General features: G+C 35.0%; 46 protein-coding genes and 2 pseudogenes (1 of these 48 cut by a window edge). 33 read left to right on the top strand and 15 right to left on the bottom strand.

From position 1 onward, the window contains the following. Positions 1-229: 229 nt before the first annotated feature. The 3 genes from F3G70_RS02100 (at position 230) to F3G70_RS02090 (ending at position 3,022) form a co-directional block, all read left to right on the top strand. Positions 230-697 carry a DUF2115 family protein gene (locus F3G70_RS02100; RefSeq protein ID WP_149731059.1) on the top strand — a complete coding sequence of 156 codons (468 nt, stop codon included), beginning with the start codon at positions 230-232 and terminating at the stop codon, positions 695-697. Positions 698-716: 19 nt separating this feature from the next. After that, positions 717-1,265, top strand: coding sequence for a DUF2115 family protein (locus F3G70_RS02095; protein WP_149731058.1), 549 nt, complete (start codon positions 717-719; stop codon positions 1,263-1,265). 368 nt (positions 1,266-1,633) lie between these two features. Then, the gene (locus F3G70_RS02090; protein WP_188118028.1) at positions 1,634-3,022 is read left to right on the top strand and encodes a DHA2 family efflux MFS transporter permease subunit; all 1,389 of its coding nucleotides are present in this window, start codon (positions 1,634-1,636) and stop codon (positions 3,020-3,022) included. Between the two features lie 25 nt (positions 3,023-3,047). On the opposite strand, the gene F3G70_RS02085 is transcribed toward F3G70_RS02090, so the two are convergent. Beyond that, positions 3,048-7,169 carry a hypothetical protein gene (locus tag F3G70_RS02085; RefSeq protein ID WP_188118027.1) on the bottom strand — a complete coding sequence of 1,374 codons (4,122 nt, stop codon included), beginning with the start codon at positions 7,167-7,169 and terminating at the stop codon, positions 3,048-3,050. Between the two features lie 333 nt (positions 7,170-7,502). After that, complete coding sequence (locus F3G70_RS02080) at positions 7,503-7,865, bottom strand: winged helix-turn-helix transcriptional regulator (RefSeq protein WP_149731055.1); 363 nt, start codon at positions 7,863-7,865, stop codon at positions 7,503-7,505. Positions 7,866-7,959: 94 nt separating this feature from the next. Here F3G70_RS02080 and F3G70_RS02075 point away from each other — a divergent pair, with 94 nt between their 5' ends. From F3G70_RS02075 to F3G70_RS02020, 12 genes are all read left to right on the top strand, one after another. Further along, positions 7,960-8,901: an aldo/keto reductase gene (locus tag F3G70_RS02075; RefSeq protein WP_149731054.1), complete on the top strand. Its 942-nt coding sequence runs from the start codon at positions 7,960-7,962 to the stop codon at positions 8,899-8,901. Positions 8,902-9,433: 532 nt separating this feature from the next. Continuing rightward, positions 9,434-9,697 carry a hypothetical protein gene (locus tag F3G70_RS02070; RefSeq protein ID WP_149731053.1) on the top strand — a complete coding sequence of 88 codons (264 nt, stop codon included), beginning with the start codon at positions 9,434-9,436 and terminating at the stop codon, positions 9,695-9,697. 737 nt (positions 9,698-10,434) lie between these two features. Then, positions 10,435-22,998 carry a non-ribosomal peptide synthetase gene (locus F3G70_RS02065; protein WP_149731052.1) on the top strand — a complete coding sequence of 4,188 codons (12,564 nt, stop codon included), beginning with the start codon at positions 10,435-10,437 and terminating at the stop codon, positions 22,996-22,998. Positions 22,999-23,009: 11 nt separating this feature from the next. Then, entirely contained in the window at positions 23,010-24,692 is a 1,683-nt protein-coding gene (locus F3G70_RS02060; RefSeq protein ID WP_149731051.1) for an MATE family efflux transporter, read from the top strand. A 314-nt stretch (positions 24,693-25,006) separates the two neighbouring features. Beyond that, positions 25,007-26,308 (top strand): O-acetylhomoserine aminocarboxypropyltransferase/cysteine synthase family protein, encoded by a 1,302-nt coding sequence (locus F3G70_RS02055; protein WP_149731050.1) that lies wholly within the window; start codon positions 25,007-25,009, stop codon positions 26,306-26,308. Between the two features lie 74 nt (positions 26,309-26,382). Next, positions 26,383-27,591 carry a cysteine desulfurase NifS gene (gene nifS, locus F3G70_RS02050; RefSeq protein WP_149731049.1) on the top strand — a complete coding sequence of 403 codons (1,209 nt, stop codon included), beginning with the start codon at positions 26,383-26,385 and terminating at the stop codon, positions 27,589-27,591. 2 nt (positions 27,592-27,593) lie between these two features. Continuing rightward, on the top strand, positions 27,594-27,968 hold the full coding sequence (nifU, locus tag F3G70_RS02045; RefSeq protein WP_149731048.1) for a Fe-S cluster assembly scaffold protein NifU: 375 nt from the start codon (positions 27,594-27,596) through the stop codon (positions 27,966-27,968). 149 nt (positions 27,969-28,117) lie between these two features. After that, entirely contained in the window at positions 28,118-28,399 is a 282-nt protein-coding gene (locus F3G70_RS02040; RefSeq protein ID WP_223165981.1) for a desulfoferrodoxin family protein, read from the top strand. A gap of 82 nt (positions 28,400-28,481) precedes the next feature. Beyond that, positions 28,482-28,982, top strand: a complete 501-nt coding sequence (locus F3G70_RS02035) for a hypothetical protein (RefSeq protein ID WP_149731047.1) — start codon at positions 28,482-28,484, stop codon at positions 28,980-28,982. A 10-nt stretch (positions 28,983-28,992) separates the two neighbouring features. Continuing rightward, on the top strand, positions 28,993-31,254 hold the full coding sequence (locus F3G70_RS02030; RefSeq protein WP_149731046.1) for a DHH family phosphoesterase: 2,262 nt from the start codon (positions 28,993-28,995) through the stop codon (positions 31,252-31,254). Between the two features lie 11 nt (positions 31,255-31,265). Beyond that, a complete protein-coding gene (locus tag F3G70_RS02025; protein WP_149731045.1) occupies positions 31,266-32,168 on the top strand; it encodes a double zinc ribbon domain-containing protein in 903 nt (300 codons plus the stop codon). After that, a complete protein-coding gene (locus F3G70_RS02020; RefSeq protein WP_149731044.1) occupies positions 32,169-33,143 on the top strand; it encodes a zinc ribbon domain-containing protein in 975 nt (324 codons plus the stop codon). Position 33,144: 1 nt separating this feature from the next. Here F3G70_RS02020 and F3G70_RS02015 read toward each other — a convergent pair whose 3' ends face one another. Further along, the gene (locus tag F3G70_RS02015; protein ID WP_149731043.1) at positions 33,145-33,426 is read right to left on the bottom strand and encodes a winged helix-turn-helix domain-containing protein; all 282 of its coding nucleotides are present in this window, start codon (positions 33,424-33,426) and stop codon (positions 33,145-33,147) included. A 375-nt stretch (positions 33,427-33,801) separates the two neighbouring features. Between F3G70_RS02015 and F3G70_RS02010 the strand changes: the two genes are divergently transcribed. From F3G70_RS02010 to rrp42, 8 genes and pseudogenes are all read left to right on the top strand, one after another. Continuing rightward, positions 33,802-34,422 (top strand): zinc ribbon domain-containing protein, encoded by a 621-nt coding sequence (locus tag F3G70_RS02010; RefSeq protein ID WP_149731042.1) that lies wholly within the window; start codon positions 33,802-33,804, stop codon positions 34,420-34,422. A gap of 51 nt (positions 34,423-34,473) precedes the next feature. Next, on the top strand, positions 34,474-35,172 hold the full coding sequence (gene rnp3 / locus F3G70_RS02005) for a ribonuclease P protein component 3 (RefSeq protein ID WP_149731041.1): 699 nt from the start codon (positions 34,474-34,476) through the stop codon (positions 35,170-35,172). Further along, complete coding sequence (locus tag F3G70_RS02000; protein WP_149731040.1) at positions 35,173-35,529, top strand: Rpp14/Pop5 family protein; 357 nt, start codon at positions 35,173-35,175, stop codon at positions 35,527-35,529. Between the two features lie 215 nt (positions 35,530-35,744). After that, positions 35,745-36,530, top strand: coding sequence for an archaeal proteasome endopeptidase complex subunit alpha (gene psmA / locus F3G70_RS01995; RefSeq protein WP_149731039.1), 786 nt, complete (start codon positions 35,745-35,747; stop codon positions 36,528-36,530). A gap of 38 nt (positions 36,531-36,568) precedes the next feature. After that, the gene (locus tag F3G70_RS01990) at positions 36,569-37,270 is read left to right on the top strand and encodes a ribosome assembly factor SBDS (RefSeq protein WP_149731038.1); all 702 of its coding nucleotides are present in this window, start codon (positions 36,569-36,571) and stop codon (positions 37,268-37,270) included. A 30-nt stretch (positions 37,271-37,300) separates the two neighbouring features. Then, a pseudogene (gene rrp4 / locus F3G70_RS01985) lies at positions 37,301-38,128 on the top strand (exosome complex RNA-binding protein Rrp4); the annotation flags it as partial. 299 nt (positions 38,129-38,427) lie between these two features. Beyond that, positions 38,428-39,120, top strand: a complete 693-nt coding sequence (gene rrp41 / locus F3G70_RS01980) for an exosome complex exonuclease Rrp41 (protein ID WP_149731036.1) — start codon at positions 38,428-38,430, stop codon at positions 39,118-39,120. 9 nt (positions 39,121-39,129) lie between these two features. Further along, positions 39,130-39,915 (top strand): exosome complex protein Rrp42, encoded by a 786-nt coding sequence (rrp42, locus tag F3G70_RS01975; RefSeq protein WP_149731035.1) that lies wholly within the window; start codon positions 39,130-39,132, stop codon positions 39,913-39,915. Here the strand turns inward: rrp42 and F3G70_RS01970 are convergent. The 6 genes from F3G70_RS01970 to F3G70_RS01945 are packed head-to-tail and all read right to left on the bottom strand — an operon-like array spanning position 39,910 to position 43,925. Next, positions 39,910-40,509, bottom strand: coding sequence for a molybdenum cofactor guanylyltransferase (locus tag F3G70_RS01970; RefSeq protein WP_149731034.1), 600 nt, complete (start codon positions 40,507-40,509; stop codon positions 39,910-39,912). The two genes, rrp42 and F3G70_RS01970, sit on opposite strands and share 6 nt — an antisense overlap. A gap of 5 nt (positions 40,510-40,514) precedes the next feature. Further along, entirely contained in the window at positions 40,515-41,276 is a 762-nt protein-coding gene (locus F3G70_RS01965; protein WP_149731033.1) for a hypothetical protein, read from the bottom strand. Between the two features lie 17 nt (positions 41,277-41,293). Further along, positions 41,294-41,857 carry a precorrin-6Y C5,15-methyltransferase (decarboxylating) subunit CbiT gene (gene cbiT / locus F3G70_RS01960; protein WP_149731032.1) on the bottom strand — a complete coding sequence of 188 codons (564 nt, stop codon included), beginning with the start codon at positions 41,855-41,857 and terminating at the stop codon, positions 41,294-41,296. After that, complete coding sequence (locus F3G70_RS01955; RefSeq protein ID WP_149731031.1) at positions 41,858-42,406, bottom strand: UbiX family flavin prenyltransferase; 549 nt, start codon at positions 42,404-42,406, stop codon at positions 41,858-41,860. A gap of 9 nt (positions 42,407-42,415) precedes the next feature. Continuing rightward, complete coding sequence (locus F3G70_RS01950) at positions 42,416-43,642, bottom strand: HD domain-containing protein (protein WP_149731030.1); 1,227 nt, start codon at positions 43,640-43,642, stop codon at positions 42,416-42,418. A gap of 4 nt (positions 43,643-43,646) precedes the next feature. Then, complete coding sequence (locus tag F3G70_RS01945) at positions 43,647-43,925, bottom strand: hypothetical protein (protein WP_149731029.1); 279 nt, start codon at positions 43,923-43,925, stop codon at positions 43,647-43,649. 207 nt (positions 43,926-44,132) lie between these two features. Between F3G70_RS01945 and F3G70_RS01940 the strand changes: the two genes are divergently transcribed. The 5 genes and pseudogenes from F3G70_RS01940 to F3G70_RS12220 all read left to right on the top strand — a co-directional run bounded on the left by F3G70_RS01940 (position 44,133) and on the right by F3G70_RS12220 (position 48,837). After that, positions 44,133-45,350 (top strand): ammonium transporter, encoded by a 1,218-nt coding sequence (locus tag F3G70_RS01940; RefSeq protein WP_149731073.1) that lies wholly within the window; start codon positions 44,133-44,135, stop codon positions 45,348-45,350. A gap of 10 nt (positions 45,351-45,360) precedes the next feature. Beyond that, positions 45,361-45,699, top strand: a complete 339-nt coding sequence (locus F3G70_RS01935) for a P-II family nitrogen regulator (protein ID WP_149731028.1) — start codon at positions 45,361-45,363, stop codon at positions 45,697-45,699. Between the two features lie 459 nt (positions 45,700-46,158). Next, a complete protein-coding gene (locus F3G70_RS01930; RefSeq protein WP_149731027.1) occupies positions 46,159-47,049 on the top strand; it encodes a hypothetical protein in 891 nt (296 codons plus the stop codon). 189 nt (positions 47,050-47,238) lie between these two features. After that, positions 47,239-48,366, top strand: coding sequence for an ImmA/IrrE family metallo-endopeptidase (locus F3G70_RS01925; protein WP_149731026.1), 1,128 nt, complete (start codon positions 47,239-47,241; stop codon positions 48,364-48,366). A 3-nt stretch (positions 48,367-48,369) separates the two neighbouring features. Next, positions 48,370-48,837 (top strand): annotated as a pseudogene (locus F3G70_RS12220) (DUF4411 family protein). Positions 48,838-48,864: 27 nt separating this feature from the next. Here F3G70_RS12220 and F3G70_RS01910 read toward each other — a convergent pair. Then, positions 48,865-49,479: a S24/S26 family peptidase gene (locus F3G70_RS01910; protein ID WP_149731023.1), complete on the bottom strand. Its 615-nt coding sequence runs from the start codon at positions 49,477-49,479 to the stop codon at positions 48,865-48,867. A 9-nt stretch (positions 49,480-49,488) separates the two neighbouring features. Beyond that, complete coding sequence (gene aroD, locus F3G70_RS01905) at positions 49,489-50,163, bottom strand: type I 3-dehydroquinate dehydratase (protein WP_149731022.1); 675 nt, start codon at positions 50,161-50,163, stop codon at positions 49,489-49,491. Positions 50,164-50,317: 154 nt separating this feature from the next. Between aroD and F3G70_RS01900 the strand changes: the two genes are divergently transcribed. The 4 genes from F3G70_RS01900 to F3G70_RS01885 are packed head-to-tail and all read left to right on the top strand — an operon-like array spanning position 50,318 to position 53,331. Continuing rightward, on the top strand, positions 50,318-51,043 hold the full coding sequence (locus F3G70_RS01900; protein ID WP_149731021.1) for a hypothetical protein: 726 nt from the start codon (positions 50,318-50,320) through the stop codon (positions 51,041-51,043). 15 nt (positions 51,044-51,058) lie between these two features. After that, positions 51,059-51,919, top strand: coding sequence for a succinate--CoA ligase subunit alpha (gene sucD, locus F3G70_RS01895; RefSeq protein WP_149731020.1), 861 nt, complete (start codon positions 51,059-51,061; stop codon positions 51,917-51,919). A 1-nt stretch (position 51,920) separates the two neighbouring features. Next, positions 51,921-53,123, top strand: coding sequence for a hydroxymethylglutaryl-CoA reductase (NADPH) (gene hmgA / locus F3G70_RS01890; protein WP_149731019.1), 1,203 nt, complete (start codon positions 51,921-51,923; stop codon positions 53,121-53,123). Between the two features lie 4 nt (positions 53,124-53,127). Next, positions 53,128-53,331, top strand: a complete 204-nt coding sequence (locus tag F3G70_RS01885; RefSeq protein ID WP_149731018.1) for a hypothetical protein — start codon at positions 53,128-53,130, stop codon at positions 53,329-53,331. On the opposite strand, the gene F3G70_RS01880 is transcribed toward F3G70_RS01885, so the two are convergent. The 4 genes from F3G70_RS01880 to F3G70_RS01870 are packed head-to-tail and all read right to left on the bottom strand — an operon-like array spanning position 53,328 to position 55,691. Then, the gene (locus tag F3G70_RS01880; RefSeq protein ID WP_149731017.1) at positions 53,328-53,972 is read right to left on the bottom strand and encodes a DUF116 domain-containing protein; all 645 of its coding nucleotides are present in this window, start codon (positions 53,970-53,972) and stop codon (positions 53,328-53,330) included. The genes F3G70_RS01885 and F3G70_RS01880 overlap by 4 nt on opposite strands. Before the next feature lie 2 nt (positions 53,973-53,974). Further along, positions 53,975-54,427, bottom strand: coding sequence for a hypothetical protein (locus tag F3G70_RS01875; protein WP_149731016.1), 453 nt, complete (start codon positions 54,425-54,427; stop codon positions 53,975-53,977). A gap of 40 nt (positions 54,428-54,467) precedes the next feature. Next, positions 54,468-54,623, bottom strand: a complete 156-nt coding sequence (locus F3G70_RS11960; protein ID WP_188118025.1) for a hypothetical protein — start codon at positions 54,621-54,623, stop codon at positions 54,468-54,470. Between the two features lie 39 nt (positions 54,624-54,662). After that, positions 54,663-55,691, bottom strand: coding sequence for a hypothetical protein (locus tag F3G70_RS01870; RefSeq protein ID WP_149731015.1), 1,029 nt, complete (start codon positions 55,689-55,691; stop codon positions 54,663-54,665). A 119-nt stretch (positions 55,692-55,810) separates the two neighbouring features. Between F3G70_RS01870 and F3G70_RS01865 the strand changes: the two genes are divergently transcribed. Further along, positions 55,811-57,671, top strand: partial view of an Ig-like domain repeat protein gene (locus F3G70_RS01865; protein WP_149731014.1) — the 5' portion only. Its footprint extends 341 nt past the window's final position; only the first 1,861 of its 2,202 coding nucleotides appear in the window; its start codon is at positions 55,811-55,813; its stop codon lies beyond the right edge, outside the window.

The raw sequence follows: 57,671 nt of genomic DNA, 5'->3' as shown, positions 1-57,671 counted from the left end.
TCTAAAAAAAGTAGTGTAGAGAGAACAAAAGTTATACAACTATCACATTAGTTTTCATATAACTCTCTCCATTGTAATTATTATTAATATTTTAAATTTCAAGTTATATATAATTAATAGGTATTTTAAGTTGGTTTTGATATTACTCATTGTTTTTGATTTAGATTGTTGGACAAGAAGATTTTGATTAATAGAAACTTTTTTATATTACAAAAAGATTATTTTAGATATGAAATCCTCTGAATTACATGAAGAAATTAAAGAAAATTTAAAAGATTATCCCATTGAATATCTTAGAAACAAAGTAACAGACGATAGATACAAAGACCCATTGACCAAAAAACTTGCCAAGTACAATTCAGAAACATGGGATGAAATTTTCGCTTTAAACATTAGTGAAGACTATGAAATTAAAGACAGCGCAATTGAAAATCTAAAAAAGGATATCGACTATTATTTTGACACTTATGCTGGAGGAGATGAGGAAACTAGAGAGTTTACAAAATACATCTGCCTCTATTTGGCATTTATGGCCAAAAGACCACTGCACCCGGTTGGAGATAATCCTGCAAAAGATGAGGTCTTTTTAGAAAATGGAGAATATAAATGCAAAACTAGAATCATGAGCATTAAAGATAAAAATTCATTATGCCGTTATTGCATTTGTAAAAATGCAGGTTTTTCCTTTGGATTTTAAGATTAACAGGAGTTTTATAATGGGAAATGAATATTTAGAACTATGTGAGGAATTATTAAAAATTACCCATGAAGAAAAAATATCTGGCAATTCAGTTTTAGAAATATTGAAAAAATATTGCTCAACCATTTCAGTATTTGACATGATGGCAGTTAGCGCTGAGATAATTGAAGAAAACAAATATGTTCAAGCAAACTATAGGGAAGACAGCCAAAAATCATATGTTGAAACATTCATATTGCGTGTTAAAGAAATCTTAGCAGATAATAACGATTATGCCAAAATAATTGATAAAGAAGAATTTGCCGATGCAATTAAAACTTTAATGACAAATCGTGAAAATCCAACAGAAAAATCCAAAAGTAAATTTCCATTAATTGGTTGCATGGCTTCAATTTATACAACATTCCTTTTAGAAGAACCCATCCATAAAGTCGGTACACTATTTCCCGGATCATTAAGAGTTGAAGAAAAAGATGGAAAGTTTTATTGCCCTGTAAGAGATGCAAATATCGATACTCCTAATGCAGTCTGCAATATCTGTCTTGCCGAACAATTAGATTTTTAAAATAACAAATAATTCGGTTGGTATTAATTCAGACTCATTAATTCAAAAAAATTAATTCAGAATGCATATTTTATTTAAATAAAATTCCAGAATACTCTTTAATTATTTACTGGATATGATAATATTTATATTTTTCAGGTCGTGAATTATTAATAATTAATAATTCTGGTTAATTAATAGTATATTAAAAAGTTAGAGATTATCTGTGCAATAACGAAAAATTAATATTAAAATAGAAACATATGTTTTTTTGTGCAATTTGCCCCTTACTTTAAGAAGCATGCTTATTCTTGGATTATGAATATAAAAAATATCTCATTTCTGGACAATTTTTTATTAGAAACTATATTCAATGGGGAAAAATGATTATGGAATTTGAAAATAAAAATGGTTTAATAACTTTAATTATAATTATATTGGCTTCTTCAGTTACTTTAATATCACAAAGTATTGTAACAACAAGTTTGCCTTATTATATGAATGATTTCTCAATATCTTCTGCAACTGCGCAATGGACATACTCTGTATTTCTATTGGTGATGGGAGTAATGATTCCTCCGACAGCATTCATTACAAAAAGATTTAAAATTAAAACAATATTGATAACATCTCTCATATTATTCATAATCGGGTCAGTGCTCTGTTTTTTATCAACAAGCATTGAAATGTTGATTGTTGGTAGAATCTTGGAAGCAATGGGGACGGGTATTTTAATGCCAATAGGTCAGATATTGATTTTCAGGGTAATGCCTGAAGAAAAATGGGGATTTTTCATGGGCTTAATGGGATTCCTTGTTGGAATTGTACCTGCAATGGGACCTACAATCGGAGGAATTATAATTGACTTATTTAATTGGAGAGTTATTTTTGAATTTTTAGCGATAATAACTCTATTAATTCTAGTTTTATCAATACTCCTTGCAAACTTTGAACTTGAAACCCAAAATTATCCTTTGGATTTCCCATCATTGATATTGTCCATAATATTTTGTGTAGGGCTGATGATTGGATTTTCAAATATTGCAGAGTTTGGATTCAGCTTTATTCATGTGATTTTACCAATAATCATTGGAATATTGACATTAATAATATTCGTTAAACGTCAAAACAAAATTGAAAATCCTCTTGTTAACTTAATAGTACTGAAAAATAAGTATTTTGTATATGGGACTGTTTTTGCAGCATTGTTATATTTTATGATGTGTGGAATCAATGTAATGGTGCCGTTGTTTGTACAGAATGTTGCATATTACTCTCCAACGGAATCTGGACTCATATTATTCCCTGCAGCAATAATCATGATTGTATTCAATTTCATAAGTCCTATAATGGCCGATAAGATTGGAATAAAGCCGGTTTTAATAGCATCATCAATCATGAACATTATCGGATTTGCTTGTATGATGACTTATAACATGAATTCCACATTTGAATATCTGTTGGCTACTCAGTTAATCAGGGGAATCGGCTGTGGGCTTGGCCTATCACCTGCAATTACTTGGGCAATGAGTGTTGTTGCAGGGGATGTTGAGGATGCAACTGCAGTCAACAACACCACAAGGCAGGTCGTAGGAGCTATAGGATCATCAGTTACAGTTGTGATAATGCAGATATTGGCAAATGGAAAAATTACTCATAATCAGTTTTCCGTTAATTCATTTAGTATGACTTCATTAATGATGATACTAATAACTGTAGTCTTGTTAATAATAACAATACTGTTCATAAAAAATAAAAATGACATTGTGGATGATTAACAGTGACTATATTATATTTCATTAATTATTTTCTTTCATAAACATCGTTAGGTTCATTGTCATGTATTTCACAGTCGTATAATTTAAAATCTTCCTCTTTAGAAATATATATTGCTCCACCATCCCATTGTGCGGTGTTTCCTGTCATTATAGTATTATTTGCGGTTCCTTTTCCATAAATTGCTCCGCCGGCACTTGAAGAATTATTGCTAAATTCGGAATTATTGACAGTGCAGGTTCCATAAATTGCACCTCCATGAAATCGCGAATGATTGTTTTCAAATGTTGATTTGTTAATAGTGCATGGTCCATAAATTGCACCCCCATCTTCGGAGGTATTATTTTTAAATTTGCAGGAAGTTATTTTTAGTTTTCCGGTATTGTGTATTGCTCCGCCTTCACAATATGATGATGCTCCAACATGATGTTCTACTTCTGCCTTATTGTCTGTTAGTATGCTGTCTTTTAGAGTTAACTCTCCTTTGTTGCTGATTGCCCCTCCGTAACTTTTTATAACCCCTACTGAAAAGATGAATCCTTCCATTAAATTTTCTTTTATAGTGGTGTTAATTATTGTCATCATTCCATTTTCATCGTTGTGTACTGCTCCACCGTGTTTTTTTGCACTACTATTTGATAAGGTACTGTCTTTTATTTTTAGTTCACCGCTATTGTCTATTGCCCCACCATTGTTATTTGCATGATTGGATTTTAATGTAGAGTTATTGATATTGAATATTCCATTATTGATTATTGCTCCTCCACTATCTTCAGCTTGGTTTTCCATGATTTTGGAGTCTTTGATTGTTGTGTTTCCAAAGTTAACTATCATTCCACCATTTTTTGCCTTGCTGTGGTTTAATGATGTCTCTGTAATGGCTATTTTTCCATTTTTGTCATTGTATATTGTTCCACCATATTTTTTTGCAGCGCTTCCTTTTATTTCGCTGTTTTTTATTGTTAGTTTGCCTTTATTGTATATTGTTCCGCCGTTGAGGGAGGCATGGTTTTTGTCTAATGAGATGTTCTGGATAATGCAAGTTCCCCCATTTCGTATTGCGCCTCCATTTAATGCACCGTTTGCATTGAATTCGGTATTTTTTATTGTGACAGAACCTTTTTCGTTGCTTATTGCTCCGCCATTATCTTCGGAGGTGTTGGATATGAATTTACAATTCTCTATTTTTACTTTGTTTTCATTATTGATTTTTAATGCTCCACCGTGATTATTTGGTGAGTCATAATGTGATTTGTGAGATTTTCCGTTTTTGAATACTATGTTTTTTAATGTAATGTTGTTCCCGGTTATTATAAAAATACGTGATTTGTTCATTCCATCAATGGTGTTCCCATTGCCGTCAATAGTCAAATCATCAATGTTGAGTTCGATTCCGCCTTCATAGAAATTTTTCTCATAATTTTCAAAGGTTATGTCCTCTTCTAGAATGATCTTTTTACTTTTGCTATTGTGAATCAGGTTATCTAAATATCCAAAATCAAACCTTTCGTCATTGGAAATACTCTCATAAATTTCAATATTGCCTTTACCTTCAATTTTGTCTTCCATATCCTCTAAAGAGTTAATAATAAGTATCTGTCCATTGTTTAAAATGGATTTTGAATCATTTATTTTTGAATTTTCAAATGTTAAATCTGTCTGGTTAATTATGCTTTTTGTATTGTTGGAAAGTTCATTGTCAAAAATACATTTTTTTAGAGTGCATGATTTCCCGTTATTATTAATAATTGATTTTTCAATAGAATTGTCCTTGAAAATGCAATCCTCAGCATATAGTGTTGCGTTACTAATATTGAATATAATCTCTTCTGATTCATTAAGATTAAATCGGGTTTTATAAATTTCCATTGGGTCTTTATTAAAAATGATGTTGTGTAAACAGTGATTTTGTGAAAATTCACAGTCGTTAAGTTTCATCTCGTAATTGTTGTATACTGCTCCACCATCTTCTCTTGATGAGTTTTCAATATACTGGTCATTTTTTGCATTTATTTCTCCCCAGTTGCTGATTGCCCCGCCATAGAATCTTGCCTTATTTTGGCCAAATTTATTGTTTTGGAGTATTATGCTTCCGTTATCGTTGTGTATTGCTCCCCCAAACCATGATGCCGAATTTTCAGTAATTGTATTGTTCTGGAGTATTATGCTTCCGTTATCGTTGTGTATTGCTCCACCATATTCTGCAGTGTTTTGTGTAATTGTGGAGTCTTCCAATGTCATTTTTCCTAAATTATATATGGCTCCGCCATCCTCTTCTGCATTTCCATCTTTTAGTGTGATGTTTTTCAATGTAATTTCCTGTCCGGTTATCTTAAATATTCGGGTTTTTCCTTTGGCGCTGATTGTGTGTCCGTTTCCGTCTATAACAATATTATTTGCATTAATCACTATTCCATTTTTGTATTCACTGTATTCTTCTTCGTCTAATATGATGTCACAATCAAGTTTTATTTTCTTTTCTCCAAAATGGATTAAATTATCCAGATATTTGAAATTTTGAGGCATAATCTGCTTGGTTTCATCTATCTTGGTGTATGTAATTGTCTGGGATGAATTTGAGGAGGGTATCAGGAGATCATTATTTGAATCATATAGTTTCAATTCATAGCTGTTGTCTGGGTTTTCGGTTGATAATTCAATCATGAAAGTGCCGGCCGGTGTTACTGGAATCTGTCCTGTAGAATGGTGGTTGGATGTGTTTGTTAGTTCAACATGATATCCTTCGGGTGTTTCGTTGAGGTTTTCAATTTTGCCTCTTATTGTAAAACTATTATCAGTTCCTTTGGCTTTATGAAGAGTTTTGACAGTTATTTGATCTTTTTCTGAGACATCTTTTTGTGAAGTGGTTTCATTTGAATAAGTGTGTTCATTTGTTGGTTTTGGTTCTTCGCATCCATAGAAATCATTATCAGTTCCAGCTATCGCTTTATTGCCGCTAAATTTGCAAGAAAGTAGTCTGCATGTGCCCCTACTATAAATTGCTCCTCCTTTGGCATCATAATAAACGTTCGCTCTTAATATTTTGGCTCTATCTTCATTCCCGGCAGTATTATTCTTAAACTCACATTTTATGAAAGTACACTCTCCACTATATTTAACAAAAATGGCGCCCCCATGATAAATATAGTCTATATCATCCATTTTACCTCTTCTTTCCCTGTTTTTTTCTTCTTTTTGGCCGTTACCTCCCCATAGGCCTCCTTCGAATATGGTATTTTTAAATGTGATATTTTTGCCGGCAATTTCCAGTATTCCCTTGGAACCTCTGCCGTATATGGTGTGCCCCTTTCCGTCAATTGTAAGGTTGTCTGCATTGATTTCCATTTCTCCTATTGTCAAATCGGAATCAAGTTCAATATTTTTAAAATTATCTTCAATTAACTTTTCAAAGGTATCGAGGTCATTTGCTACTTGAAGTGAATAATTTTCAGGATTTGGAATGTTTTCTTCTTTGGTGTTTTCTTTTGAAGTGTGCACTTCCAGGTTTTTTTCCTCTTCGTTTTCAACAGTGCCTCCGCTGTGTTCAGAATAATTGTTTGATAAGATAGAATCTTTAATATGGAGATTGCCTTCATTGAAAATTGCTCCGCCCAATTTTGCTGAGCTGTCAGTTAATTTGGAACCTGAAATTTCTAATTCTCTATCTTCAATTTTAATTAATCCGCCTTCACTTCTAGGGGATTCGCTATTGTAGTCAATGTGTCCGTTTTTTAAAATAATGTTTTTAATAGTAACGTTCTTTCCGGTGCAGTAAAATATTCTTGTTGATTTCCGTGAGTCTATTGTATGACCGTTTCCGTCAATAGCTAAATCATCTACATCCACTTTAATTCCATTCAAATATTGAAATTTTTCATCTTCACCTAATACAATATCTGAATCTAGAACAATCTCTTTTACTCCACTATGAATCAACTCATCCAAATATCTGAAGTTTCTAATCCCTGTCTGTTCATCTGTTTTCCTGTCTTTTAAAACAGATTCTTCAGAATGCATATGATGAATTTCTTTTTTTTCTTTATTTTCTGCCAATTCATCTTTATTCTTTATATTATCATTATTGGGAGATTCCACATCATCTTTTTCTTCCAATCCAAATGCTTTTTTAACATTATCAAAAAAACCCATTTTAAACACAACACTAAAAGAATTGTTATATAATATTATAAAATTTAAATTAATTAAACCTTGTTTAAAAAGCATTTGTTTTTTTAGAAATATGCATACATCATGTAAAATAAATATGGCGAGGGTATATTGTTGTACTGAAAATAATGAGGAAATTATGTCAGAAACTATTTTGCTTATTAATAGCATTATTGATGTTAAATTACCTACAATGGAAACAAATACTTCAACAAAGTAACCAAAAAAGCAAAAATAATCATTTAAATGAGAGGATTAAACCTCTCTTAATTTTTTTATATTTGATGATGTTAAATATCTGGTGAATTAGGATGATTAGTCCAGCAACTGTTTTCTGAATCCTTCCTTTGCCTTTAAAATAGTTTTTTCATCGTATAATTCTTTGTTATTGTCTAAAGTAAATTCAACCAAATCATAAATTACTTTATTTAGGGATTTCCCTTTATCGGTTAGGAAATATTCATCACCCTCTTTTTTAATCAATCCCTGTTCTTCCATGAATTTCAAGCTTCTGGACAATGCCTTGTTTGACATTTCAGGTCTTTCCTTTTGAAATTCGCTAAATCGGGTTTTTCCAAAGAACATGTCGCAAATAATTTGCAAAACCCATTTTCTATTGATTATGTCGAGGGATAATTCAACTGGGCAATGAGTAAGTTCAAAATCAAAATATGTCATATGGTTTAAAGGTTTCTATTTTGTCTTATTTTAATGTTTAGGTGTCATAGCCGTCACTTTAACTTTTTATATTCATTTATTGAGATAATTAAACATGACATTAAAAGATAATCTTCCAAAAATTGCCCTTGGTGCTTGGGCATGGGGTAATGATGGAACTTTTGGAGACGAACATAAAATTGAAGACTTAAAACCCATCTATGAAAAATCAATGGAATTGGGATTAAACCTTTGGGATACTGCATATGTTTATGGAATGGGAAAATCTGAAGAGGTTTTAGGAGAATTCTTAAAAACCTCCAATCGTGAGGATTTTGTAATTTCAACCAAGTTTACGCCTCAGCTTGCTGAGATGTTTGAGGCAAATGAGGTAACATCAATGTATGAAAACAGCGCCAAAATATTGGGTGTTGAAGACATTGATATTTTCTGGATTCACAATCCTGTCGGGGCACCTGATTGGACTAAAAAATTGGTCGAAACCGCAAATGATCATGATATTAAAATGATAGGTGTTTCAAATCATAATCTTGCAGAAATCAAAGAGGCAAATGAGATTTTAAAAGATGCAGGCTTAAAGCTTGGAGCCGTTCAAAACCATTACAGCCTACTTAATCGTTCATCTGAAGATTCAGGAATTCTTGAGTATTGTAAAGAGAATGACATAATATTTTTCTCATACATGGTTTTAGAGCAGGGTGCATTATCCGGCAAATATGACACCGCCCATCCGTTCCCTGAAGGATCAGACAGAGCAAATGCATATGGTGGAAGCTTGGCTGAAATTGAGGAATTGAATAAAGCAATTGCAGATATTGCTGAAAACCACAATGCAAAAGTTGCACAGTTGCCGATTGCATGGGCTATTGCTAAAGGAACACTTCCAATTGTCGGAGCAACAAAGGTTCACCATGTTGAGGATGCAGCGGATGCAATAAAAATTGAATTAAGTGATGATGAAATTAAAACAATGGAGGAATTGGCAGATAAAGCTAATGTTAATACAATTAGAATTTGGGAAAAGGAAATGAAATAATTTCTTTTCCATATTTTTTCAATGCTGCCAATCTAATTTTTTCTAATTTCCCTTATTTTATTTATTATTAGTTTATTATCCATATTTGGTGTTTATTATTCTTAATTTTTAAAATTAGTAAGTTTATACTCAGTATTGTTCATTAAATGAATGTTTGTGTATTATAATTATTTAAACTTTGCTGTTAAAATTCAATTTAATCTATTTTCTTTTATTTTACTTGTAATCTGATGCAAACATGTTGATTATTAATCAAACGATATTCATAAAGTTATTAATTTATTGCGATATATTTTAGTTCTAAAAATAGTATTTGAGTTGTTTAGATAGTTTTATTAAGGATTAAGGTATATTATTTATTATGAAACAAAACAAAAAAAACCCTCAATGCTATATTTTGGTAAGAAATTAATTAATCTTTCTATTTTTTGCGAAAAAATAGAATTTTTGAAATCTACTGTAAAATGTTTAAAAAATGAAATAAACAGTATTTTTAATGTTTTTTCATCATTGTATGGTGTTGTGATGCTCTATGTTTTCGTATTTTAAATCATCAATTGACAATATTGTAAAATCAGTATCAGATTTTGTAATTTGCAAAAATAAATTCGCAAAAGATAGTAAATTTTTATTTAAAGATTATGTGACTTTCTTTTGTGTAAATAAAGTCACTTCTAATCAAGTAAATCTTGAAGATTTCATCGAAGATGATGTTACCAACAATATTGAAGTAATAGCAAGACAAGCCTATCTAAACAAAGAGTATTCATCAATCCACTTGTATTTAAATAAATAAGTAAAAAATATTCATGTTTAATTGGTTATAATAGGAATAATAACTTTTTTAAGGAATACAAAGGAATACTAACTATTGAATTAGAAAATGGAAAAACAAAAATATTACTAACAAATATATTGGATAAAAACTTCAAAATCGAAGATTTAAAAGAACTCTATAATTTACGCCGGGGAATCGAAACCAACTACAATACAAGAAAAACAGACTAAACATCGAAAATTACAGCGGTAAAAAAAGAATAACAATAGAACAAGACATATATTCAAAATTCCTAAGATATAATGTCTATCAATACTACGAAAACTACTTCAACCTACTAATTAACAGAGTACAAAGACAAAAAGGAAGTTCTAAAATCTTCAAGGTAAATCAAGCACATTTAATTAGAAAATTAAAAAAATACCTATCAATAATGATTTTAAAGCCGAAAACAGAAACAATACGAACTTACACAAAAAAATTGATAACCTCATACACGAAATCCCCAAATAAAAGCACGAAAAAACAGACAACAAAAAGAAACCCTAAAAAACAGAGAAAATTCACCTGAACTACAGACCAACATAAAAAAGGAAAAAAAACATGAAATTAAAAATTAGGTTGGAGGCATTGTTAAATTTTTATTAGTTTTTTCATTATTTCACGTATTTTTACTAAATAATAATTTTTAAAAAATTATTTATTATATTGATTTAATAATATTCATTATTTATAAATAAATTCGAAGGTTTGATATGGTGGATGATAAAACAAATGATTTTTTCAGTGAATATTTGTCCGGGTTATTTCTGGATTTTGATGAATCAACATTAATTTCTCCAAATAGGAATGGAGAAAAAGAAAAAGGCATAATTGAAAAATCAGAATATGAAATTAAAAAAGAGAATTTAGTTGGATTTGCCGAATCCAATTCAATTTCAATCAATGAGCTGTTATTGGCAAGTTTAACGTTAACACTTAATAAATTTAATTTTTCAGATGAAACTTTAATTTTCAATCAAAATAATGTTCCATTTGCAGCCAAATTTGAAAACAGGCAAATTTCCATTAGGGAATTTCTAGAAAATATTCATGAGAATTATATTAAAACATTGGAATTCGATGAATATTGCGATAAAGATAACCTTCTTTTAAATCCTGAATTTTATTATGCATTTGATGATGATTTAAAATCAAATGCAGAATATTCCAATTATCTAAGAATTGTTGAAAATGAGGAAAGTGTTTGCTTGTCCTTATTTTATAATGATGAATTATATACAAAAGATTTCATTGATTTATTCCTATCAAACCTTGAAAAAATCGTTGAAGAAATAGTTTATGCTAATATTGATAAAACAAATATCTGTGATATTGCTCTTGTCTGCGAAAATGAAAATGTTTCCTTCAGTGAAGTTGAAATGCCTTTGATTCACAAGCGTTTTGAAAAGCAGGTAATGGAGAACGGTGATGAAATCGCTATTGTTGCAAGTGATGCCACATTGACTTACAGGCAATTGGATGAAAAAGCGAATGTTATTGCAAACGCTTTGATTAAAAGAGGAGTAAATCCGAAAAGCAATGTTTTAGTAATGCTTTCAAGAGACAGTAATTTAATTGCTTCCATTTGGGGTATCCTTAAAGCAGGTTGCGCATTCATTCCGATTGATCCCGAATATCCTCAAGATAGAATAAACTATATTTATGAAAACAGTCAGGCGGATTATATTATTGCCAATGAATCCGGAGAAAAATCTTTAGACATTGAAGAACTGCTTAAAGAAGGTAATATGGAAAATCCTAACGTTAATGTTGTCCCTGATGATTTGGCATATATGATTTACACTTCAGGGTCAACCGGTAATCCTAAAGGAGTAATGATTAGCCATGAAAACATTTGCAATCAGGTTTCAAATCCTAAATCCACTTATGATAGCTTGCTTTGTATTACAACTATTTCTTTCGATGTGTCTGTTGATGATATATTGACATCTCTTTCAAATGGGTTGAAATTAATACTTGCTGATGATACTCAAATCAAAAATATTCCCTCTTTAATCAAGTTAATTGATGAAAACAAACCTGAAATTTTAGATATTACTCCTTCAAGACTTGCTTCTTATCTTGAGGTAAAAGAATTCTGTAATGTTATATCCTGCTTAAAGTGTTTTTTCATTGGTGGGGAGAAATTTTCAGCAAAAGTTTATGAAGATTTAAGAAAATACAGTGATGCAGTTGTCTATAACAGTTACGGTCCAACAGAAACAACAATCACCTCAAACAACAAAGATGTCACAGATGTAAACGATTTGACTGTAGGGCTTCCTTTAACTAATTATATAACTGATGTTCGTGACATTGATGGAAAATTGGTTCCTAATGGTGTAATGGGTGAATTGTACATTGGAGGTACTGGTGTAGGTAAAGGATACTACAACTTACCCGAAAAAACCGAAGAGGTGTTCCTGACTATAAATGGCATTCCATATTACAGAAGTGGGGACTATGCAATCGAACTTCCAAATGGTGAAATTGACATTAAAGGAAGAATCGACAACCAAATAAAATTAAGAGGATTAAGAATCGAAATTGGTGAAATAGAATCAAACGTTGGGCAGTATCCAAATATCAAACAAACGGTAGTTGTAATTAAAGAGATTAACAATAATGAACATTTATGTGCTTATTACACTGCTGATGAAGAGATTGATAGTGAGGATTTAAAAGAGTTTTTAAAAGGTCGTCTTACTCGTTATATGGTTCCGACTGTGTTCATGCAGCTTGATGAGATGCCGCAAACACCAAACGGCAAAACTGACCTGAAACAACTGCCAGTACCGCAACTTAGATTATCATTTACGCTCCCGGAAACTGAAACTGAAATAATGTTGCATGAAATTGCTTCATCCATCAGCAAAACAAAGGAATTCGGTACTACTGATGATTTGTATGCTGTCGGATTTACTTCATTGACACTGATGAAATTAAATGCACGGATTTATGAAGAAATGGGTGTTAATTTAGATATTATTTCATTATTGAATGATCCTACAATTAAAAATATTGCAAATGAAATAGAAAACAATGATATTCTTGATTTGAATAGTGTAATAGAATCATCTAAGGATAGGGTTTATTATCCATTGACAGAAAATCAAATGGGAATCTATTATGAGTGCATTCAAAGCGGTGATGTTGCACAGTATAATCTCCCATCTGTCATAAGATTTGGCAGTGAAATTGATGCTGATAGATTGCGTGATGCTGTAATTAAGACAATTGAAGCATATCCTTATCTTAAAACCAGATTTGTATCTCAAAAAGGTAAAGTGATGCTGAAACGTAATGATTCAATAGATATTGATGATATTCCTATTGTTAATGTTGATAATATTTCCGATGATGAAATCGAAAAAGAAAATCTAAAACTATTTGATTTGCATAATGACCAGTTATTCAGATTTAAAATCTATAAAACTCCTAGTGAAACAATTTTATTCTCAGATGTCCACCATATAATTTCCGATGGTGAATCCTTAGATAAGCTGTTTACAAATATTTCCAATGCCTATCAGGGAATTGAAATTGAAAAAGAAACAATCAACGGTTACATTAACAGCATAATTGAAAGTGAGAATGAAAACAGTGAAAAATATGAATTGTCTAGAGAATTCTTCCAGGATAAATTAACCAAAGAAGTTGATTCGACCGTATTGACTCCTAATTTGAATGGTAATTTTGAAGAAGGTATTTTAAAATCAATTTCTAAAAATATCGACCCCGAATTGATTAATAGGTTTTGCAGTGAAAACAGGATAACTCCTAATGTTTTATTCATGGCAGTAACCATGCTGAACTTGAATAAGTATACATTCAATGACAAAACATTGATTACAACTATTTTCAATGGAAGGTCAAACTCATCATACATCAATACGCAGGCATTGCTAGTTAAAACGCTTCCAATTGTCTCAATCAATGATGATAGGACATTATCATTTAAAGAATATTTAAATTCAGTCAATGACGTATGGATGGAAACCATCAATCATTCTGATTATCCTTATACTAAAATTTCTGAAGAGTTTGGATTGAAACCAGAGTTTTTCTATGCATACAATGATCTTAACGCTGAAAAAATTGAGATTAATGGTAAAACTTATAAGGTTAAATATTTGGATTCACTCGAAGTTAACTATAAAATATCCTTAGATGTTAATGAAACTTGGGATAATATTGAATTATTCCTTCAGTACAATGACCAATTGTACAGTGAAGATTACATTGACACATTCTTAAATTGCATCATCGATGTAATAAATCAATTAATTGAGGCAGATATTGAAAAATTAAGCATTGGTGAAATAGAATTGGGTGAAAGTAAAGAGACACCTATATTCACGCCTGTCGATATGCCGATTTTACATAAACGCTTTGAAAAACAAGTGATTGGCAAAGGTGATGAAACTGCTCTTGTTGCAAGTGATGTCACATTGACTTACAGGCAATTGGATGAAAAAGCGAATGTTATTGCAAACGCATTGATTAAAAGGGGAGTAAAGCCGAAAAGCAATGTTTTAGTAATGCTTTCAAGGGACAGTAATTTAATTGCTTCCATTTTGGGTATCCTTAAAGCGGGTTGCGCATTCATTCCGATTGATCCCGAATATCCTCAAGATAGAATAAACTATATTTATGAAAACAGTCAGGCGGATTATATTATTGCCAATGAATCCGGAGAAAAATCTTTAGACATTGAAGAACTGCTTAAAGAAGGCAATCCAGAAAATCCTAACGTTAATGTCGCCCCTGATGATTTGGCATATATGATTTACACTTCAGGTTCAACCGGTAATCCTAAAGGGGTAATGATTAGTCATGAAAACATTTGTAATCAGGTTTCAAATCCTAAATCCACTTATGATAGTTTGCTCTGTATTACAACTATCTCTTTTGATGTGTCTGTTGATGATATATTGACATCTCTTTCAAATGGGTTGAAATTGATATTGGCTGATGATGTTCAAATCAAAAATGTTCCTGAGCTTATTAAACTGATTGATGAAAATAAACCTGAAGTTTTAGAAATTACTCCTTCAAGAATCGGCTCTTATCTTGAATTAGATGAATTCTGTAATGTGATTTCTTGTTTAAAATGTATTTTCCTTGGTGGAGAGCAATTTTCAGCAAAAGTTTATGAAGATTTAAAAAAGTACAGTGATGCAGTTGTTTATAATAGTTATGGTCCAACAGAAACAACAATCACCTCAAACAACAAAGAGGTCACTGATGTACATGATTTGACCGTGGGTCCTCCTTTAACCAATTATATTACTGATGTTCGTGACATTGACGGTAAATTGCTTCCTAATGGTGTAATGGGTGAATTGTACATTGGAGGTACTGGTGTAGGTAAAGGATACTACAACATGCCTGAAAAAACCGAAGAGGTGTTCCTGACTATCGATGACATTCCATATTACAGAAGCGGGGACTATGCTATTGAACTTCCGAATGGTGAAATTGACATTAAAGGAAGAGTAGACAATCAGATTAAACTCAGAGGGTTAAGAATAGAAATTGGTGAAATTGAAACCAATATTGGTCAATATTCCGATATAAGGCAGGCTGTTGTTGTAATTAAAGAGATTAACAATAATGAACATTTATGTGCTTATTATACTGCTGATAAGACAATTGACAGTGATGATTTAAAAGAATTTTTAAAAGACAGGCTTACTCGATATATGGTTCCAACCGTGTTCATGCAGCTAGATGAGATGCCACGAACACCAAACGGCAAGACAGACCTGAAACAACTGCCTGAACCTCAACTTAAATTGGCTTTGGTGATGCCTGAAACTGAAACGGAAGATAAATTATATGATATTGTTTCATCCATTTCAGATGTTGATGAATTTGGTGTTACAGATGACTTATACTCTATTGGTTTTACTTCATTGACGTTAATGAAATTAAATTCAATAATCTATGATCAAATGGGTGCGAATTTAGACATTTCCATATTATTCAATGAGCCAACCGTAAAAAACTTTGCAATAGAAATTGATAATTCATATGAAAAAGAGTCTGGTCTTCAAGAACTTATTGAATCAGCCAAAGGCATGGAGTATTATCCATTGACTGAAAATCAATTGGGTATTTACTATGAATGTAAGCAAAATCCGGACGTGATTAAATATACAATGCCTACAACAGTAAGATTTGGCAGTGATGTTGATGCAAATAAACTTAAACAAGCTGTTATTGCTACTATTGAAGCACATCCATATATTAAAACAAGAATTGTAAATTATGATGGTGAATTAAAACAGAAAAGATGTGATGATGTGGCAATCGACGATATTGAAATTGTTAAAGTCGATAGCATTATCGATGAAGACATTGTCAGAAATGATGTTGGCCCGATTTCTATAGAGGACAGTCAATTGTTCAAATTCAAAATATACGAAACCCCTGATGAAGTTGTCTTATTCACGGATTTCCACCATATAATTACTGATGGAGTATCGCAAAACAATTTATTTAGAGATATAGCAGATATCTATGAAAATAGAGATATGTCAGAAGAAATAATCGATGGTTATACTTATAGTATTCTGGAAAAAGATGTCGAAAATAGTGAAACATATCAATCTGCAAAGGCATTTTTCGATAATAAATTAACTCAAGGAATAGAATCCAATATTCTAACTCCAGATCTTAATGGAAATCCTGATGAGGGTAAAATAAAAAATGTTTCTGATACTATTGATTCAGAATTAATTAATGAGTTTTGCAGTGATAATTCTATAAGTAAAAATGCTTTGTTTATGGCAAGCACCATTTTAAATCTAAACAAATTCACATTCAGTGACAAAACATTAATTACAACAATATTCAATGGAAGATCAAGTCCAAGTTATTTCAATACTCAAGGATTTTTGGTAAAAACTGTTCCGTTTATAATCAATAATGAAAACAGGCAAGTGTCAGTCAGAGATTTCATTAAATCCATTGACCAAACTTGGAAGGAAACCATAAGAAACAGTGCATATCCATATATTAAAATTGCTGAGAAATATCAATTAAAACCTGAATTCTTCTATGCGTATCATGAATTCTTGGAATCAGATGAAATGATAATAAACAATAAAGAGTACATCCCACAGGAGTTACCTGGGGTTGATATGGTTACAGTTGAATCTAAAATCAATTTGGCTATTTATGATAATGGTGATGAGTTTAATGTTATCATAGAATATAATGACCAGCTCTACAGTGAAGATTATGTTAGAACATTCATACAATCTATGAAGAACATTTTAGTTCAATTCCTTGAAAATGATATGGACAGTTGCAGAATCTGTGATGTAAAATTAAAAGATGATGTGGAATTACATGAATTTATTGATGTGGAAATTCCATTTATCCATAAACGCTTTGAAAAACAGGTTGATGAAACTCCGGAAAACATTGCATTAGTTGCAAGTGATGGTTCATTGACTTATAGTGAACTTAACCAAAAAGCAAATCGTGTTGCTAATGCCCTTATAAACAGAGGAATCAAAGCTAACAGTAATGTGTTAGTAATGCTTCCACGCGACAGCAACCTTATTTCAGCCATTTTGGGTGTTTTAAAAGCAGGATGTGCATTCATACCTATTGATATAAACTACCCTAAAGGCAGGATTGATTATATTTTTGAAAACAGTCAGGCAGATTATTTAATAGCGGATGGCGTGATTGAAAATTCAATCGATATTAATGAATTGCTCGAAGAGGAGAATACCTCAAATCCTCAAGTGGAAATTAATCCGGATGATTTGGCTTATATGATTTACACTTCAGGTTCTACAGGCAATCCTAAGGGAGTAATGACTAGTCATAAGAATATTACAAATCTGTTCTCAAAAAGCGATGATAGTGTAATTTATAATGCATATTCAAAAATGAAAAAAACACTTGCTCTTTCAACAGTATCCTTTGACGCATTTTTACTTGATTTCATGCCGTTGACCTTCGGTTTGGAAATGGTGCTGGCTAACGATAGTGAAATAAAAAATATTACGGAATTGGCAGAGTTAGTTGAAAGAGAAAAACCGGATTCACTTACATTTTCCGCACCATCAAGATTTAAACAATATTTGGAATATGAGGAATTCGCCAAAGAGGTACCTAACTTCAGGTATATTGGTGTTGGTGGAGAAATGGTGCCTCAAGACCTAATTTCACGACTTTTAGAGTATCCTAATTTGGAAGTTTATAATATTTACGGTCCGACTGAAACAACAGTAACATGTAATACCCATAAACTCACCAGTGCTGAAAATATAACTGTTGGAAAAGCTCTGCACAATTGCATAACTGAAGTTAGGGATATTGACGGTAAATTGGTGCCTTGTGGTGTAATGGGTGAACTATACATTGGAGGAAATGGTGTATCCCGAGGATATTACAATATGGAAGAAAAAACCAAAGAAGCATTCCTATATATTAATGATATTCCTTATTATAGAAGCGGAGACTATGCAATTGAACTTCCAAATGGCGAGTTGGTAATAAAAGGAAGAATTGACAACCAAATTAAATTAAGGGGATTGAGAATAGAACTTGGTGAAATCGAATCAAATATTGCCAGATTCCCGGGTATTAAGCAAATTGTTGTTGTAATTGAGAAAATCAATAATGTTGAACATTTATGCGCTTATTTCACAGCGGATGAAGAAATAGATATACATCTCTTGAAAAGGTATTTGGGAAATAAATTAACTGAATATATGGTTCCAACTGTATTTATGCAGCTTGATGAAATGCCAATATCTCCAAATGGTAAAACAGATATTAAAAGACTTCCAAAACCAAAATTAAATCTGGATTATGTTGAAGCTGAAAACGAAACTGAAGAAAAATTAGTTGAACTTGTCGCATCAATTGCCAATACCAATAAATTCGGTACAACAGATGATTTATATGAATTGGGTTTCTCTTCTTTAACATTAATGAAATTAAACTCAATGATTTTCAATGAAATGAATGTGAATATTGATGTAACATCATTGTTCACAAATCCGACAATAAAATCGCTTGCAGATAAAATTGACAATTATATAGAATCTGAAATAGATGTGGATGAAATTATTGAAACTGCAAAGGATATGGAATATTTCCCATTGACCGAAAACCAAATGGGAATTTACTATGAGTGTATGCAAACTGAAAAAATCAAATACACCATGCCTTTTGCAATAAGGTTTGAAAGCAGTATTGATCCTAATAAACTTAAAGATGCTGTTATTAAAACTGTTGATGCACATCCATATCTCAAAACAAGAATTATTAATACTGACGATGGAAAAATATTGCAAAAAAGATGTGATCATGCTGAAATTGAAGAAATAGAAATTGTTGAAATAGATTCTATTACTAATAAAGAAATAATGGAGAGAGACATAAAACCGATTCCATTAGACAATAATCAATTATTTAGATTTAAAATCTATAAAACACCAACAGAAACTATATTATTCATTGATTTCCACCATATTATCACTGATGGAGTATCTTTAGGTATTTTCTTCAATGATTTGGCCAAAGCATATAACAATGAAGAAATAGAAGCTGAAATAATTAACGGATTCGAATACAGTCTTATTGAAGAGAAAACCTCTATTAGTGAAGTTTCCGAGAAATTCTTCAAAAAACAATTTAGTCAAGACATTGAATCGACAGTTTTAACTCCAAATATGAATGGCAATCCGGATATTGGAAATATTAAACTTCTTTCGGATCAAATGGATTCTAATTTTATCAGGCACTTCTGTAAAGACCATTCAGTAAGTTCAAACGTTTTATTTATGGCAGCTATACTTTTAAGCCTTAATAAATTTACATTTAGTGATAAGTCATTAATTACAACAATATTCAACGGTAGGGCAAACTCAAATTATTCAAATACTCAAGGAATGTTAGTTAAAACGCTGCCGATTATTGTAAATAGCGAAAATCGTGATATGCTGGTTGAAGATTACATAAAAATAGTTGATAAAGCATGGAAAGATGCAATAATTCATAGTGATTATCCGTACACAAAACTTTCAGAAGAATATCAATTAAAACCGGAATTCTTCTATGCGTTTCATGAATCCTTAAAGAATGACATTGAACTTAATGGTAGAGGTTACGAAGCAATTGACCTTGATGGTACTGTTTCAACTGACTATAAAATAAACATGGACATTTATGATGATGGTGAATTTATTACCGCATATTTGGAATATAACGATCAAATTTATACTGAAGATTATGTTAATCTATTCCTGCATTCAATTAAATATATCTTATTCCAATTCTTTATAAACGATATGGATAAACTAAAAATAAATGACATTGAATTGATTGAAGGGGAAATTCCAGAATTTGAAGAAATTGACACTCCAATTTTACATAAACGCTTTGAAAAAAGGGTTGTTGAAAAAGCAAATGCCGTTGCATTGGTTGCAAGTGATGCTACTTTAACTTATGGGGAGTTGAATGAGAAAAGTAATAGGATTGCAAATGCATTAATCATGCGAGGTGTAAAACCTAAAAGCAATGTTCTTATAATGCTTAAAAGGGACAGTAATTTAATTGCTTCCATTTTAGGGGTTCTGAAAGCAGGTTGCGCATATGTTCCTATTGATCCTGAATATCCTCAGGAAAGAATCAACTACATTTATGAAAACAGTCAGGCGGATTACATCATAAGCTATGAGACTTCCGATAATTCCATAAATGTCAATGAACTTATTGAAGAGGGGATTACTGTTAATCCGAATGTTGAGGTTCTTCCAGATGATTTGGCATATATGATTTATACTTCAGGTTCAACCGGTAATCCTAAAGGGGTAATGATTAGTCATAAAAACATCTGTAATCAGGCTCAAAACCATAAATCCACTTATGATAGTTTGCTTTGTATTACAACTATCTCTTTTGACGTGTCTGTTGATGATATTCTCACATCTCTTTCAAATGGATTGAAATTGATATTGGCTGATGATGTCCAAATCAAAAATGTTCCTGAGCTTATTAAATTGATTGATGACAATAAACCTGAAGTTTTAGAAATTACTCCTTCAAGAATAGGCTCTTATCTTGAATTAGATGAATTCTGTAATGTGATTTCTTGTTTAAAATGTATTTTCCTTGGTGGAGAACAATTTTCAGCAAAAGTTTATGAAGATTTAAGAAAATACAGTGATGCAGTTGTTTATAATAGTTATGGTCCAACAGAAACAACAATCACCTCAAACAACAAAGAGGTCACTGATGTAAACGATTTGACCGTGGGTCCTCCTTTAACCAATTATGTTACTGATGTTCGTGACATTGACGGTAAATTGCTTCCTAATGGTGTAATGGGTGAATTGTACATTGGAGGTATGAGTGTTGGAAAAGGATACTATAACATGCCTGAAAAAACCAAAGAGTCATTCTTATCTATCAATGGCATTCCATATTACAAGAGTGGGGATTATGCTATTGAACTTCCTAATGGTGAAATAGACATTAAAGGAAGAATAGACAACCAAATAAAATTAAGAGGCTTAAGAATCGAAATTGGTGAAATCGAAACCAACATTGGTCAATATCCGAATATAAGGCAGGCTGTTGTTGTAATTAAAGAGATTAATAATGTTGATCATTTATGTGCATATTACACAGCTAATGGCGAAATTGACAGAGATGATTTAAAAGAGTTCTTAAAAGACAGACTTACTAATTATATGATTCCGACCGTGTTCATGCAGCTTGATGAAATGCCGCAAACACCAAATGGAAAAACTGATACTAAGAAACTTCCGCAACCAAGAATGGATTTGAATTATGTGGCGCCGAAAACAAAACTTGAACAGGAAATTTGTGCAATGTATTCATCCATATTGAATATAGAAACTGTTGGTACGGAGGATAATTTCTTTGAAATTGGAGGAACATCACTTATTGCATCAAAATTAATCATTGAATTGCTTAAACGAGGATATACTATAAGGTATGATGATATATTCAAGAAGAAAACTCCTAAAGCGCTGGCGAAATTATTGTCTGGAGAAAGCGGTTCTGATGAGGAGTTGAATATAGAAGAGGACATTATCAAAAACTATGATTACAGTGAAATCAATAAACTTCTCGAAGAAAATACATTAGAAAACTTCTTTGATGGTGAAAATCTGGAATTGGGTAATGTCCTATTGACTGGTGCTACAGGATTTTTAGGAATCCATATTCTATATGAATTCATCAAAAATGAGGAAGGAAAAATCTATTGTATGTTAAGGAAAGGCAAGTTTGATTCATGTGAAGAACGTTTAATTGATGTGATGAATTATTACTTCGATGAAGATTTCACAGGTCTAATCGGATCACGCATCATCGTAGTCGAAGGTGACATAACTGAAATTGATGATTTCAAAAAACTTGAAGATGAACCGATTGATACAATAATAAATTCAGCAGCACTTGTAAAACACTATACTGCCGATGATTATATATTCCGGGTAAATGTCGATGGTGTAATCAATGGACTTAAATTCGCCCAAACAAGGAATAACATAAAATATGTGCAGATATCAACAATCAGCGTTCTTTCATCATACTCTTTAAATGATGTGGCATATCCAAATCAGGAATATAATGAAAGAACATTATATTATGAACAGGATTTGGAAAATAAATATGTATGCAGTAAATTTTTAGCTGAAAGGTCAGTTTTACAAGCGGCGACTAAAGGACTTCCAGTAAAAATAATTAGAGTAGGAAACTTGATGAGCCGTTACTCAGATGGTATGTTCCAGAAAAATTATGATACAAATGCATTTTTAAATAACATTAAGACCATTAAAAAACTGGGTGCAATGAATCCTGCAATGGCTAATGAAAAGGTTGATATGAGTCAAATAGATTATGTTGCAAAGGGAATTCTTGCATTGTGTAAGACTCCGAATAAATCCAGAGTATTCCATTGTATGAATAATCATTATATTTCCCAGAGGGATATTGTCGAAGCATTAAATGCATTCGGTTATGGAATTTCCGAAGTGGGTTTCGAAGAATTTAAACGGATTTATGAACATAACATTAATGATACTATACGAGGTATTATAACTGCCGATTTTTCAATTGATGACTTTGATGAAGAAGATGATTTCGAGGAGAATGTAGAAATTGAACAGACTGTTGATATTCTTCACTCATTGGGATTTGATTGGCCTAAACCTGATAAAAAGTATCTTAAACGATTATTCAATTATTTAAACAGGTTCGATTTTTTTGAATAGTGGTGAATAGTATGTCAAATGAAATTATTACTCATAAATTCAGGGAATTGTTGTTGCCGTCATTGCTTATAGCAATGGCTTTAAACATAGCTTCAGTTGTTGATGCAAGTTTTGTTTCAACATTCCTTGGACACAATGCGCAAGCGGCTTTACAGGTTTTAGAACCTTTGGTATTGTTAATTACAATATTTGAATGGTTATTTGGATTGGGAGGCCAAATTTTAGCTTTAAACAAAAAGGCGGAATTTGATGAAGACGGAAGCAATCATTATTTCACAACTTCAATGCTTTCAACAATAGTTCTATCCGCTTTGATTTTAGTGGCATGCTTTTTATTTAAAGATGCCTTAATTAATCTATTGCATCCAACTGCAGGGGCGCTACCTTATGTAGACGCATATAGTGTATATTTATTCATTTGTTTCCCGATTGCGACTATATTGGGGGTTTTATGTCAGTTTATTCGTGTTGATGGACAACCAAATTTTGCTTCAGGAGTAATTATTCTTGTAAACATTATCAACATAATTCTAGATTATCTGTTTCTTGGTGTTTTTCATATGGGTATTGAAGGAGCATCACTTGCAATGTTGATAGGTTATGTAGTTGGATCAATGTGTATTTTAAAATATCATTTTGATTCAAAAAGAACTTTCAGATTCGTTTTATCCAAATTGAAATTCAGGACTTGGATAACCTCAACAATTGAAATAATTAAAATAGGTCTTCCGGGCGCAAGTATGGGCTTTTTTAATGTATTATTGATTTATGTCATGAATTTGATTGTCAGCGGAGTTTTAGGAGAGTTAGGTTTGGACATATTCAATGTATGTGTGAGTGCATTGTTGATAATAAGTATTTTAATCATGGGATTCGCCGAAACATTATCTTCCATTGTTCCTATTTATTATGCGCAAAATGATTTTTATAATCTGAATCATATTGTGCGAAATTCAGTTTTAATAACATTAGCTTGTTCAGTGATATTTACTGTATTTCTGTTAGTATATCCTGATGGATTATTAATGTTTTTCAAACTTCACCAAATGCCTAATGATAGTTTGGTGGAAAATGCGATTAGGATATATTCATTGGCATTCATACCTATGGCATTTTCAACTATGCTGTTGTTTTATTATGAAGGAATTGAAAGAACTGTGGAATCCGGAATCATTACAATCATTTCAGAATTTCTAGGACCGTTAATGTTTACATACCTATTATATCCCTACATTGGCATCACCAGCGTCTGGCTATCTTTCCCGTTAGGGTTTATTCTATCAATAGTTGTTGTTGCCATTTATGTGAAAATAGTTGAAAGAAAGGACAGCGAATATTATGGATTGTTTTTCATTAGAAAGGGATTAATTGAAAAAACTAGAAATTATACTTTAGAAAGCAAAAATGATGCTGTGAAATCTGAAATGTTTAATCATTTGGAGAGTTTGAATGCAGATAATTCATCTATTGAAACATTGGATAAGATAATAAACACCATTTTTGATTCAAACAATGAAAAAGTGCATGTGGAAATACTATTGATTGACTATGATGATAAAATAACTATCAATATGAAGGATGAAGGAAAAAGGGAAGTAATGAATGATATTGAAAAATCCTTTTCGCAGGATAACATCAAAGTTAGTGAAGTATTGGGATTTAATAATATAGAATATGTAATTAATATGCGCTAACTAATTTTTTTAGCTTTTATTAATAATTCGGTAGTGTAGGAATTTCTTTTAGATTTTGGAAACATTTCCTATGGGACTATCTTGACTTCTACAAGTTGAGGTAGTTCAATCTCTTCCCTAAAAAATATAACAATCTTTATATAGTATGATAACATATGTTATATTATATCACAACTATTTTTCTCAAAATTTTTAGGTTAACCAAAACTTTTATATACTAAAAATAACTATTGTTATATAGTAATTATAACACGTGACATATTTTTAGAATGCACATGTAATAATTCAAAAAAAATTTTTAAAAGGTGATATTTATGAGTAATGAAAAAAGTTATGGTTTAGCAACTTTAGGTGTAAGAGCAGGCCAAGAGCCGGATCCTGTAACCGGAGCTCAGGCGGTGCCTATCTATCAGACAACTTCGTATGTATTCAAGGACTCAGATGAAGCTGCAAGGAGATTCGCCCTTCAAGAATTTGGACAAATTTATTCCAGATTAACTAACCCAACCAGCGATGTATTTGAAGCAAGAATTGCCGCCATTGAAGGTGGAAATTCAGGTCTTTCAACATCAAGTGGTCTTGCAGCAATCACATACGCAATATTGAACGTTACACAGCCTGGAGACAACATAGTATCAGCCGATAACCTTTACGGAGGAACCTATCAATTGTTCGACTACACTTTAAAGGATTTGGCACGTGAAGTAAGATTTGTCGATTCACAGGACTTGCAGGCTTTTGAAGATGCAATCGATGAAAAGACAAAAGCGATTTATGCAGAATCAATCGGTAATCCAAAACTGGATGTGCCGGACTTTGAAGCATTGGCAGAAATCGCACACAGCCATGATATTCCATTAATTGTCGACAATACAATCGGTGTAGGTTTGGTAAGACCATTGGAACATGGTGCTGATGTCATTGCAGCATCCGCAACCAAATATGTAGGAGGACATGGAACTGCTGTTGGAGGATATATTGTGGACTCAGGTAAATTCAACTGGGGCAACGGAAAATTCCCTAACTTCTCAGAACCTGATCCAAGTTATCACGGACTGGTCTTCTGGGATTCATTCGGAGACGTTCCTGAACTTGGAAACATTGCATTTACCGTAAGGGCAAGGGCAAGGTTATTAAGAGACATCGGAGCTACTCAGGCACCTGTACACAGCTTCATTTTCCTTCAGGGACTTGAAAGCCTGGACGTACGTGTAAAAAGACACTCTGAAAACGCCTTGAAAGTCGCTAAATTCCTTGAATCCCATCCTAAAGTTAACTGGGTTAACTATCCTGGATTGGAATCACACCCAACCTATGAAATCAACAAAAAATACTTGAAAGACAATTTCGCTGGAATTTTAGGATTCGGTGTTAAAGGTGGAGAGGAAGCAGGAAGAAAAGTCATTGAACATTTAAAACTCTTCTCAATCCTTGCAAATATCGGAGACGCAAAAAGTCTTGCAATCCACCCTGCAAGTACTACGCATCAGCAATTGACTCCTGAAGAACAGGAAGCAACCGGCGTAACTCCTGATTTCATCAGATTATCAATCGGTTTGGAAGATGTCAATGATTTAATTGATGACCTAAGTCAGGCTTTGGATGCCATTGACTAGGTTACCTTTTAATCACTTAAAATTTATATAAAATGAAGTTTTAACTATATTAAAAAACAATTTGGAGATTAAGAATGTATTTGGATAACTCAGCAACTACACAGGTCAGCGAGGAAGTTTTTGAAGAAATGCTGCCATATTTCAAAGAGGAGTTTGGAAACCCTTCCACTCTCTATTCAATCGGACGTGAATCAAAAAAGGCTTTGGAATTGGCTCGTAAAAGAGTGGCTGATGCAATTAACGCAAAGCCTGAAGAGATTTTCTTCACCGGTGGCGGATCTGAATCCGATAATTTGGCGGTTAAGGGCATTGCCTTTAAACTGGCTAAAAAAGGTAAACATATAATTACCACAGAAATCGAGCATCCTGCCATTAAGGAAACTCTTTACTTTTTAGAATCACTTGATTTTAAAGTAACCTATTTGCCGGTTTATGAAAACGGTATAATAAAGATTGAAGACTTGAAAGAGGCAATAACCGATGAAACGATTTTAATTACTGTAATGCATGCAAACAATGAAATCGGAACCCTCCAGCCAATTGAGGAAATCGGTAAAATCGCCCGCGAAAAAGGCATCAAGTTCCATACGGATGCCGTTCAAAGCTTCGGAAAAGTTGAAGTGGATGTTGAGAAATTAAATGTCGATTTGCTTTCTTTATCTTCACATAAGATTAACGGTCCAAAAGGTGTTGGAGCATTATACATTAGAAAAGGAACCCGTGTCGTTCCTCTAATTCATGGAGGAGGACAGGAAAAAGGCATCAGGGCAGGAACCGAAAACGTTCCTGGAATAGTCGGATTCGGTAAGGCATGCGAACTTGCAGCCGCCCAACTGGATGAACACTATGATAAACTCTCAGCAATCAGGGATGAGCTGATTGACAAGGTTCTAACCACTATTCCTGAAGCTTATTTAAATGGTGATGCCGAAAACAGGTTGCCGAACCTTGTAAACTTCAGGTTCAAGGCCATTGAAGGGGAATCATTAATTCTCCTGCTTGACGCGAAAGGCTATCAGGCCTCAACCGGTTCAGCATGCTCATCAAATAAGCTGGAAGCCTCTCCTGTACTGACCGCATTGGGATTGGATCCCGTTGATGTTCACGGATCTTTAAGGATTTCACTTGCTCCAGAAAGCGATGCCTTTGACGTTGACGCATTTGTTGAAACGATTGCAGAGTCTGTTCAAAGATTAAGGCAAATGTCTCCTTTATGGAATCAGGAACTTGATTACGATAATATAATGTGTAAAAAACACAGCGATACTTGTAAGAGGTGTTAAACATGGATTATTCAGAAAAAGTAATGGATCACTTCGCAAACCCTAGAAACTGCAGATTAATGGAAGATGCAAACGGCATCGGAACTGTAGGAAACCCTACATGCGGAGATTTAATGACAATTTACATTAAGGTTAATGATGATGACGTGATTGAGGACATCAGTTTCCAGACATTCGGTTGTGGTGCGGCAATCGCAACAAGCAGCATGATTACCGAATTGGCTGTCGGCAAAACTTTGGACGAAGCCCTTGCCATTTCACGTAATGACGTCGCAGAGGAACTTGATGGACTTCCACCAATCAAAATGCACTGTTCAAACTTGGCCGCCGACGGTCTTCAGGCAGCTATTGAAAACTATCGTGAAAGTAACCAATAGAAAACAATAATAATATATACATTAAAAAATAAAGTAAGTTTAATTACTTTATGGAGATGTATAATATGGCAAAAATATTAAAATGTGACGAATGTGATAGTATTATCCAAGTTTTAGCTGAAGGTGATGGCGATACATGTGACACACACATGTTCGAATTCCCTGCACAGACCGAAGGAGAAAAATCTCCTAAACACAAACCTGTAGTTGAAATTGACGGTGATAAAGTAAGTGTAAAAGTCGGCGAAGCTGCTCATCCAATGGATGATGATCACTACATTCAATTCTTAATTGTTGAAGCAGGCGCAGAACTATATGTAAAATGCTTCAAACCAGGTGATGTTGCAGAAGCAACCTTCACAGTAAACTCCACTGATGATGTAAAAGCATTTGCTTTCTGTAATTTACACGGTCTCTGGTCCAGCGAATAGATTTTAAGATTTTATCTTAAAATTCTTCTTTTTTTTAATTTTATAACAAATTTTAATAATGCCTTTTTATAGATAGTATATTGTGTCAAAATATACTGGTGTAATAATTTTTATATTTATTTTAATCGTTTTTTCAGTTGCTGTAATCTATTTGTATAGTTCTGAAAGCAGTATTAATGCAGTCATGCCGGATATTAGCGATAGCATAACCTCCGGCGATTCAGATTACAATCAGGCTGTCGATTTGTTAAATGGTAAAAATTACGATGAATCAAAAAACAAGGCTATTTCAGCCAAAAATAATTTTAATCAGAGCATAATTAAGTTAGAGAGTATTAGGGATAATTTAACCTCTGTCGATGATGATGTTCATAAGAATTATATAAATACGGTTTTAAGTGAGCTTGAGCTTAAGATGAATGCTACGGATTATTTGTTGGATGCTATCGGCTGCTATAAAAGTTACCGCAACAGTACAGGTAACAGCTATGCCTATGAGGCCAACGAATTGATGAATCAGGCTCTTGAGTTTCAGAACGTCAGAAATGACTTGGTAAAAAAGAATCCCGATTTGTTCAAATGAGGTTTTTAAATTGAAAAAGAATTGTCCAAAATGTAACGGTTCTGGATCTGTTGTTGTTGATTATAAGGAATGTTCCGCTTGCGGCGGGACGGGATATGAAGAAGACTCCTTTGATGTTGGAAATCATTTTAAGGGAGTCAATAGTAATGCCAGAGCCAAATTTGATTTAGGTGCAGAGCAAGACATTCCATGCGAGGTCTGCAATGGAAAAGGCCAGGTTGAAGTTTATGAAGATTGTCCTTACTGTGGTGGAAGCGGTCAGGTTAATGTCTGCCGTGACTGCGGAAAGCCTTTAGACGAAAAATACGATATCTGCGCGGAATGCGGCGCCAAACGTAAGGAAAGAAAGGAAAAAGAAGAAAAACGTATTGCCCGTGAAAACGAGGTCCGGGACGTTTATGTCCTGGATTCCTTGTGCGAAATGAGGGATCTTGACCGTGACAAGCTGTACAAGGGTAAGATCACAAGAATCGAGAAATACGGCGCTTTCATCAGCCTGAACAATAACGTATGGGGGCTGATGAGAGGAGAGGTCTCCGGATATAGGGTTGGAGAGGAAGTAATCGTATTCATAACTTCCATCAAATCCAGGGAAGGAAAAATCGATTTCGCCCCAGCATATGTCAGAAACCACAGAATCATCAGGTTAACAAAATCAATTCCAAGAACCGTTGTGGATGATCTGGAAAGCAAAATGGGCAGAATGGTTCGCATTGACGGTGAAGTCCTTCAGGTACAGCAGACTTCAGGCCCTACAATATTTACGGTTACCGATGAAACCGGAGTTGCTGAAGTTGCCGCCTTTGATGAAGCGGGCGTCAGAGCATATCCTGAGGTTTCAGAAGGCGATGCCGTTGAAATCATAGGTGAAGTCAACCAGCATGGCGGAAAAACCCAAATCGAGTCATCTTCAATGACAAAACTTGAAGGAAGCAAGAAAGACGACATATTAAAATTAATAGATGAGGCATTAGACAAGAAGGCCGAACCTGAAGACGTCGATTTCCTTGTCAAGAGTGACGTTTTAAACAGGCTCAAACCAAAGATGAGGGAAGCAGCCCACAAAATCAGAAGGGCCATTCTCGACGGCAGGACAGTTTTGCTTAGACATCACAATGATGCTGACGGAATATGCGCAGGAGTTGCTATGGAAAAGGCAGTCGTTCCGTTAATTGAGGAAATCAACCCAAGCAATGATGCGCAGTATTATTATTTCAAGCGTTCTCCATCAAAAGCTCCTTTTTATGAACTTGAAGATGTCGTAAAGGATTTGTCATTCGCTTTGGAAGACCAGGAAAGGCATGGCCAGAAACTGCCGTTAATAGTCCTGCTGGACAACGGTTCAACCGAAGAGGATATCGTGGCGTTAATGCAGGCCAAAATCTATGATATTGAAGTTATCGTTATAGATCACCACTCTCCTGGAGAATTGCTGACCGTTGACGAAATGGACGGCGAAATCTACGGCGCAACGGTTGCAGTTGATGAATATGTCGATACCCACGTAAACCCATATCTTGTCGGAGCGGATTCACAGCTGACTGCAGGAGCTCTTGCAGCGGAAGTCGCTCACATCGTAAATCCTGAAATTAAGGAATTGATTCAGCATTTGCCGGCCATTGCGGCTTTGGGAGACCGTGCTGAATGCGGTGAAGTCTACCAGTATCTGGAGCTTGCCTATGAAAAGGACTTTACAAAGGAACATCTGGCAAAAGTGGCCGAATGTATTGATTTTGAATCCTATTTCCTAAGGTTCATGAACGGAAGGGGAATAATGGACACGATTCTTGCGGTAGACAATTTCGATAAGCATTATAAGATGATTGATGCTCTATACAAGGAATATGAAAAGAGAATCGATACCCAGCTTAAGGCTGTACTTCCGAACATCAGGAAAACCCAGTTTGAAAACGGAATCTATTTCAACATGATCGACGTTGAAAAATATGCTCATAAATTCACGTTTCCGGCTCCGGGAAAGACCTGCGGCTTTGTCCATGATAGGGTAGTTAAAGAGCTGGGTGAAGACAAGCCTATTGTCACTTTAGGACACGGTCCGGATTTCGGTGTATTTCGGGCTACCGATGCTGTTAATGCACAATTCGGCTTCAACGTTAATGATATAGTTTCAAACCTGGCAGTTAAGGTGCCTTCAGCAGGCGTTGATGGAGGAGGACATGAATGTGCAGGTTCAGTAAAGTACATTGAAGGGCTTGGCGAAGATATACTGACTGAAATAGTAAACGAGATTAAATCATTATCCAAATTATAAACTGGTGGATTATGGGGTTTTGGAATTATTGTCCCAATTGCGGAAAGAGATTGGTACCGAATGAGGAATACTGCTCTAAATGCGGTGCCAAAACGATTTCAAAGGATAATAATGAAGTATACACTTTCACCCCTCCAGTCCATAATATCGGCTTTTTCGATGTAAACATTGACTTTTCACCATACATTAATGTTAATGCTGATTTTGACTATGACATATGTTCATGCGGCTATCTGAATGAAATCGACAACGAATTCTGTTATCACTGCGGGGTTAAGCGCTTTGAAAAGGGTTTGTCCAGACTGATAAGAAAAGTTGAAAAGCCCAAACTCGACATCGATAATATTGTTGTCAATAGGGATATCGTCTGCGAATGCGGAGCTATTAATCCATATGAAAGCGAATTCTGCGACATGTGCGGACGCAAACTGCATGAAAATGAAGAGGATGACAACTACAGCAATTTCAATCTTGAGTTCGAAAATCCGGTTTTCTGTTTTTGCGGTGAAGAAAACGATGAGGAAAGCCAGTTCTGCAGAAATTGCGGACTTCCATTACGGAATTATGGCAGAATCAGCGATATCAAAAAGCTGTGCGTATGCTCAACTTTAAATGATGCAACTTCAGATTTCTGCATCGAATGCGGCAACAGTTTAAATGAAGAGATGATTGAAATAATCTGCGTTTGCGGCAACAGAAACCCTTTTAATGCAAGCTATTGTCAATATTGTCAAAGACATCTCAATCCCGAACGTATTTTGACAACGAGAATAGTATGTAGCTGCGGTGAAATACTGGATTTCGACACTGAATTCTGTTCCCACTGCGGCAAGAACGTTAGAAAATTAATCAACCGTAAAAAATCATTTTCAAAAACGGTAAAATCGGTAAAAGATATTTGGAACGGTATTTAAATGAAGAATTGTGAAGTTTGCGGAACGCTCAACCTGAAGGAAAATAATTACTGCACCCATTGCGGATGCAGGATAATTGATGAAAACATCTGCCCTTATTGCGGCAGGAAAAATCCCGATTCAGCTTCAACCTGCATTAATTGCGGAAAAGATATATTTCCAATAGCCATTGATAACTTTGACGTCTTTTTCAGTGAACATAACCGGTCATTGATTCTTAACGCAAAGATTACAAATAGCCAATACATTAATATCCTGAATAGAATATTCGGAAAGCTTGATTATGCTGAAATCAATGGAAAGACTCCTAAGGAAAAGGTATTGCAGATTGCAAATGTCTTCGCCCCGACCATTCCGAAATCCAGCGGTGTTGTTCATGGTGAATACGGAATAAATGTAATATTTTATGATGATCGCCTGGATGATTCCCTTCAGATTTCCACCATCATTCATGAGCTGGCTCATTTCCTGTTGTTTGATGTAAGCGTTAATTTCCTGTGCGAAATCCTTGACGTAAAGGAGTCTTCTCTCATAAAAAGCTTTATCGAGTATTTTTTAACTGTGCCTGAAATAGAAATCATCAATGAGTATTGTGCCCATACCGTTGAAAACAGGTTCATTCCTTTGGAATTCCAGAACTTCAGGTCATTTGAAAAGTGCGTTATGGATATGGGTCTTGGTATGGAAGATATTGAAGATTTTATTATCCTGGGAAATTCCTATGCTAATGATTTCATTCATTTTCTGGAAAGACCTATCAATGAAAAATTGCGCCAGTCAATTAAACTGCAGTTTAAAAGGGATTTCATTGATTCTAAAAAGGAAATAGTTTCTTATGCCGACAGCAGGCTATTTCCTATTGAAGAAAAAAATAGATTGTTTATTGGGCTGATGGCATATTCATTTGAAAGCTTATACGCTAATGAAGAAGCGAGATTTGAGTTAGAACATATTAGAATTAAATTTGAAGATTAAATTAATCTTCTTTGTCTTTTATGGTATCTAATACTTCTTTACCGGTGTCAGTTAATCGGTATAGTCTTCCTTTGCGAGCTTCTTCATTTATGCATTCAACAATTTCTTTATTTTTAAGTTCGCTAAGTACTTTTGAAATGTGATTGGTTCTAATGCCGCTGTCTTTCGCGATGTTTGTTGGTATTTTCACATCATCGCCAATAGATTTCAAGGTCTTTTCTCTATACTTGGAAATTTGAACGTAGGACGTCAATTTCAAAAGCTCGTCATTTTCTTTAGTCATACTTAATTATTTTATATGTTCTAGTATAAAAGAGTTTAGCAAATGTAACATATTTTTACTCAAATTATGTTGTATTTTGTTCAATATAGTATATTTTTGTACATTATTTGATTAGTTATTTCTTGTGTGTAAAATGCTAATTGTATAAACACTATTTACTTTACATGACCAAATTTATTTATTGTTCAGATTATTAAAATATTTTTTACTAGTTTGTCTATTTTTTAAAGTTAACACAATAATTATATATTTTTAACATAATTATTAAACAATATGATTATATTGTGTTTAAGGCAATTCAACAAATTTTAGAAATATATAATTTTGATGAAAATCAAATTAATTATTATAGAAATTTAAGAGTTTGAGTGAATTATGAAATGTAAAGCTTGCGGGTATGAAAACAAAAGCAAAGCCAAGTTCTGCAGCAAATGCGGCAATCCTCTGGAAAGCACACCGAATGTGTCTCAGCAGTCGAAAAGCAGCAATTCCAAAATAATAATAGCCGTATTGATTGTTGTCATAGCTATTTTGGCGTTGTCAATTGCTTATCTTACCCTTTCCAATAACAATGAACAGGCCAGTGCCGTACAGCAGCAGCCGATTAGCAGCGGGTCAAACGATTCAGCTCCAAACACTTCCTCTTCCCAGCAGTCAAGTTCAAGCCAGCCTGCTACAACTACAACAGCAAGCCAGCCTAAGGAATGGAAGCTGATTGGAAGCTATTCGGGTTCCGGAAGCGGAAGCCAGTCCGTCAGTGTTCCTGCAGGACAGATTATGGTTAAGTTATCTGCGTTTCCTATCAAGAATTACGCAACCAATCATCTGTATGTAACGGGATCCAACGGGGAATCTGCAGGTGTTGACTGGGGTTCAACAAGCGACGTAGAGACGAGATCAAACTCACTGTCATACACGTCCTCATCTCCGGTGACATTCACGATTGACTACTATGAAACGGTCAGCTGGCAGGTTGACTTCTACAGCTATCAGTGATTTTTCCTTTTTCAGTAAAATTAATAATATATGAAATATTAAAAGGTTAGTATGTTTGATTTAAATATTAGGGGAAAGAGCTACGGTGAAAATATAGAGTTGGCTATGGAAGCTTCCAAATATGGCTGGAAGCATGTCAGCTTTTCATACGATCAAAATGATTATGAAGATGCTCTATCATTTAAAGACGATTTAAAAGATGATTTAAAGGATTTCATTGACGTTGACTATACCTTATACATTAAATCAAATAACCCTTCAGAAATCAGAAAGATTGCCAGAAAATATCGCAGCAAATCTTCCTGCATTTCAGTTCTTGGAGGCAACCTGAAGGTAAACAGGGCAGTTCTTGAAAACGTTCAGATTGACGTGCTGTCAAGGCCATACTTCAAGCGCTATGACGCAGGCATTAACCATATCCTGGCCCGTGAAGCTAAAGAAAACAATGTGGCTTTGGAAATCGTATTTTCGGATATCCTGAATTCATACCTATCCCACAGGTCAAAGGTTCTGGCAAATTTCAGGGACATTTACAGATTGCACAGAAAATATAAGTTTCCGTTAATATTGTCGTCCGGAGCAGAGTCCGTCTATGACATAAGGACCGTCCACGACTTCATGGCGGTATTTGCCCAAACAGGTTTAAATGATTTTGAAGTTGAAAAGGCATTTGAAACCGCCGAAGGGATTTTGAATTTCAACAGCAACCGCAAAAACCTGATTTTAACAGGCGTAAGGGTGGTGGAATAGATGAAACTTAAAGTCCTTCCCAAATCACAGAGAAAGCACAATCATTATCTTGTTTTAGACGTCAAATCCGAAACGGAGATTGCAAAAAACGATTTCACTTCCATAGTTTGGGACGCATGCGTCCGTTTCCAGGGCGAAAACAACACCTCCAATTTTAATTTATGGACAATAGAGCTGATTGAATCTGAAAATGATTCTCTATTCAATGAGTATAAGGCAATACTTCGCTGCCAGAGGGATTTTGAAGATGAAGTCCGCTCCAGTCTGGCATTGGTCCATAATAGTGACAGAAAACGAATTTCCATCACATGCATCGGCATTTCAGGAACCATAAAGGGATGTTCGAAATACATTTAATTACTTTTTGTTATTTTAAAATAGAAAACTTTATTAATGTATTAAATATATAAATATCAATTGGATTTATGGAAAAAAGAAAAAAATATTTTAATTATATTTCATGATTAAAATTAAAAGTACCTTTTCATGGAGATTTGGTTTTAATTTTGTATTTTTTGTAGTTGAAAAGAAATTATATTTATAAAATATTTTTAAATATGTGAGGTAATATTATGCAACCTTTACAAAACGCTGGATATGATAGGGCAATTACTGTATTTAGCCCAGATGGAAGACTTTTCCAAGTTGAATATGCAAGAGAAGCTGTTAAAAGAGGAACCACATCAATTGGTGTAAAATGCCCTGATGGTATTGTTTTAGCAGTAGATAAAAGAACTACTTCTACCTTAGTGGAATCAACATCTATCGAAAAACTCTTTAAAATAGATGAACATATCGGCGCTGCCACTTCAGGCCTTGTTGCTGATGCAAGAGCTTTGGTCGAAAGGGCAAGAGTGGAAGCTCAAATCAATAAGATAACCTATTCCGAGCCTATTAGGGTAGACAGCTTAGCTAAGAAATTATGTGACATGCTGCAATTGTACACCCAGAACGGTGGAGTAAGGCCATTCGGTTCCGCATTAATTATCGGCGGAGTCTATAACGGCGTATGCAAACTCTTCGAAACCGATCCTAGCGGAGCTTTAATTGAATACAAGGCAACCGCTATCGGTTCAGGAAGGTCTGCAGCAATGGATATTTTTGAAGAACAATACAAAGAAGACTTATCAATTGATGACGCAATCGCTTTAGCTTTAACTGCAATCAATGAAGCTACAGAACATGAAAACACTTCCGACAATCTTGAAATTGCTATCATTAATAAGGAAGACGGCGAATACAACAAACTCTCAAAAGAGGAAGTAACCGCCTACATTGAAAAAGTTTTAGTTGAAGATGAAGCTGAAGATGAAGAAGAAGAGGAAGTTGACGATTCCGACGATATCGACGACGAATAAATATTTTCTTATATTTTCAGTAGTTAGGAGATGTTTCAATGGTAAATGTTGATGAGGCAATAATAGCTAAATACGATTATAGTGGTGAACATTTCGAGATATTGGTTGACCCTGATTTGGCAGCCGAATACAGAAATCCTGATGGAGAGGATGTTGCCATTGAAGATCTTTTAGCTGTTGAAGAAATTTTCAAAGACTCCAAAAAGGGAGACAAGGCTTCCGATGAAGCCATGAATAAGATATTTGAAACTACAGATCCTATTGAAGTTTCCAAAATCATCCTCGAAAAGGGGACCGTCCAATTGACTGCAGACCAGAAGAGAAAGATGCAGGACGATAAAAGGAAACTTGTAATCAATAAGATAGCTAAAGAGGCTATCAATCCTCAAAACGGATTACCTCATCCTGTACAGAGAATAGAAAATGCATGTGATGAGGCAAAAGTGAAATTCGATCCGTTCATTTCCGTAGACCAGCAGGTTCAGACTGCCCTTAAAGCCATCAAGCCGCTAATTCCAATCAAATTCGAGAAAGTTAAAGTGGCTGTTCGTTTACCGGGTTCCGCTGCAGGCGGTGCCTATTCCGTTATCAACGGTTTCGGTACAATAATTAATGAAGAATGGCAGCAGGACGGCTCATGGATTGGAATAATCGAAATGCCTGGCGGTCTTCAGAATAACTTCGCTGCCAAAATGGCTGAAATCTCAGGCGGTGAAGCGGAGACAAGAACTATCAAATAACGTTTATAATATTCATAGAGTGGGATATTTATGATATATGTGGAAAATAAAGACTTAGTTATTCCTGGTCAAATATTGGCAGATGACGAATATTATCCAGGAAGAGGAACTTTCAAAGAAGACGGCAAAGTATGCTCTTCTTTAATCGGTTTAGTTTCTCTAAGAAATAAGAAAATAAGAGTAACTCCCCTCAAAAGCAAATATGTTCCTAAAAAAGGAGACGTTGTAATCGGTAAGATTAAAGATGTCAAATTCTCAATGTGGGACGTTGACATTAACTCTCCATATTCAGGAATCTTGCCTGCTTTTGAAGTATTCGGTAGGGAGAAAAAAGAACTTAATAAAGTATATGACGTAGGTGATGTACTTTTCTTAAGAGTAATTGATGTAGACGAAGTTAAAAAAGCCAAATTAGGCTTAAAAGGACGTGGATTAGGTAAATTCAAAGGCGGAATTATTGTAGACATTTCCCCGACCAAAGTTCCTAGATTAATCGGTAAGAAAGGATCCATGATCAACATGATTAAGGACAAAACCAAATGTAAAATCGTCGTTGGTCAAAACGGTCTTGTCTGGGTTAAAGGAAACGAAGATATGGAACAGCTTACCCGCAGAATTATCCATCTGATTGAAGACGAAGCTCACACTTCCGGCCTAACCAACAAAATTAAAAACAAATTGTGTTTAGCCATTGACGGCGAATTGCCTCCTGAAGAAACAGAAGAGGAATTCGTATTGGAAAAACCTAAACTCCAAAACTTTAAGGAAGAGTTAGAGCAAGAGGAAAGAGAACTTGCAGAAGCCCAAAAGGAAGCTGAAGCTGGCGAAGAGACTGAAGAAGCTGAAGTTGTAGAAGAAACCGAAGCTTCAGAAGTTGAAGAAGTGGCTGAAGAAGCTGAAAGTGAAGAGGCTGAAGCTGCAGATGAAGAAGCAGAAGAAGCTGAAGAGACCGAAGCTGCAGTAGAAGAAGCAGAAGAGGCTGAAGAGGCTGAAGCTGAAAAAGAAGATGCTGAGGATAAACCTAGTTTTTATGCAGTTATTGAAGAACTCAAAAAGAAAAACCAGAATAAAGATAAGAACTTATCCCTTAGCGATAACTCAAATAATAATTCATTTATATTAAATAATCGATAATTCTAGTGATGAGGTTGATTAAGATGTCTGAGATGATTAGAGAAGATGGTAGGAAGTACAATGAATTACGTCCTATAAAAATTGAAGCAGGCGTTCTTGAACGTGCTGACGGTTCTGCTTACCTTGAAGTAGGTGGAAATAAAATTTTAGTCGCTGTTTATGGGCCTAGAGAATCATATATTAGAAGATTGCTTGAACCGAATACCGGTGTAATTAGATGCAGATACAATATGGCACCGTTTTCAGTGGATGACAGAAAAAGGCCTGGTCCTGACAGAAGGTCTTCTGAAATTTCAAAAATCACCGCTGATGCGTTAAGGCCAGCATTAATGTTGGAAAATTACCCACGTTCAATGGTTGACGTTTATATTGAAGTAATCGAAGCAGAAGGTGGAACCCGTTGTGCAGGAATCACTGCAGCTTCCGTTGCACTTGTTGACGCAGGAGTTCCTATGAAGGACATTGTTGTGGGATGTGCAGCAGGTAAAGTTAACGATGAAGTTGTTCTGGATTTATCCGAAGTTGAAGATAAGGAAGGTCAAGCAGATGTTCCTATCGCAATGATGCCAAGAACCGGTGAAATTACCTTGCTTCAAAGTGATGGGGATTTATCCGAAGAAGAATTCCAAAAAGCTATTGATTTGGCTATGGAAGGATGTAAGAAAGTTAGTGAGCTTCAAAAAGAAGCATTAATGAAAAGATACTCTACAGAATAGGTGTTTAAAATGGATATAGTACCGGAAATTACAAGAGAAAGTATTACAAGCCTTATCGTTAACGACAAAAGGGAAGACGGCAGGGCACTTGACGAATATAGGGATATTTCTATTGAAACTGATGTTATTTCTAAAGCTGAAGGTTCTGCAAGAGTAAAATTGGGCGGAACTCAAGTTATTGTTGGTATTAAACCACAACTCGGAAGTCCATTCCCTGACACTCCTGATCTTGGAGTATTAATGACCAATTGTGAAATGTTGCCAATGGCTGATCCGACCTTTGAGCCTGGACCACCTAGTGAAGATTCAATCGAACTTGCACGTGTCGTTGACAGGGGAATCCGTGAAAGCGAACTGGTCGAACTGGACAAGCTCTGTGTAGAGGAAGGCAAACATGTATGGATGTTATTCATAGACTTGCACATTATCGACAACTGCGGAAATCTCTTTGATGCCGCTGAACTTGCAGTAATGGCTGCTCTTAAAAGCACTAAATTGCCTACCGCAAGCATTGTCGACGATGAGGTTGTCATTGATGAGGAAAATACCTTTGAATTACCAATCAATAATGAAGTTGCAATGTGCACTTTCGTTAAAATTGGTGACAAAATGGTTTTAGACCCATCATTATCCGAAGAACGTGTTGCAAGCGCCCGTTTGAATGTCGGCGTTACCCGCGAAGGCAGAATCTGTGCCATGCAGAAAGGCGGAGCACACCCATTAACCAAAGACGACATTTTTGCAGCTGTAAATACTGCAATTTCAAAAACTAAAGAATTAATTGAATATCTATAAGTCCTCTGGACGATTTAGATTTCTAAATTCTTTTTTTAATATTTTTTTATCATCTATCAAAACAAATTTCGTATCTATTTTTTCTATCAGTCCCTTTATGTGCAGGGAATCTTTTAAAATCAGTTCATTAATTAATGGAGCAACGTTTCTTGCGTAAATTGAATGGAGAGGTTCTGAAGTTTTTAATTTGTTTTCCTCGTCGTGGTATGGAACGATTGCCTGTTTGTTTTCTTCAATTTCACTAAAAAGAGTTCGAACAGTATTTTCACTAACGTAGGGGCTGTCACATGGAAATACTATTGCATATTCGCTTCTGATGTTTTCAAGACCCGTCAGGATACCTGAAATCGGGCCTTTATTTTTGATTTTATCCTCAATGAATCTTATTTCATATGAATAGTCATCGGGATTGATAAATTCGCCGTATTTTTCAATCCGATTACTATCATTTAAAACAATTAGGGCTTCATCTATTTCATTATTTAATGTGGAAAGTATGTATTTAATCATGGGTTGGCCTTGAATAATCATAGATCCCTTATCCTGACCCATTCTTCTGCTCTGCCCTCCACATAAAATAATGCCTGATTTCATGTTTCTTATTCCTTTACGTATACTTCTGCCGTTTCATCGAAAGGATTGGTACGTATGATTAATGCAATCATGTAAGGATAATGTTTGTTTAGGTATTTGAGGTAGTAAATCCATTCGTGAACTAATTTGTTGTAAATCCTTTGCATGTCTCCGTTTAAATGATTGAAGTCAACGTCGCTGATGTTGCTTAAGTCAGGTCTGTGTTCAAGCTCTTCATCCAGGTGAAGGATTGAATTCAATAGCTGTGAAAACTCTTCCTTTTCAAGGAGGTTGGTATTGTTGAGAAGACCAACGATAAACTCTCTTTTGCTTATGAGCAAATCTCTCATGTTGGTTAAATATTCTTCTCTGTCTTCAGGGGCTACATCTGCCTTGAATGGTATGTTGATGTTTTTGATTTCTTCCAGCTTGTTTTCGTAGTCTTTGTCGGTCCAGTTCTTGATGCTTTCAAGATAGCTGGTATCCGCCTTGTGCTGATTGACGGAGTTCAGCTGTTTAATCAAATCGTTTCCAAGTTCTGAAAAGAATGTGGACATGATCATATCCAGTTTTTCCATCATCGCTTCCTTTTCCTTTTTGCTTATGATTTCATCAAGCAAAAATGCTACAACAAGTATATCTACAGGAATAAAACCCAAATGTGTCCATATATATGAAATGACATGTTCTGGGTCTTTCAAAATGAGTATATTTGACCCGTAGATAACAATTATTGCTATTACCATTATTATCGAAAACTTGATTTTCCATTTGCTATGGTCATTCATTTTATAATCTCCAAATTTTATCTTTTTTTAGCTGTTATTATCGCTATCGGATTTTCGCTCATCATCATAATTCCACGATCAAGAACCCTTCCCTTTGAGATGTTGACTTCCATAATCTGAGGATTATAATTAAGCTCCTTAAGCTTGTTTACCGCTTCTACTTTGGTGTCAACCAGTATTGCGGTAATTATGATTCTTCCTTTGGAATTCAATCTGGAGTCGACCAAATCAAGAATATCCTCTAATTTCTTGCCGCTGCCGCCGACAATGGCAATATCCATATTGTCGATATCCTTTAAGGCTTCGGCTCCATCGTTGCATATCAGTGTAACGTTGTCCCCAAGTCCGAATTTCTTAAGGTTCTTTTGAGTCATTTCAATAGCTTCAGGATTTATATCAATTGATGTAACGCTTTCGGCCCTTTGGGCAAACTCGCAGGTAATGCCTCCGGTTCCGCAGCCCACGTCAACTACCTTATCGCCGGCCTTCACATCTGATTTGTAAAGTATTATGGCTCTAATGGCTTCCTTTGTAGGTCCGGGTACATCGCATGATTTTATGAAATCCTTGTCTTCTAACATTCATTCCCACCTTTTAAATAAGTTATTTTCAATGTTTAAGGAGTCCAATATCTTGCCGACAATGAAATTTATCTGGTCGTCGACGCTGTCATGCTCGGAATAGAATCCCGGCATTGCAGGCAATATTATCGCTCCTTCTTGTGATAAGGTAAGCATATTTCTTATATGGGCTGTCCTGAGGGGAGTTTCCCTTGGAACAATCACGGTCGGTCTCCTTTGCTTCAGGCTTACGTCCGCAACCCTTGTAATCGTATTGTCTCCATATCCGTTTGCTATTGAGGATAATGTCTTCATGGAGCATGGCACAATGACCAGGCTGTCAAATTTAAATGAACCGCTGTTGATGGAAGCCGTCAGGTCATCGAATTCGTAATAGCTGTCGGCCAGTTTAATTATATCTTCTATCTCCCAGTCGGTTTCGGATTTGATTACTGTTTTAGCGGCATCACTTATTACAAGGCTGTTTTTTATTTTAAGCTCTTTTAATACTTCAAGCAGTCTGATTCCATATATTACTCCGCTTGCTCCGGTTATTGCAACAACTATCATCTTATTCTCCTAAAACAGTTTCATCTGATCGTAATGTATTCCGTGGAACTTTTCCCTGTCCACTTCAGGTAGGTCCAGGTAGTGGTTCAATTTCAGTTTGTCAAACCTTTCCTTTTCTTCAATCGGAACGTAAACGCTGATGTCAGGTATGTTGAATCTTGCCTTGCTCAGCGCTCCTATAATGTTTGAGATTTCAGTCAAAGGATAAAGTCTTTCATCTACGTTTACCTGGGTTTTCATCTCATCGAAGCGAGGATATTCGGCAATGTTGATGAAGACGTAGTTCTTGTCCATATCGAAGTCTTCAGCTATTTCCTCTTCAGCTTTTCTTAAGGTTTCCTGTTTTATCTTGTATATCTTTTCGGGAGTCTTGAAGTTATTCAGCCTTATGGTTTTCACTCTTTTCGGTATTATCCTGTTGTCAAGCCTGTTTATGAAGTCTCTTACGATTTCATCATCGCTTTGCCTGAAAAGGGAGATAATGTCTGAATCATCGTATTTGTACATGTCCTTTTCGTTGATTTTTCCGGAATCGATTTCTCTTTTAAGTGCTCTTCTAAACATTGAGTTGACGATTCTGGTCGTATGATGCTGATAGACGCTCGGATACATGAAATATCTTGACACTAAAGCTCCTTCTGCGGCCTGAACTCCTTTGATGTCCAGAACCAGTCCGTCATTTAACTGCAGGTTGGATATTATCCTTTCGTAGTCTATAACTCCGTATGCAACGCCGGTATTGTGTGAATCCCTAAGCAGATAATCCATCCGGTCAACGTCCAGTTCCCCGGAGATTATCGGCCCGAGGTGTCCTTCACCGTGAATGATTTCAATGATGTCTTTGGTGTTGAACCTTTCATCCAGTAGATCATGCATTGACGTCTTTTCTATTACGTATTCCGTAAGCTTTTCATGAGGAAAGGACAATACTCCTTCTGATACGTGTGAAAACGGACCATGTCCAATGTCGTGAAGAAGGCCGGAAATTCTCACCAGATCCACTTCGTCTTCGCTAAGATCCAATTCGTTTCCAAGCTTTGATGCCAGATTCATTGTTCCGATGCAGTGTTCGAATCTGGTATGGTTTGCGCCGGGATAGATTAAACTGATTAATCCTAACTGTTTTATTCTTCTTATTCTTTGAAATTGGGGCATGTCCATTACTTGTGTTTCGAATTTAGATAAGCTGATATCTCCATAAACGCTATCTCTTATGAATTTTCTTTTTTCAGTCATTCAATCACCCTAATAATCCGTTCAAGGTATCGTTTGCCACTTCTTTTATCTCATTTGTTATGTTTGAAATTATCGTAGTATTCGTTTTGTTTTCGACTTTTGGAATTATCACCTGCACATCATTTATCTGATGGGGTTCAAATGAGTCATTTTCAATTGCAGCTAATTTTTTGGCATTTGAATTGTCTATAACTGCCACGCTAGCAAAGGCACTACTTAAAACAAATGCAATCACTGCAATTATTAGAAACACTATTAAATAGACTTTTATTGATTGTTTCATAATACCACGATTTTTTATTTAAATTTTAGATAATCTATGAATGATACTAATTATATTTAATATATTATTTATTTTTTTCAATTTTTTTAGCTTACCAAAATCTTTATATACTATACTGACAAAATATTATATGTCGGAAGACGGAAGCCGTATTCCGATGGTTTTTATGTAAAGTTTAAATTTAATAATTTATTGAGAAAAGATAATATGGATGTTTTAAGTACTGGTGATACAGCATGGATTTTAATTTCAACATTATTAGTTTTATTAATGTCAATTCCTGCTGTAGCATTTTTTTATGGAGGATTAAGTAAAAAGAAGAACGTATTAAATACAATGTTTTTAACTTTTATAGCATTTTCAATCGTAAGCATAATCTGGGTAATCTTCGGTTACTCATCAGCATTCAGTGAAAACTCATTCAATGGACTGATAGGTATTCCAACCCAGTTTTTCCTGCAGGGAATTGCATTGGATGATCTTACGGGAACAATACCAACATTAGTATTTGTAATGTTTCAGGGAGCATTCGCCGGTTTAACCGCAGCATTGATATCAGGTGCTCTCGTTGGAAGGATGAAAACCAAAGCCTGGGTAATATTCATACCAATCTGGGCTATTTTAGTATATCTGCCAATCGCCCACTGGGTATGGGGCGGAGGATGGCTGATGCAAATGAACGCTCTGGATTTCGCAGGAGGAACCGTTGTCCACATTAATTCAGGTGTTTCAGCTCTTGCAGTTGCATTGGTTTTAGGAAAAAGGAAAGACACCTCATTAATTCCGCACAACCTCGGTTATGCAGTGCTCGGTGCAGCATTACTCTGGTTCGGATGGATGGGATTCAACGGAGGATCTGGTCTTGCAGCAGACGGCCTTGCAGCAAACGCAATCATAGTATCCAACGTCTCTGCAGCTACCGCATTAATCGTGTGGACAATTCTGGATACCTATATCGTCGGAAAACCAACTGTCTTAGGTGCAATATCCGGTGCAGTTGCAGGACTTGTTGCAATCACGCCGGCAGCAGGATTCGTTGACGTATTCGGTGCATTAATAATAGGCGCTATAGCTCCTTTAGTTTCATACTTCGCAATCTATACCCTTAAAGCAAAAATGGGATATGACGATGCTTTGGATGTATGGGGTATTCACGGTATGTCAGGTATATGGGGAGCAATCGCTACAGGCATATTTGCAGTGCCTGCAATCGGAGGAACTGCAGGACTGTTATACGGCAATCCGGAACAGGTTGTAATACAGATTATCAGCGTAGTAGCTACAATGGTATATGCATTTGTAATAAGCTTTGTTCTTGCTAAGATACTTGATAAAGCAATGGGTGGAATTAGAGTTGAAGGATCAGAGGAAATCGGAGGTCTTGATAAAAATCTCCACGAAGAATCCGCATATAATTTAAGCTAGATGTGATATAATGAAAAGTGTTGTTGCGATAATAAGACAAGAAAAGATTCAGGATGTTAAAAACGCCCTTTTGGCAGTTGGCTGTGAAGGTATGAACATCACTGAAGTAAAAGGAAGAGGAAGTCAAAGAGGAATAAAAGAATCATATCGCGGATCCAGCTATTGCATTGATTTGATTCCAAAAACCCGTATTGAAATCGTAGTGAAAGAGGAAGGCGTTGATTTGATAGTTGACGCAATCAAAAAATCAGCCCATACCGGAAATATCGGTGACGGAAAAATATTCATCTATCCTATGGATAACGTAATCAGAATAAGAACCGGTGAAGAAGGTGATAGTGCAATTTAAGGCTCAATATCTTTTAATTGACTCAGATTTCGTTTGTAGTGCAGTTTTGATGCTGCACTACAACATGAAAATACTTGATTTTTTTTACTTGATTTTAACAATTTGATAAACACCACAAAATAATTTCTTCACTCGGTTAATATTTCATAAGTGAGTAAAATTGTCCCGATTCATAACAAAATTTGAATCAATCGGTCATGAAATGCTCATTTCATTGAAAATTAATTAAAGAAACTCAACACCATAATCATGTTTAAACTAGCAATTAACTTTTATTTTAAATAAATAACCTGTTATTATTTGAATTAATTTAATTTAAAGAAATCATATCAATTAAATAAGTAAATTTTTTAATTTGAATATACCTCTTTCATTTTTTCATCAAGTCGCACTTCCACAATTTATTTTAATAGTGTTTTGAAAAATCACTACTGAAAAAAAATAGGATATGTGAAAAGAATGTCTCATCAAAATATTGATAACTTTTTCAAACTTGCTGCAATTCTATTTGGACAGTTATTTGTCGATGCCTTTGGCTTAGATTACCATATTATTCGTCTATATCGCAATGAACTGAATTCTTTTAATAGTAATAGTCTTTTTGCTGATATAGTCTTTGAAACCCGTGAAGGAGTGCTGCTGAATTTCGAATTTCAAGATGTGAAACTTACAACTAAACATCTGAAAAGATACATGGATTATAAAGTGCGATTACAGTGTAAGTCTGGTAAACCTGTTGTTACAATTATTATTTGTATTTACCATGTCAAATCTGAAGTTTTCATATATAATGAAACTGAAACTTCAATTTTGAAGCCAATTATACATTATCTGATTGATTATAATGATCAAGTAAAATATTTAAGTGTTAAAAATAAAGTTATAACTAACTTAAAACTGCCATACACCGATGTTCGATTTTTAGTTTTTTCACCATTCATGGTCAAAAGTGAATTTAGATTAGCCAGAGTAAGGGAAGTTTGTAGTTTGATTGAAAAAATTAAGAAAAATGATTTATTCGATGATGAAAATTTGTTTATGCCATTAATTTTGGCAATTGAACAGTATGTTTCCGATGAAGGAGAAAAAAGAAGATTAATGGATGTGATTACAATGGATGTTCCAGTTGATGCAGTCTATGAGAAAGTTATGAACAGCGGTGTCTTTGAAAAAGGCATTGAAATAGGAAGAAAAGCAGGAAAAGAAGAAGGTATGGAAATAGGAAGAGAAACAGGTATAGAAATAGGAAGAAAAGCCGGAAAAGAAGAAGGCATGTTTGATTTTGCTATCAAATACAAACATGAACATGGTATTGATGAAGCTTTTCGTTTTCACTGGATTTTTACGTGAAGAACTTGAAAACGAAGAATTAACTAGAAAAGATGAGGATTAATTACTTAATTCTCATTATTACTCGTAAAGAATATTTTCATTAAAAAAATATTAAATACTAAACAATCAAAAATTAATATGAATTGAATAATATTTTTTAATGAATTGTCCGAAATCTAATAAAAGATTAATAAAAGGAGAAAAAATATGGCAATAGCAAAAATTAATAAAGATATGATGTTTTGGGCAAGAAATTACGCTGGCTATGTAAATGGATATGAGAAGGAATTGCCAGAAGATATTAGGAATAAATACGAATCCTGGGAGTCAGGTGATAAATTTCCTACATGGATTCAATTAAGAAATGTCAGCAAAAGGTACAAAGTTCCTACAGCATTTTTCTTCATGAAAAATCCTCCGGAATATGGTAAAATTCCTAATTTTGTTAATTACAGAAAATTAGATGGAGGAAGTATTTATAAAAATATTTCACCATTTTTAATTGATAATATTCACACTTCAGAAAACCGAAGAAGGATATTCATGGAATTATCTGATGAGATGAATGAAAATGTCGAATCTTTTGAAGTATTTGAAGGTGAAATAAATAAATATGGCTTCTCTTCATTTATTCGTGAAAAATTAGATATTTCCATTGATGTTCAAAAAACTTGGTTAAAAAAGGATAATCGTAAAGATATAAATCATTATAACTTTTTAAATAATTGGAAAGATGTATTAACTGAAAAAATGGGTGTTTTAGTATTTGAAACTTTTGATGTGGATATTAAAGAAATGAGGGGATTATGCATTTATCATCGTGATGTTCCAATAATTTTGTTAAACGGAAAAGATAGTGTAAATGGAAGAATCTTTTCTTTATTCCATGAATTAACTCATTTATTATTGGGTGAAAGTGCAATATGTGGGGAAGATTTTGACAGGGACATTGAAATATTTTGCAATGCAGTTTCTGGAGAATTTTTAGTCCCTAGTGAAGATTTAAATAAAAATTCACATGATTCATTAAATGATTTAGCTAATATGTATGGAGTCAGTAATCATGTTATCTTAAGAAGATTATTGGATTTGAAGATAATTTCTAAAAAGGAATATGATTTAAAAACAAATTATGGCAAGTTTGTCCCAAAGAAATCCAAAGGAAAGGGTGGAAATTATTATCGTAATATGATTAAATATAATGGAAAGCCTTTCTATTCTATTGTACTCGAAGCATATGAAACAGGACTTATTAATGGTTCTGATTTATCAAATTACACAGGTTTAAAAATAAATCAAGTTCCAATAATTGAGGAAATGTTATATGGGGGTTAAAAAATGAAAAAATATGTCATTGACACATCCTCATTAATTGATTTAGAAAAATATTATCCTTATAGTGTTTTTCCTTCACTTTGGAATTTTATTTTTGAAAAGTTTGATGAAGGAAAACTGTTTTCAGTTAACTAAGCTTATGATGAACTACAAGATTCTCAAGAAGTATGGAAAAATTATAAAAATTGTTTTAGGGACTTAACTGATGAGGAAAATCTATATTTATCTGAAATCATGTCTTTGGATAAATTTGAATCATTTATAAGGAGAGGTTTTGATAAAACTAATGGTGGATCCTGGGCCGATCCTTATTTAGTAGCTTGTGGTATTGTAGATGATAATGTCACTGTTGTTTCTCAGGAAAGTTCTAGAAAACACCCTCATTCTGTTATTCCATATGTATGCGGGGAGTACAATGTTTCTTGCATCAAATTCTTGGACTTCTTAAGAGAAAATAACTTTAAAGCTTAAAAAGGATAAAAATATGATAGTGCAGTCTTAATACTGCACTACAACGCCGTAAATATCGTTAATACCAACCCATGTTGTTATTCCTTTTGTCTCGTAACGTGTGCCGTTTATGTATTCGTAGTCCACATTGGTGTTGTCGCTTGTTAAATAGACTTGATCTCCTTTAATTTGAGAAACCCTTTTAATGATGTTGCCGTATTCGTCGGAGTCGGCCACAACAATATTTCCGACCTTTATGTCTTTGGTCTTTTCAACTAAAACGGTCTGCCCATCGTTTAATGTAGGATACATTGATGTTCCTTCCACATGGAATAAAATCGGAATTTCGTCTTCACCCAATGGTGAATTCAAATGAACTTTAACGTTATCAAGACCGTGGGCAAGACAGATTCTGAGAATGCCCTGTTTCAAGCTTTTCGCATCACCGGTGGTATTGTTCATATTTTGGAATGTTAATTCACAAATTTCATCGTTTAATTTGCCTGTATCAACGCCTGAAAAAGGGGAAATCGTTGTTTGGGCGGTAATGTTTTCACCATCCATGTAAACATTAACGGATTCTCCTATAAACAGGAAATATCCTCCAACAAGAAGCAGAATAATTACTACAGCACCTATTGCTAAAACGCCTTTGTTAGCCATATTATCACCTTAATCCATGATATTCAGATTCATATTAAGTAAAGCTTTCATCGTTTCAATATCGATTTGGCCCGGAGCGGTAACATCTCTGCCTGCAGCAAAAGTGATTGGTGAATTGAATTTGGAAGCCATAACTCTTGTATAACTGCCCAAATCGCTCATGGAAATAGCTATTGTCTTTTCGCAGTGTGAAAGTATGGCCAGTACCTTTAGGGTATCCTCTAAATCGTTAGGCATGAATGCAACTTTGGCGATATCTCCAAGCTCCAGTTCCTTTTTAACAATATACGTGATTTCATCAATTTCGGGAGTCTTTTCGAAATCATGGTAGGATACGATTGTCTTGACTCCTGTGTCATGAATCATATCTATATATTCATCATTGCTTTGAAGTTCAATATCCACATATTCAACCAGATCGCAGCATTTGTATAAAATATCAATTCTTTCTTCTTCAGATCCCTTAAATGAACCTCCTTCAGTCGAGATTCTATTGGTTGCAATCATAGGGAAATTAATTTCCTCAATTGCTTGTTTAATTTCTTTAAAATCAGGATTTTTAAGGGCGTCAATTCTGAATTCCAAAATATCCGCACCCTTGTCAATACAGTCGTTTGCAACTTCTATCACTTCATCGATTTTGGACTGAAAAATTGGAATAGCTATTTTAGTTTGTGAATACATTATAATTATTTTTGATTATTGTTATTAATTAATTTTTTCAAATGAATCCTGATTTTCTGACTAAAATTTTATATAAATTAAGTAACATAATATATTACAGATAAAATTTAATATTTTATTATATTTATATTAATCAAATTTTAAAGGTGTTATTTTGAAAATTACAGCTATAGGAGCCGACATTTCTAAAAATGATGTGTCCTGTAGTACTACATTGGTAGAAAATATTGAAAATAATCTTTATAGGCTTAAAGAACTTGGAGCTAGTGAAGCTGCTTTGACAAATGTCACTGGAGACGATGTTGTCATAAGTGCTTTTGTCGAGGATGACCTGCTTGAAAGCGTCAATGAAGGCATAGTAAATATTTTAAAGGACTGCGCTGAAAACCTCGGAGACCTTTCCGGAATATCAGATGACGAATCTGGGGCAGGCGAAGGAATTTCATATGCTGAAGCCAATTTCCGTCCTGGATTTTATCCCGATGCCATTATTCTGGGCTTTGATACCTATGGCGGCGAACCATTTGTTGCAAATGTTGCAAACTCTGCAATCAAGGCGGCTCAAGGAATGGATGATTTGACGGATGTGTCAGATTTGATTGAAGCTAAAAGCAAAAAGATTCCCGGCGTCGGATACGTTTCTTCTGAAACCGACGATCCGGTTGTAGTGGCCACGGTTCAGAATATCGAGTCTATTGGAGTGATAGCAAGTGCAATGATTGGGGCTGCACTTGGAAATAAGAATACTTATCTTGTCGAAAGGGGAACAACGTGTAACGTATTGCCTGGAAGCGTAATATTTTCCGCTACAGCATTCATGAACGGCAACGTTATCGATTTGGCGATTCCTTTTCAAAATAAAACTAGAATTTTACGTTAATTAGGAGATTTTAATATGATTTTATTGGATAAAAATACAAAAGCTTTGGTTCAAGGAATAACCGGTAAGCAAGGTTCATTCCACACTGAACAGATGTTAAAGTATAATACATGTATAGAAGCAGGCGTAACTCCGGGCAAAGGAGGTCAGGACTTTTTGGGCGTTCCTATTTTCAATTCCATTGAAGAGGCAGCAAGCGAAACTGACGTTAACGCTTCAATCATTTTCGTTCCTGCAAAATTTGCAAAGGACGCAGCTTTCGAATCAATCAGACATCTGGATTTGGTCATCATTATTTCCGAACACATTCCTGTCCACGATTCACTGGACATAATGGCATATGCCGATCAGATGGGAACTACCGTCATCGGCCCGAACACTCCTGGAGTAATCTCACCTGGTGTCGGAAAGCTTGGTATCATGCCGACACACATCTTTGCTGAAGGAAATGTGGGCGTAATTTCAAGAAGCGGTACGTTAACCTACGAAATAGCCAGCGAACTTACCCGTGCGGGAATCGGCCAGAGTACCTGTGTCGGAATCGGAGGAGACCCTGTTATCGGTACAAACTACATAGGCATTCTTGAAAGGTTTGAAAACGACCCTGACACTGAAGCAGTTGTATTAATAGGTGAAATCGGAGGAAACGCAGAGGAAAACGCAGCGGAATACATTAAAAATGAAATGACCAAGCCTGTCGTTTCATACATCGCAGGAAGAACTGCACCTCCTGGAAAAAGAATGGGTCACGCAGGAGCTATCATTCAGGGTAATACCGGTACCGTAGCAAGCAAGACCGAAGCATTGAATGACGCCGGCGTTGAAGTTGCAAAAATGCCGTCAGAAATCGTTGAATTAATTAAAAGGGAAATTTAAGATGAATCACTCAGAAATTATTGATAAACTTTTGAACGGTGAAATGAAACTTTACCAGGTCGACAGGGAAGTTTCAGCCAGTGAAGCCACAGACATCAGAAGGGAATTCCTTGAAAGGAAATATTCAATTAAACTGGACAATATAGCCAATTATTCTCTGGATATGGAAAGGGCTTCCGCCAGAAACATTGAAAATTCAATCGGAGTTCTGCAATTGCCTATGGGTATTGCAGGTCCTTTAAAAATCAATGGGGATAAATGCAAAAGGGAAGTTTTCGTTCCTCTTGCAACCTCTGAAGGAGCGCTTGTCGCATCAATAAACAGGGGAGCTTCCACCATTACTGCATCAGGCGGAGTCAATGCACACGTCATATCAGACATCATGACCAGAGCTCCGGTAATCAAAACCGAAAACGCATCAGAGTCCATAAGGATTAAGGAATGGTTTATTGATAATTTCGCTGAACTTAAAGAAATTGCCGAATCCACAACATCACACGGAAAACTCCTTAAAATCGATCCGATATTAATTGCGGGCGTTTATGTTTATCCTCGCTTCGTATATTCCACAGGAGACAGTATGGGCATGAACATGGTCACGATAGCCACCGAAAAGATTCTCGACAAGATGGCCAGCGAAACGACTGCCAGACACATTGCCTTAAGCGGAAATGCCTGCGTCGATAAGAAGCCTGCGGCAATCAATATCATTGAAGGAAGGGGAAAAAGCGTTGTTGCAGACATCCTGATTCCTAAGGATATCGTTAATCAGAAACTTAAAACCACGGCGGAAGCCATGGAAGAGGTTAATATAGCCAAAAACCTTATAGGCTCAGCTGTCAGTGCTTCTCACGCATACAATGCGCATTATGCAAACATGGTTGCAGCAATCTTTTTGGCTACGGGCCAGGATGCGGCTCATGTCGTTGAAGGTTCTCTGGGCATTACGACTGCCGAAGCTCGTGACGGAGATTTATACTTCTCAGTTAACTTGCCTGACTTGCCTATTGCCACTGTAGGCGGAGGAACAAGTCTTGAAGCTGCAAATGAAGGATTGAATATTTTAGGTGTTGCCGGTTCAGGCAAAGCCCATGAATTTGCCGAAATCGTTGCAAGTACGGTTCTTGCAGGGGAATTGTCCCTTATCGGTGCATTGGCTGCCGGACACTTGGCAAGAGCTCATAAGGAACTTGGAAGGGGTTGAAATAATGGATGAAATTGACACTTTGCTTTTGCCTGAAATTAACTTGGAAACTGATGATATCATAATGAATATCGCAATAAAAAAGGATTATTCCCAAATTGAAGATTTACAGGAAAGAAAAGAAGAATTCATTAATGATTTGAAAGCTTTCATAGAGGAATTCAGCCAAACGCCTGAATCTCTGGATTTCATGAAGTATTTTGATTAGTCTTTGGAATTGATTATTTTCAATACTTCACCGACATCCACCCTTGTTTCAAAGCATCCTGTTTTTTTAAGCAATACGCCCTGCGGGCAAAAATCCGAAAGAAGCATCATCATCTGATTCAAATCCTCATGGCATGCAACGCCTATGACTGCCTTGAACTTGTTTTCCATTACTATTTTTTTAACAAAGCTTGATCCAGGCACAATATATGTCTTATAGCCCATAGGTTCGGCCTTTTTCTTGATGACACCAATTGAGCATAATCCACAGCATGTACATTTCACGCCTTCCTTTTGAAGCGTGGCGGGACAGTCCTTGTGCCTTAAACAATGAGGCAGGAAAATAAGCGTCTTATCCGCAGGTATTTTCTTGAACTTCTTTTTATTGATGTCATTTCTTGTCTGAATGCTGATTGAGTCTATCAGGTTATCATCGAGCTTTAACAGTTTAGCTATTGATTTGAACGGTGAATAAAGTAAGTCTGTAATGAATAAAATGAATTTTGGAAAGATGACAATTTCCTTTTTAATCAGGAGCTTTCCGATGGTCAGATATATTATAAACAGTATTATAATCAGAACTGCAATTATAATTACCAGCTGTCCCAGCAAGGTATACAGGAAATTAAAATCAAAATTCATGCTTAAAACTCTTCGATAGTGTAATTTTCATGAACCCGGTTTAATCTGACGCCGCTTTTCGTTTTAGTGATGGATATTCCGGATAATGAGTCGCATGAGCATAAGACGTCCTGTTCCGGGTGTGTTCCCCTAACGATATTGCAGTTCAGGTTCACCCTTTCGCCTACGGACAATACCTGTGACAGCCTCTTGACGGACGGATGATCCTTATTTAAGATAACTATAGGTGAGTCTTCCTCTCTGGTCAGGTATGCCTGTGACCTTATCGCTCTTTTGTCCTTTTTGAAGTTGGATACCGCTATAATGTCATCCTTTTCAAGGAACTGAACTATCTCTTCATTGTCCTGTGTGGCTATAAAGAGCATCTTGTTGTCTTTAGCGACCTTAATTATTCCAACAAGACCGCTTTCACCTTCCAAAAAAAGAATCTCATCATAACTGAAGTCAATATCCATATTAACCACTAAAAAATAAAAAAAGAAGAATAATTAGGAATTATTCTTTGCATTCAACGTTGTCGCTTTGGCAAGAAGGACAAACGACTTTTTTACCAAGCCCTTTAAATTCATTTCCACAGTCTAAACATCTGTATCTTTTTGTCTTTAATTTTCCTAAGTCAATATCGGCCATTGGGCCACCAGCAGAACACATATTAAATCACCTAAAAATATTTATATATTTTATATATAATTAAATTTTTCTTTTTTGACGTCTTGTTTTGAAATCCAATTCTTTTATTTTGTTGAATGTCTGTTCATTCTTGTTGACGCTGTAGAGCCTCCTGTAGAAAAAGAGTGACTGGTTCAGCATATTGTCCTTTTCATAGTCCCTAGCCAGCCTTTCCAGATTTTCAAGAACGAACGGATTAACGCCAACCCGGATGTGTTTGCTTGTCATTAACGCTTCACATTCCCCATCCGTCAACTCTATGCCGTATTTTTTCTCTATTGATTTGATTTTGTCTTCAGTAAACGGATCATTTTCATACTTCAGGCTGTATCTGTAACATGCTATTGACAGTTCAGGGTTGTTTTCCTCATAATAGTAAAATCCGAAGTTATTGTAAATTCTGGCCAAATCAGAACCGGTATATGCGTATTTTAAGGCATCCATATTATGGAAGTAGAATCTGTTGAATGTAGGTGCACGCATTTTGTAGATGTCACACAGCTCCAGAATCACTCTCGTTGAAACGGGATTGATCCTTAATGATTCCTTAAGTGCGGATTCGGCTTCATCAAGCCTTGAAGCGTCCCTCAGGAGAAATCCGTAACCGTAATACAGGTCTTCCAGAGGCTGATTGTCCGGAATGTATTGAAGTTCCTTTTCACAGCCGATGAATTCATGAAATATCAGCTCTTCTAAAGGGTCTGAAAAGCTGTGGTATTCATTGACCTCATCGTTTTCATACATCCCCGGAAAGGTATTCATGAATTCATCATAGATTTCCAGCGCCTTTTCATAGTCATTGTTCTGTATGTAAAACTCCGCTTCAATTATCAGGTCCTTTATGGGATTTTCTTCGCTGATTATCCTTTCGTACTCTTCCTGCTCTTCAGGACTTAAGCAATCCCAAATCATTTTGGAAATCTCTTTGATTATTTCTGTGGAGTATTCATGAGTCTTGTAGATTTCAATTTGTGATATAAGGTATTTGCGATTCAAATCCTTGTTTTCTCCAAGATTTTTTTTAATGTCCTCAATGACTTTCTGATACATATAATAATATTATAAATATTTTGTTTAATAAAAGTAACCGAATTCACATTTTTAATAAAAATTCTTAAATATTATTAAAAATAAAAATTTTTATACTATTGAAAGGTTGTGTTAGATTTATGAAAAAACGATTTTTAATTATTTTTTCTTTAATTTTAATCTTATCCATTTCTGGCGCTTGCGCCAGTGATGATTTTAATCAAGAAAACTATAATGGTACCGATACATTATCCATATCCTATTCGGATATTGTTTTATCGGAAAATGTAGGTGGTGATGTTTTATCAGCATCCGAAGAAAGTTCAAACACTTCCGGCGTTGTCATTACAGCGCCAGACGTCGTTAAATATTATGGGGGATCTGAAAGGTTAAGCGTCCTTGTCGAATCCGACGGAAAACCTGTTTCAAATCAAAGCGTAGGAATTACAATAAACGGCGTAACATATAACAGGGTTACTAATGAGAACGGTACTGCCTCTCTGGCATTGAATCTGATTGCAGGGGATTATCCTGTAAAGATATCCTATAATGATAATTATGCTGACTGTAATGTTTCCATTTTAGCTACTCTCAACGGAACTGATATTTCCAAAATGTATAAGAACGGAACTCAGTATTATGCCACATTCCGTGACAGCGAGGGCAAATATCTGGCTTCCGGAAGCAACGTCACCTTTAACATCAACGGCGTTTTCTATACCCGTCAGGTCAGTGGAGATAAGGGTCTTGCCAGGCTTAACATTAATCTGATACCTGGAGAATACGTTCTTACCGCATACAATACCGAAAACGGCGAGAGAACTTCAAATGTAATCACTGTCATTTCAAGAATCGTTGAAAACAGCGATTTGGTCAAGTATTATAAGAACAGTTCCCAGTATGTCGTTAGGGTATTGGGCGATAATGCAAAGCCTGTCGGTGCCGGTGAAACCGTAAAGTTCAACATTAATGGAGTTTACTATGATAGGGTTACAAACTCATCCGGGCATGCTAAAATCAATATCAATCTGGCTCCGGGAGATTACATAATCACTGCCGAGCATAAGGATTCAATTGTCTCCAACAGCATTAAAGTCAATCAGATTTTATTCGCCAATGATTTAAATAAGTTATATAAGACTGCCGATGCGTTCAAGACCACTCTGCTTGACGGTCAGGGAAAGCCATATGCCAATAAAAACGTGACTTTCAATATCAATGGAGTTTATTATGACAGAACAACTGACAGCAATGGTGTTGCAAAGCTTAACATTAATTTACATCCGAATAAATATATCATAACTTCAACTTTCAACGGACTGTCAATATCAAACAATATTGAAGTTATTCCTATTGAAATATCAATCAGCGATATTGCAGACGGTGCATATTACCTTAGATGTTATTATGAGACTCATGGGGTCTTGCCTGCAACGCTTAATGCTCCTGTTCATACATATACCTTGGCTGAATTTTATTATTTAATGAATAAGGCCATTGAACAGCTGGGAAGTTCCAATAGAAATAATGTAGCCATTATCCATGGCGTACAGGGTGTTAATTCACCGGACAATACAATCACATCATGCTTAATTAAAAAAGACGAGTTTGTAAACATTGCAAAAGACATCGCTTCAAAAATTTCCAAAAATAAGCAGGTTCCGGATAGTGTTTCCACAAGTTCCGGCGTAGTCAGCTACAATGACTATGCAATTATCGCTTCAAAAATCATGTCATTCTATCATGATTATAGCTATTCTTTAGCAGACTATGTGACTTTCGTTTCAAATAAGGTTGCATCCAACTTTAATTTTGGTATGAATAGTAATCCATTTGGTTTAACCGGCAAGAATGTCTATATTGATGCTGACGGAGGATCTGATGAGAAGAAATGGGAATTAGCCAGAGCTTTTGCTGCCGCAGGATGGAATGTAAAAGTAGGAAAAACGCACAGCAATGCCCATTATGAAGACTACTTCAATGTTCCAAGCAATTACGTGC

This window comes from Methanobrevibacter millerae (assembly GCF_900103415.1).
Classification (GTDB): Archaea; Methanobacteriota; Methanobacteria; order Methanobacteriales; family Methanobacteriaceae; genus Methanocatella; species Methanocatella millerae.
Note: the sequence above shows the minus strand (reverse complement) of the source record. Positions and strands in the feature narration are given on the sequence as shown.

Excerpts from the sequence above, each read along its gene's own strand:
- F3G70_RS02100 (WP_149731059.1), top strand. The coding sequence starts at position 230 with ATGAAATCCTCTGAATTACATGAAGAAATTAAAGAAAATTTAAAAGAT.
- F3G70_RS02095 (WP_149731058.1), top strand. The coding sequence starts at position 717 with ATGGGAAATGAATATTTAGAACTATGTGAGGAATTATTAAAAATTACC.
- F3G70_RS02090 (WP_188118028.1), top strand. The coding sequence starts at position 1,634 with ATGGAATTTGAAAATAAAAATGGTTTAATAACTTTAATTATAATTATA.
- F3G70_RS02085 (WP_188118027.1), bottom strand. The coding sequence starts at position 7,169 with ATGGGTTTTTTTGATAATGTTAAAAAAGCATTTGGATTGGAAGAAAAA.
- F3G70_RS02080 (WP_149731055.1), bottom strand. The coding sequence starts at position 7,865 with ATGACATATTTTGATTTTGAACTTACTCATTGCCCAGTTGAATTATCC.
- F3G70_RS02075 (WP_149731054.1), top strand. The coding sequence starts at position 7,960 with ATGACATTAAAAGATAATCTTCCAAAAATTGCCCTTGGTGCTTGGGCA.
- F3G70_RS02070 (WP_149731053.1), top strand. The coding sequence starts at position 9,434 with ATGTTTTCGTATTTTAAATCATCAATTGACAATATTGTAAAATCAGTA.
- F3G70_RS02065 (WP_149731052.1), top strand. The coding sequence starts at position 10,435 with ATGGTGGATGATAAAACAAATGATTTTTTCAGTGAATATTTGTCCGGG.
- F3G70_RS02060 (WP_149731051.1), top strand. The coding sequence starts at position 23,010 with ATGTCAAATGAAATTATTACTCATAAATTCAGGGAATTGTTGTTGCCG.
- F3G70_RS02055 (WP_149731050.1), top strand. The coding sequence starts at position 25,007 with ATGAGTAATGAAAAAAGTTATGGTTTAGCAACTTTAGGTGTAAGAGCA.
- nifS (WP_149731049.1), top strand. The coding sequence starts at position 26,383 with ATGTATTTGGATAACTCAGCAACTACACAGGTCAGCGAGGAAGTTTTT.
- nifU (WP_149731048.1), top strand. The coding sequence starts at position 27,594 with ATGGATTATTCAGAAAAAGTAATGGATCACTTCGCAAACCCTAGAAAC.
- F3G70_RS02040 (WP_223165981.1), top strand. The coding sequence starts at position 28,118 with ATGTTCGAATTCCCTGCACAGACCGAAGGAGAAAAATCTCCTAAACAC.
- F3G70_RS02025 (WP_149731045.1), top strand. The coding sequence starts at position 31,266 with ATGGGGTTTTGGAATTATTGTCCCAATTGCGGAAAGAGATTGGTACCG.
- F3G70_RS02020 (WP_149731044.1), top strand. The coding sequence starts at position 32,169 with ATGAAGAATTGTGAAGTTTGCGGAACGCTCAACCTGAAGGAAAATAAT.
- F3G70_RS02015 (WP_149731043.1), bottom strand. The coding sequence starts at position 33,426 with ATGACTAAAGAAAATGACGAGCTTTTGAAATTGACGTCCTACGTTCAA.
- F3G70_RS02010 (WP_149731042.1), top strand. The coding sequence starts at position 33,802 with ATGAAATGTAAAGCTTGCGGGTATGAAAACAAAAGCAAAGCCAAGTTC.
- rnp3 (WP_149731041.1), top strand. The coding sequence starts at position 34,474 with ATGTTTGATTTAAATATTAGGGGAAAGAGCTACGGTGAAAATATAGAG.
- F3G70_RS02000 (WP_149731040.1), top strand. The coding sequence starts at position 35,173 with ATGAAACTTAAAGTCCTTCCCAAATCACAGAGAAAGCACAATCATTAT.
- psmA (WP_149731039.1), top strand. The coding sequence starts at position 35,745 with ATGCAACCTTTACAAAACGCTGGATATGATAGGGCAATTACTGTATTT.
- F3G70_RS01990 (WP_149731038.1), top strand. The coding sequence starts at position 36,569 with ATGGTAAATGTTGATGAGGCAATAATAGCTAAATACGATTATAGTGGT.
- rrp41 (WP_149731036.1), top strand. The coding sequence starts at position 38,428 with ATGTCTGAGATGATTAGAGAAGATGGTAGGAAGTACAATGAATTACGT.
- rrp42 (WP_149731035.1), top strand. The coding sequence starts at position 39,130 with ATGGATATAGTACCGGAAATTACAAGAGAAAGTATTACAAGCCTTATC.
- F3G70_RS01970 (WP_149731034.1), bottom strand. The coding sequence starts at position 40,509 with ATGAAATCAGGCATTATTTTATGTGGAGGGCAGAGCAGAAGAATGGGT.
- F3G70_RS01965 (WP_149731033.1), bottom strand. The coding sequence starts at position 41,276 with ATGAATGACCATAGCAAATGGAAAATCAAGTTTTCGATAATAATGGTA.
- cbiT (WP_149731032.1), bottom strand. The coding sequence starts at position 41,857 with ATGTTAGAAGACAAGGATTTCATAAAATCATGCGATGTACCCGGACCT.
- F3G70_RS01955 (WP_149731031.1), bottom strand. The coding sequence starts at position 42,406 with ATGATAGTTGTTGCAATAACCGGAGCAAGCGGAGTAATATATGGAATC.
- F3G70_RS01950 (WP_149731030.1), bottom strand. The coding sequence starts at position 43,642 with ATGACTGAAAAAAGAAAATTCATAAGAGATAGCGTTTATGGAGATATC.
- F3G70_RS01945 (WP_149731029.1), bottom strand. The coding sequence starts at position 43,925 with ATGAAACAATCAATAAAAGTCTATTTAATAGTGTTTCTAATAATTGCA.
- F3G70_RS01940 (WP_149731073.1), top strand. The coding sequence starts at position 44,133 with ATGGATGTTTTAAGTACTGGTGATACAGCATGGATTTTAATTTCAACA.
- F3G70_RS01935 (WP_149731028.1), top strand. The coding sequence starts at position 45,361 with ATGAAAAGTGTTGTTGCGATAATAAGACAAGAAAAGATTCAGGATGTT.
- F3G70_RS01930 (WP_149731027.1), top strand. The coding sequence starts at position 46,159 with ATGTCTCATCAAAATATTGATAACTTTTTCAAACTTGCTGCAATTCTA.
- F3G70_RS01925 (WP_149731026.1), top strand. The coding sequence starts at position 47,239 with ATGGCAATAGCAAAAATTAATAAAGATATGATGTTTTGGGCAAGAAAT.
- F3G70_RS01910 (WP_149731023.1), bottom strand. The coding sequence starts at position 49,479 with ATGGCTAACAAAGGCGTTTTAGCAATAGGTGCTGTAGTAATTATTCTG.
- aroD (WP_149731022.1), bottom strand. The coding sequence starts at position 50,163 with ATGTATTCACAAACTAAAATAGCTATTCCAATTTTTCAGTCCAAAATC.
- sucD (WP_149731020.1), top strand. The coding sequence starts at position 51,059 with ATGATTTTATTGGATAAAAATACAAAAGCTTTGGTTCAAGGAATAACC.
- hmgA (WP_149731019.1), top strand. The coding sequence starts at position 51,921 with ATGAATCACTCAGAAATTATTGATAAACTTTTGAACGGTGAAATGAAA.
- F3G70_RS01885 (WP_149731018.1), top strand. The coding sequence starts at position 53,128 with ATGGATGAAATTGACACTTTGCTTTTGCCTGAAATTAACTTGGAAACT.
- F3G70_RS01880 (WP_149731017.1), bottom strand. The coding sequence starts at position 53,972 with ATGAATTTTGATTTTAATTTCCTGTATACCTTGCTGGGACAGCTGGTA.
- F3G70_RS01875 (WP_149731016.1), bottom strand. The coding sequence starts at position 54,427 with ATGGATATTGACTTCAGTTATGATGAGATTCTTTTTTTGGAAGGTGAA.
- F3G70_RS11960 (WP_188118025.1), bottom strand. The coding sequence starts at position 54,623 with ATGTGTTCTGCTGGTGGCCCAATGGCCGATATTGACTTAGGAAAATTA.
- F3G70_RS01870 (WP_149731015.1), bottom strand. The coding sequence starts at position 55,691 with ATGTATCAGAAAGTCATTGAGGACATTAAAAAAAATCTTGGAGAAAAC.